60 protein-coding genes, 3 tRNA genes and 1 riboswitch (1 of these 64 cut by a window edge) are annotated in these 54,937 nt (G+C 62.6%); of the genes, 27 read left to right on the forward strand and 36 right to left on the reverse strand.

What is annotated here, in order from left to right; all coding sequences use genetic code 11:
* Positions 1-310 precede the first annotated feature (310 nt).
* From ku (DOM45_RS03530) to DOM45_RS03605, 16 genes are all read right to left on the reverse strand, one after another.
* Entirely contained in the window at positions 311-1,477 is a 1,167-nt protein-coding gene (gene ku / locus DOM45_RS03530) for a non-homologous end joining protein Ku (protein WP_110598119.1), read from the reverse strand.
* A complete protein-coding gene (gene ku, locus DOM45_RS03535; RefSeq protein ID WP_110598120.1) occupies positions 1,470-2,243 on the reverse strand; it encodes a non-homologous end joining protein Ku in 774 nt (257 codons plus the stop codon). Before ku (DOM45_RS03535) ends, ku (DOM45_RS03530) begins: the two co-directional genes overlap by 8 nt.
* A gap of 67 nt (positions 2,244-2,310) precedes the next feature.
* Positions 2,311-5,019: a DNA ligase D gene (gene ligD / locus DOM45_RS03540; protein ID WP_110598121.1), complete on the reverse strand. Its 2,709-nt coding sequence runs from the start codon at positions 5,017-5,019 to the stop codon at positions 2,311-2,313.
* Positions 5,020-5,258: 239 nt separating this feature from the next.
* Positions 5,259-6,029 (reverse strand): cytochrome c oxidase assembly protein, encoded by a 771-nt coding sequence (locus DOM45_RS03545; RefSeq protein ID WP_110598122.1) that lies wholly within the window; start codon positions 6,027-6,029, stop codon positions 5,259-5,261.
* Positions 6,026-6,490 (reverse strand): DUF2243 domain-containing protein, encoded by a 465-nt coding sequence (locus DOM45_RS03550; protein WP_205909381.1) that lies wholly within the window; start codon positions 6,488-6,490, stop codon positions 6,026-6,028. The genes DOM45_RS03545 and DOM45_RS03550 overlap by 4 nt, the downstream gene beginning before the upstream one ends.
* A 318-nt stretch (positions 6,491-6,808) precedes the next feature.
* Positions 6,809-7,999, reverse strand: coding sequence for a chromate efflux transporter (gene chrA / locus DOM45_RS03555; protein ID WP_110598123.1), 1,191 nt, complete (start codon positions 7,997-7,999; stop codon positions 6,809-6,811).
* Between the two features lie 45 nt (positions 8,000-8,044).
* A complete protein-coding gene (locus tag DOM45_RS03560; RefSeq protein ID WP_110598124.1) occupies positions 8,045-9,355 on the reverse strand; it encodes an arsenic transporter in 1,311 nt (436 codons plus the stop codon).
* Positions 9,356-9,424: 69 nt separating this feature from the next.
* Positions 9,425-10,177 carry an arsenical resistance protein ArsH gene (gene arsH, locus DOM45_RS03565; RefSeq protein WP_110598213.1) on the reverse strand — a complete coding sequence of 251 codons (753 nt, stop codon included), beginning with the start codon at positions 10,175-10,177 and terminating at the stop codon, positions 9,425-9,427.
* A 22-nt stretch (positions 10,178-10,199) separates the two neighbouring features.
* The gene (arsC, locus tag DOM45_RS03570) at positions 10,200-10,616 is read right to left on the reverse strand and encodes an arsenate reductase (glutaredoxin) (protein ID WP_110598125.1); all 417 of its coding nucleotides are present in this window, start codon (positions 10,614-10,616) and stop codon (positions 10,200-10,202) included.
* 7 nt (positions 10,617-10,623) lie between these two features.
* Positions 10,624-10,974 carry an ArsR/SmtB family transcription factor gene (locus DOM45_RS03575; protein ID WP_110598126.1) on the reverse strand — a complete coding sequence of 117 codons (351 nt, stop codon included), beginning with the start codon at positions 10,972-10,974 and terminating at the stop codon, positions 10,624-10,626.
* 95 nt (positions 10,975-11,069) lie between these two features.
* Complete coding sequence (locus tag DOM45_RS03580; RefSeq protein ID WP_110598127.1) at positions 11,070-11,405, reverse strand: DUF190 domain-containing protein; 336 nt, start codon at positions 11,403-11,405, stop codon at positions 11,070-11,072.
* Positions 11,402-11,803, reverse strand: coding sequence for a fluoride efflux transporter CrcB (gene crcB, locus DOM45_RS03585; RefSeq protein WP_110598128.1), 402 nt, complete (start codon positions 11,801-11,803; stop codon positions 11,402-11,404). The genes DOM45_RS03580 and crcB overlap by 4 nt, the downstream gene beginning before the upstream one ends.
* Before the next feature lie 102 nt (positions 11,804-11,905).
* Positions 11,906-11,990, reverse strand: a riboswitch (Fluoride riboswitch).
* Positions 11,991-12,071: 81 nt separating this feature from the next.
* Positions 12,072-12,986, reverse strand: a complete 915-nt coding sequence (locus DOM45_RS03590; RefSeq protein ID WP_110598129.1) for an MBL fold metallo-hydrolase — start codon at positions 12,984-12,986, stop codon at positions 12,072-12,074.
* 203 nt (positions 12,987-13,189) lie between these two features.
* Complete coding sequence (locus DOM45_RS03595) at positions 13,190-15,145, reverse strand: tripartite tricarboxylate transporter permease (RefSeq protein WP_110598130.1); 1,956 nt, start codon at positions 15,143-15,145, stop codon at positions 13,190-13,192.
* A gap of 39 nt (positions 15,146-15,184) precedes the next feature.
* Positions 15,185-16,294, reverse strand: coding sequence for a Bug family tripartite tricarboxylate transporter substrate binding protein (locus DOM45_RS03600; protein WP_240612279.1), 1,110 nt, complete (start codon positions 16,292-16,294; stop codon positions 15,185-15,187).
* Between the two features lie 201 nt (positions 16,295-16,495).
* Complete coding sequence (locus DOM45_RS03605; protein ID WP_110598131.1) at positions 16,496-17,575, reverse strand: 4-oxalomesaconate tautomerase; 1,080 nt, start codon at positions 17,573-17,575, stop codon at positions 16,496-16,498.
* A 210-nt stretch (positions 17,576-17,785) separates the two neighbouring features.
* Here DOM45_RS03605 and DOM45_RS03610 point away from each other — a divergent pair, with 210 nt between their 5' ends.
* Positions 17,786-18,712, forward strand: a complete 927-nt coding sequence (locus DOM45_RS03610) for a LysR family transcriptional regulator (protein ID WP_110598132.1) — start codon at positions 17,786-17,788, stop codon at positions 18,710-18,712.
* Positions 18,713-18,859: 147 nt separating this feature from the next.
* Here the strand turns inward: DOM45_RS03610 and DOM45_RS03615 are convergent, their stop codons facing one another.
* Positions 18,860-19,759: a LysR family transcriptional regulator gene (locus DOM45_RS03615; RefSeq protein WP_110598133.1), complete on the reverse strand. Its 900-nt coding sequence runs from the start codon at positions 19,757-19,759 to the stop codon at positions 18,860-18,862.
* Between the two features lie 150 nt (positions 19,760-19,909).
* Here DOM45_RS03615 and DOM45_RS03620 point away from each other — a divergent pair, with 150 nt between their 5' ends.
* The 3 genes from DOM45_RS03620 (at position 19,910) to DOM45_RS03630 (ending at position 22,265) form a co-directional block, all read left to right on the forward strand.
* The gene (locus DOM45_RS03620) at positions 19,910-20,563 is read left to right on the forward strand and encodes a hydrolase (RefSeq protein ID WP_110598134.1); all 654 of its coding nucleotides are present in this window, start codon (positions 19,910-19,912) and stop codon (positions 20,561-20,563) included.
* 101 nt (positions 20,564-20,664) lie between these two features.
* A complete protein-coding gene (locus tag DOM45_RS03625; protein ID WP_110598135.1) occupies positions 20,665-21,495 on the forward strand; it encodes an alpha/beta fold hydrolase in 831 nt (276 codons plus the stop codon).
* A gap of 203 nt (positions 21,496-21,698) precedes the next feature.
* Positions 21,699-22,265, forward strand: coding sequence for an NADPH-dependent FMN reductase (locus DOM45_RS03630; protein ID WP_110598136.1), 567 nt, complete (start codon positions 21,699-21,701; stop codon positions 22,263-22,265).
* Between the two features lie 271 nt (positions 22,266-22,536).
* On the opposite strand, the gene DOM45_RS03635 is transcribed toward DOM45_RS03630, so the two are convergent.
* A complete protein-coding gene (locus DOM45_RS03635) occupies positions 22,537-23,472 on the reverse strand; it encodes a pirin family protein (RefSeq protein ID WP_110598137.1) in 936 nt (311 codons plus the stop codon).
* A 423-nt stretch (positions 23,473-23,895) separates the two neighbouring features.
* Positions 23,896-24,495, reverse strand: coding sequence for a LysE family translocator (locus tag DOM45_RS03640; RefSeq protein WP_240612280.1), 600 nt, complete (start codon positions 24,493-24,495; stop codon positions 23,896-23,898).
* Between the two features lie 145 nt (positions 24,496-24,640).
* Here DOM45_RS03640 and DOM45_RS20210 point away from each other — a divergent pair, with 145 nt between their 5' ends.
* From DOM45_RS20210 to DOM45_RS03665, 5 genes are all read left to right on the forward strand, one after another.
* The gene (locus DOM45_RS20210; RefSeq protein WP_205909382.1) at positions 24,641-24,916 is read left to right on the forward strand and encodes a DNA adenine methylase; all 276 of its coding nucleotides are present in this window, start codon (positions 24,641-24,643) and stop codon (positions 24,914-24,916) included.
* 23 nt (positions 24,917-24,939) lie between these two features.
* The gene (locus DOM45_RS20380) at positions 24,940-25,068 is read left to right on the forward strand and encodes a hypothetical protein (RefSeq protein ID WP_280951649.1); all 129 of its coding nucleotides are present in this window, start codon (positions 24,940-24,942) and stop codon (positions 25,066-25,068) included.
* Positions 25,069-25,087: 19 nt separating this feature from the next.
* Positions 25,088-25,267, forward strand: coding sequence for a hypothetical protein (locus DOM45_RS03650; RefSeq protein ID WP_110598139.1), 180 nt, complete (start codon positions 25,088-25,090; stop codon positions 25,265-25,267).
* Positions 25,268-25,843: 576 nt separating this feature from the next.
* On the forward strand, positions 25,844-26,749 hold the full coding sequence (locus DOM45_RS03660) for an FRG domain-containing protein (protein ID WP_110598140.1): 906 nt from the start codon (positions 25,844-25,846) through the stop codon (positions 26,747-26,749).
* A gap of 55 nt (positions 26,750-26,804) precedes the next feature.
* Positions 26,805-26,951 (forward strand): hypothetical protein, encoded by a 147-nt coding sequence (locus DOM45_RS03665; protein WP_205909383.1) that lies wholly within the window; start codon positions 26,805-26,807, stop codon positions 26,949-26,951.
* 191 nt (positions 26,952-27,142) lie between these two features.
* Here the strand turns inward: DOM45_RS03665 and DOM45_RS03670 are convergent, their stop codons facing one another.
* The 3 genes from DOM45_RS03670 to DOM45_RS20470 form a co-directional block, all read right to left on the reverse strand.
* A complete protein-coding gene (locus tag DOM45_RS03670; RefSeq protein WP_157958343.1) occupies positions 27,143-27,952 on the reverse strand; it encodes a hypothetical protein in 810 nt (269 codons plus the stop codon).
* Positions 27,949-28,827, reverse strand: coding sequence for a DUF2726 domain-containing protein (locus tag DOM45_RS03675; RefSeq protein ID WP_157958344.1), 879 nt, complete (start codon positions 28,825-28,827; stop codon positions 27,949-27,951). The genes DOM45_RS03670 and DOM45_RS03675 overlap by 4 nt, the downstream gene beginning before the upstream one ends.
* Positions 28,828-28,955: 128 nt before the next feature.
* Positions 28,956-29,246 (reverse strand): helix-turn-helix transcriptional regulator, encoded by a 291-nt coding sequence (locus tag DOM45_RS20470; RefSeq protein ID WP_110598143.1) that lies wholly within the window; start codon positions 29,244-29,246, stop codon positions 28,956-28,958.
* Between the two features lie 108 nt (positions 29,247-29,354).
* Here DOM45_RS20470 and DOM45_RS03685 point away from each other — a divergent pair, with 108 nt between their 5' ends.
* The 13 genes from DOM45_RS03685 to DOM45_RS03745 all read left to right on the forward strand — a co-directional run bounded on the left by DOM45_RS03685 (position 29,355) and on the right by DOM45_RS03745 (position 39,364).
* On the forward strand, positions 29,355-29,558 hold the full coding sequence (locus tag DOM45_RS03685) for a DNA-binding protein (RefSeq protein WP_110598144.1): 204 nt from the start codon (positions 29,355-29,357) through the stop codon (positions 29,556-29,558).
* Positions 29,555-30,490: a hypothetical protein gene (locus tag DOM45_RS19965; protein WP_157958345.1), complete on the forward strand. Its 936-nt coding sequence runs from the start codon at positions 29,555-29,557 to the stop codon at positions 30,488-30,490. The genes DOM45_RS03685 and DOM45_RS19965 overlap by 4 nt, the downstream gene beginning before the upstream one ends.
* A complete protein-coding gene (locus DOM45_RS03690; protein WP_110598145.1) occupies positions 30,487-30,693 on the forward strand; it encodes a hypothetical protein in 207 nt (68 codons plus the stop codon). The genes DOM45_RS19965 and DOM45_RS03690 overlap by 4 nt, the downstream gene beginning before the upstream one ends.
* A 369-nt stretch (positions 30,694-31,062) precedes the next feature.
* Entirely contained in the window at positions 31,063-31,398 is a 336-nt protein-coding gene (locus DOM45_RS03700; RefSeq protein WP_240612281.1) for a hypothetical protein, read from the forward strand.
* A gap of 38 nt (positions 31,399-31,436) precedes the next feature.
* Entirely contained in the window at positions 31,437-31,535 is a 99-nt protein-coding gene (locus DOM45_RS20475) for a tail virion protein G7P-2 (RefSeq protein WP_425272023.1), read from the forward strand.
* A 100-nt stretch (positions 31,536-31,635) separates the two neighbouring features.
* Complete coding sequence (locus DOM45_RS03705; RefSeq protein ID WP_110598147.1) at positions 31,636-31,905, forward strand: major coat protein; 270 nt, start codon at positions 31,636-31,638, stop codon at positions 31,903-31,905.
* A gap of 95 nt (positions 31,906-32,000) precedes the next feature.
* On the forward strand, positions 32,001-33,317 hold the full coding sequence (locus DOM45_RS19970) for a hypothetical protein (RefSeq protein ID WP_157958346.1): 1,317 nt from the start codon (positions 32,001-32,003) through the stop codon (positions 33,315-33,317).
* A 2-nt stretch (positions 33,318-33,319) separates the two neighbouring features.
* On the forward strand, positions 33,320-33,670 hold the full coding sequence (locus tag DOM45_RS03720; RefSeq protein WP_110598149.1) for a DUF5455 family protein: 351 nt from the start codon (positions 33,320-33,322) through the stop codon (positions 33,668-33,670).
* Positions 33,670-34,752, forward strand: coding sequence for a zonular occludens toxin domain-containing protein (locus DOM45_RS03725; protein WP_110598150.1), 1,083 nt, complete (start codon positions 33,670-33,672; stop codon positions 34,750-34,752). Before DOM45_RS03720 ends, DOM45_RS03725 begins: the two co-directional genes overlap by 1 nt.
* Positions 34,733-36,019: a secretin N-terminal domain-containing protein gene (locus DOM45_RS03730; RefSeq protein ID WP_110598151.1), complete on the forward strand. Its 1,287-nt coding sequence runs from the start codon at positions 34,733-34,735 to the stop codon at positions 36,017-36,019. Before DOM45_RS03725 ends, DOM45_RS03730 begins: the two co-directional genes overlap by 20 nt.
* Entirely contained in the window at positions 36,016-36,762 is a 747-nt protein-coding gene (locus tag DOM45_RS03735) for a TraX family protein (RefSeq protein ID WP_110598152.1), read from the forward strand. The genes DOM45_RS03730 and DOM45_RS03735 overlap by 4 nt, the downstream gene beginning before the upstream one ends.
* Positions 36,763-37,076: 314 nt before the next feature.
* Entirely contained in the window at positions 37,077-38,372 is a 1,296-nt protein-coding gene (locus DOM45_RS03740; RefSeq protein ID WP_110598153.1) for a hypothetical protein, read from the forward strand.
* The gene (locus DOM45_RS03745) at positions 38,372-39,364 is read left to right on the forward strand and encodes a phage integrase (RefSeq protein WP_110598154.1); all 993 of its coding nucleotides are present in this window, start codon (positions 38,372-38,374) and stop codon (positions 39,362-39,364) included. Before DOM45_RS03740 ends, DOM45_RS03745 begins: the two co-directional genes overlap by 1 nt.
* A 75-nt stretch (positions 39,365-39,439) precedes the next feature.
* Here DOM45_RS03745 and DOM45_RS03750 read toward each other — a convergent pair.
* The 6 genes from DOM45_RS03750 to DOM45_RS03775 all read right to left on the reverse strand — a co-directional run bounded on the left by DOM45_RS03750 (position 39,440) and on the right by DOM45_RS03775 (position 43,713).
* Positions 39,440-39,515, reverse strand: a tRNA-Thr gene (locus DOM45_RS03750).
* A gap of 20 nt (positions 39,516-39,535) precedes the next feature.
* Positions 39,536-39,610, reverse strand: a tRNA-Gln gene (locus DOM45_RS03755).
* A 7-nt stretch (positions 39,611-39,617) separates the two neighbouring features.
* Positions 39,618-39,693: transfer RNA gene (locus DOM45_RS03760), tRNA-Phe, on the reverse strand.
* A gap of 92 nt (positions 39,694-39,785) precedes the next feature.
* A complete protein-coding gene (locus DOM45_RS03765; RefSeq protein WP_110598155.1) occupies positions 39,786-40,058 on the reverse strand; it encodes an oxidative damage protection protein in 273 nt (90 codons plus the stop codon).
* 12 nt (positions 40,059-40,070) lie between these two features.
* On the reverse strand, positions 40,071-41,153 hold the full coding sequence (gene mutY, locus DOM45_RS03770; RefSeq protein WP_110598156.1) for an A/G-specific adenine glycosylase: 1,083 nt from the start codon (positions 41,151-41,153) through the stop codon (positions 40,071-40,073).
* Between the two features lie 145 nt (positions 41,154-41,298).
* Positions 41,299-43,713 (reverse strand): AsmA family protein, encoded by a 2,415-nt coding sequence (locus DOM45_RS03775; protein ID WP_110598157.1) that lies wholly within the window; start codon positions 43,711-43,713, stop codon positions 41,299-41,301.
* A gap of 279 nt (positions 43,714-43,992) precedes the next feature.
* On the opposite strand from DOM45_RS03775, the gene hisB reads away from it, so the two are divergent.
* The 4 genes from hisB to hisF all read left to right on the forward strand — a co-directional run bounded on the left by hisB (position 43,993) and on the right by hisF (position 46,892).
* The gene (hisB, locus tag DOM45_RS03780; protein WP_110598158.1) at positions 43,993-44,586 is read left to right on the forward strand and encodes an imidazoleglycerol-phosphate dehydratase HisB; all 594 of its coding nucleotides are present in this window, start codon (positions 43,993-43,995) and stop codon (positions 44,584-44,586) included.
* Between the two features lie 40 nt (positions 44,587-44,626).
* Positions 44,627-45,268: an imidazole glycerol phosphate synthase subunit HisH gene (hisH, locus tag DOM45_RS03785; RefSeq protein ID WP_110598159.1), complete on the forward strand. Its 642-nt coding sequence runs from the start codon at positions 44,627-44,629 to the stop codon at positions 45,266-45,268.
* Between the two features lie 71 nt (positions 45,269-45,339).
* Positions 45,340-46,122 carry a 1-(5-phosphoribosyl)-5-[(5-phosphoribosylamino)methylideneamino]imidazole-4-carboxamide isomerase gene (hisA, locus tag DOM45_RS03790; protein ID WP_110598160.1) on the forward strand — a complete coding sequence of 261 codons (783 nt, stop codon included), beginning with the start codon at positions 45,340-45,342 and terminating at the stop codon, positions 46,120-46,122.
* Entirely contained in the window at positions 46,119-46,892 is a 774-nt protein-coding gene (hisF, locus tag DOM45_RS03795) for an imidazole glycerol phosphate synthase subunit HisF (RefSeq protein WP_110598161.1), read from the forward strand. The genes hisA and hisF overlap by 4 nt, the downstream gene beginning before the upstream one ends.
* Before the next feature lie 117 nt (positions 46,893-47,009).
* Here hisF and DOM45_RS03800 read toward each other — a convergent pair whose 3' ends face one another.
* The 3 genes from DOM45_RS03800 to DOM45_RS03810 all read right to left on the reverse strand — a co-directional run bounded on the left by DOM45_RS03800 (position 47,010) and on the right by DOM45_RS03810 (position 48,788).
* Positions 47,010-47,786, reverse strand: coding sequence for an RsiV family protein (locus tag DOM45_RS03800; protein WP_110598162.1), 777 nt, complete (start codon positions 47,784-47,786; stop codon positions 47,010-47,012).
* Between the two features lie 98 nt (positions 47,787-47,884).
* On the reverse strand, positions 47,885-48,475 hold the full coding sequence (locus DOM45_RS03805; RefSeq protein WP_110598163.1) for a YjaG family protein: 591 nt from the start codon (positions 48,473-48,475) through the stop codon (positions 47,885-47,887).
* Positions 48,476-48,485: 10 nt separating this feature from the next.
* On the reverse strand, positions 48,486-48,788 hold the full coding sequence (locus DOM45_RS03810) for an MGMT family protein (RefSeq protein ID WP_110598164.1): 303 nt from the start codon (positions 48,786-48,788) through the stop codon (positions 48,486-48,488).
* A gap of 59 nt (positions 48,789-48,847) precedes the next feature.
* On the opposite strand from DOM45_RS03810, the gene DOM45_RS03815 reads away from it, so the two are divergent.
* Positions 48,848-49,519, forward strand: a complete 672-nt coding sequence (locus DOM45_RS03815) for a type 1 glutamine amidotransferase (RefSeq protein WP_110598165.1) — start codon at positions 48,848-48,850, stop codon at positions 49,517-49,519.
* A 22-nt stretch (positions 49,520-49,541) separates the two neighbouring features.
* On the opposite strand, the gene mnmH is transcribed toward DOM45_RS03815, so the two are convergent.
* The 5 genes from mnmH to DOM45_RS03840 form a co-directional block, all read right to left on the reverse strand.
* Positions 49,542-50,630 carry a tRNA 2-selenouridine(34) synthase MnmH gene (gene mnmH, locus DOM45_RS03820; RefSeq protein WP_110598166.1) on the reverse strand — a complete coding sequence of 363 codons (1,089 nt, stop codon included), beginning with the start codon at positions 50,628-50,630 and terminating at the stop codon, positions 49,542-49,544.
* Positions 50,627-51,667: a selenide, water dikinase SelD gene (gene selD, locus DOM45_RS03825; protein WP_110598167.1), complete on the reverse strand. Its 1,041-nt coding sequence runs from the start codon at positions 51,665-51,667 to the stop codon at positions 50,627-50,629. The genes mnmH and selD overlap by 4 nt, the downstream gene beginning before the upstream one ends.
* Positions 51,668-51,765: 98 nt before the next feature.
* A complete protein-coding gene (gene radA / locus DOM45_RS03830) occupies positions 51,766-53,145 on the reverse strand; it encodes a DNA repair protein RadA (RefSeq protein ID WP_110598168.1) in 1,380 nt (459 codons plus the stop codon).
* A 118-nt stretch (positions 53,146-53,263) separates the two neighbouring features.
* Positions 53,264-53,728, reverse strand: coding sequence for a copper resistance protein NlpE N-terminal domain-containing protein (locus tag DOM45_RS03835; protein WP_110598169.1), 465 nt, complete (start codon positions 53,726-53,728; stop codon positions 53,264-53,266).
* A gap of 127 nt (positions 53,729-53,855) precedes the next feature.
* A protein-coding gene (locus DOM45_RS03840) for an alkene reductase (protein WP_110598170.1) crosses the window boundary here: on the reverse strand, positions 53,856-54,937 show its 3' portion. 16 nt of this gene lie beyond the right edge of the window; the window shows 1,082 of its 1,098 coding nt (coding positions 17-1,098); its start codon lies off the right edge, out of view — the gene reads right to left on this strand; it ends in the stop codon at positions 53,856-53,858.

The raw sequence follows: 54,937 nt of genomic DNA on the forward strand, positions 1-54,937 counted from the left end.
TTAAGCAGGAAGAGGGTTCCCGCGTCATCTGCGCGAACTGCTCGGCGTACAAGTGTCAGGTTCAGGATCTCGAGAAGGCCCTGATCGCCGTTGGCCGAAGCCGGCACCGCACGGCAGTCTCCGCCGCCTGATTCATCACTCGATCGTACTTGTCTGGCCGCCTCGTTACTCTGGCGGCTTTTTTTGGCCAATCCGTTGGGCCGACCAGGCAACATCGCCACCCATGACGGCGGCGACGAGTCGATGGGGTATGGGTATTCCCGCTACTCCGCGCCAGTCGCGCCCGACTCGCCACCTCGTGCTAGTCACCTTATTGGAGCGCCTCGATCAGTTGGGCCTTGGTCATGCCGCTGCGCCCGGCAATGTCGCGTTGTTGGGCCAGTCGGTAGAGTGTCTCACGAGAGAGCCTGGCCAGCTCGCCCTCGGCGGGTGCCTTGCGGGATTTTCCCGCTGCCGAGCCGCGGTCGGACGGTTGCGCGCCCTGGTTGGAAGACCGAGCAGACGACGAGGATTTCCGCGTTGACGCGCCTTCTCCCTTCTCCTTTCCTTTCCCCTTGCCTCCTTTTGGGGTCGGTTCGACCCGCCCACGTTTGAGACTGCGCTTGAGTACCTGCATCAGATCGATGACCTCGGCGCCCTCTTCGCTCTCGTCACCCTGGCCTGCCTCTCGCGATCGGGTCGCTTCGATCGGGGCGACATCCTGGTGACGTCGACGCTTCTGACGTACCCGCTTCTTGAGCGCTTCGATGTGGGGATCGATCAATTGGTCGGGATCGAAGTGCCTGGCATCGAGCTTGTCCATCGCTTGCCGGATCCGCCGCTCACGCTTCGCATCCGGTTCGCCCGGCGGCGCCAGGCCGATGCCTTGCGGCGTGCGCAGCTCGTCGTGAAAGCGCAGCGCCTCGGCGCGCAGGATGCCGTTCTCGGCCACGATCGCCACCAGCACTTCGCGCCCACGCATTACCAGCGTGGCGATTCCCGCACGATTGGCGCTTTCCATCGCCGCGGCCAGCAGCCGATAGGGCTTGAGCGCGCCATCGCCGCTGGACGCGCGAGAGTCCGGCACCAGAAAGTAAGCACGCCGAAAATAGAGCGGATCGAGTTCGTCCAGCGGGACGAATCGGCTCAACGTGATCTCGCGCCGGTGTTCGAGCGCGGCGTCCTCGATCTCCTGGTCCTCGACGACCACGTAGCGCTCCTCGCCGACCTCGACGCCTCGCGCCAGCTCGCTCGACTTGAGCGGTTTGCGCCCGGTCTCGCTGAAGAAGCGGCGGGACAGCGGCCTGCCTTTGTCATCGACCTCTTTCAGCGTGACATCACGTGAGTGCTGGGCGGGGTAGAGGCCGACCGGGAGATTGACCAGCCCAAAGGCGATGGTGCCGGACCAGAACGGCCGCGGGCCACGGAAGCCCTCCCCGTGGTGATGCGGCTTACCCGAGTTCGACGCTTTCGATGTCTTGGCTCCCGACTTAGGCACGCTTGCGCTCCCGGGCCAGGCTGGCCTCGAGTGACGAGACGATATCGTCGGTCGGCTCCTGGCGACGACGGCGTTTGACCTTGAGTCGCTTGCCGCTGCGCTTCGCCTCCACCAGCGCTTCCAGCCGCTGACGGTACTCGTCCTGATAGGTTGCCGGCTCGAAGTCGGCAGCGTACGCCTCGACCAGATCGGTCGCCATCTCCACCTCCTTGGCGTTCAACTTCGCACCGCCGGGCGGTTCCAGGGCATCGGCATCGACGACTTCGTCGAGATGGCGCAAGGTAATCAGGACCGGGTGGCCATCATGGTCGCGCAACGCACCGACATAGGCCTTATGTCGCATCACCCAGTGAACCAGGCCTTCCCGTCCGCTATTGGCGAGCGCGGCGGCAAAAGCGTCGAACGTCTCTTCGTCTCCATCCGGCCCGAGATAGTAGGGGCGTTGGTACCACTGGTTGTCGATCGCGCCTTGCGGAAGAAAATGCATCACCTCGATGTCCCGCGAGGGCGCCGGTGCCAGTTCGTCGAGCTCGTCGGTGTCGAAGAGGATTCGATCCTGCTTGCCGACAACGGCCTTGTGGCGGTCGTCGCGCGACACGGTCTTGCCGCTCCGAGGCTCGATCATCGCCTGATGCACGGGACGATGCCGACGCCGGTCGAGCAGCCGAAAATGGACGTTGCGGTCGCTGACCGCCGTATAGAGTTTGACCGGTACCCGTTCATCGCCAAAGCCGATGACGCCTTTCCAGACTGCGCGAGCACTCATCGCTCTCCTCCCACGGGTAGCTCGGTCGTCGTTTCCTCACGCGTGCCCGCCTTCATTCCGCCAGCCATCAAACCTCCATCCCGGCATCGCGGCAGCGCTTCTTGGTCAGTCGCTCGCGGGCGTCGTCGAAGCCCTGCCACGGGTCGTGCTTGAGCGAAGCCAGCCGGCGCGGCAGATTGGCCAGCGTGTAATGATCGGCCCTCATTTTCGGTCCGAGCTCCTCCCAGCGGATCGGCGTCGCCACCGGCGCGCCGGGCCTGGCGCGTACCGAATAGGAAGCCACCGCCGTGGCGCCACGACCGTTGCGCAGGTAATCGAGGAACACCTTGCCGCGGCGAGCCGGCTTGGACATGTTGAGCGTCAACTGGTCGGGATGACGCTCGGCGCAGCGTTCACACACGGCTCCGGCAAACCCCTTGGCGGTCTCCCAGTCGGCGTGCGGTTTGAGCGGGACGACCAGATGCAGGCCCTTGCCGCCGGTCGTGCGCAGGAACGCGGCGAGTCCGAGCTCGGCCAGCGCCTGGCGCAGCTCGCGGGCAACATCGATGACCGCCCGCCATTCGCAGTCCGGAGCCGGGTCGAGATCGAACACCAGTTGGTCGGGACGCTCGAGATCGTCGACGCGACTGCCCCAGAGGTGAAATTCGACGGTCCCCATCTGGACCAGCGCCACCAGGTCGGCGGCACGGCGCGCGTAGAGGTAGTCGTGCTTGCCGGATTTTTCGGCGATCGTCACGCTCGGCAGGCTACCCGGCAGGGTCTCGCTGGGGTGCTTCTGGACGAAACACGCCTCGCCGATACCGCCAGGGCAACGCAGCAGCGTCAACGGCCGCTCGGCAAGCCCGGGCAGGACCCACTCGGCATGTTCGGCATAGTATTCGGCCAGCGCCCGCTTGGTGATGCCCTCTTCCTCGAACAGCACCCGATCGGGATGCGTCAGCCGAATGCCCTCGATCTCGACATCGCCGCCACCGGATTGCGTCCGGGTCGAACGCCTCTGGGGGGCGGGTTCACTCGCTTTCTCGCTCATGGACGGCTCCTTCGCTCGCTGCTGGCTCAGCCGGATGTCCACGGGATCGCGATCCTCGCGCAGGCCGCGAAAGCGGGGATGGCGCAGCCGGCCGTCATGGGTCCATTCGCTGAAATTGACGTCGATCACGCGTTTGGGCGTGACCCAGTGGCTGCCGGCCAGATCAGGGATGTCACGCTCGACGAAAGGCGAGGTCTTGCGTTGCGAGCGCGCCAGATTCCGCTGCCACTCGACGAGCTGGTCGTTGGAGAACCCGGCACCGACCCGACCGCAGTAGCGCAGCTTGCCGTCGTCGTCGTAGGCGCCGATCAACAGCGAACCGAAGCCGCTACGCGATCCTTTCGGATCGGTGTAACCAGCGACCACGAATTCGGCCTGACGCTCGGTCTTGGTCTTCAGCCAATCCCGGTTGCGGCGGCCGCGGTAGAAGGCGTCGGCACGCTTGGACACGATGCCCTCCAGGCCCTGGCGACTCGCCTGCTCGTAGAACGCCTCGCCCTGCCCTTCGACATGATCGGTATAGCGCAGCCTGCCGACATTGCCGATTTTCACGGCGTCGCAGGTCTGCGCCAGCAGCGCCTTGCGGTCGCGCAGAGCGACATCGTCGAGCGCAACACCCTCGAAGCCGAGACCGTCGAGATAGCGCAGATCGAAGATCTGGTAGACCAGTCCGGCAGTCTTCTCGTCGCTCAGCGCTGCCTGCAGGCGTCGGAAGTCGCTGACACCGTCGCGTCTCAGCGCGACGACCTCGCCGTCGAACAGCGCCTTCTCCAGCGGCAGCGCTTCGATCGCCTCGGCGATTTCCGGAAACCGGTCCCGCCAGTCGTGACCGTTGCGCGTCAGCAGGCTCACCCTGCCGCGGTCGAGCCGCGCCAGAACGCGGTAGCCGTCGAACTTGATCTCGTGGAACCAGTCTTCATCGGCCGGCGCCTCCTCGACCAGCGTCGCCAACTGCGCGGCAGGCCGGGCCGGGAGGCTCGCCTGGCGCGCGCCCTCGAGCTGATCGGGAGCGATCTTGATGGCCCGGGCCTTGCGGCCACTGCCCGAGCGCTTGCTTGTTGCGGTTTTCGATGAAGGTCTTGACGACGAGGACGGGGAGGATGGGGGCGTTGACGACGACTGCTTTGAAGCGGAGTGCGACGCCGAGGTGGTTGATGACGGACCTGCTATCGATGAAGAGGATGGTGACTTCCCTTCGGCGATCTCCGTCATGCGCCGGTTCGAGGCCACACTGACGTCGTCCAGGCTGTCGGGCAGGTGGGAATCGGCAGCGTCATGGCGTTTGATCATCAGCCACTGTTTGCCGTCCTGGCGCTTTCCGCCGCCTCCTCGGCCACTCATTCGCTTGAGCGTCCAGGCCCCCTTGAGCTTGGCGCCGTCGAGCTCGAAATCGATCTGGCCATCGTCGTGCTTGCCGCTCACCCGCCATTCGCCCCGGTCCCAGATCATTACCGTCCCGGCACCGTAGCCGTCAGGGATCACCCCCTCGAAATCGCCGTAGTCGAGGGGGTGATCCTCGACCTGAACCGCCAGGTGCTTCTCGCCGGGCTCGAGACTGGGCCCCTTCGGCAGCGCCCAGCTGCGCAACACGCCATCCTCTTCCAACCGCAGGTCATAGTGCAGTTGGCTGGCGTCATGCTTGTGAATCACGAAACTCGACCGCGAACGCCGCTTGCCGCGTTTGCCGCGAGGTTCCGGCGAGCGCGAGAAGTCACGCTTGTTGCGGTAGGTCTCGAGATCAGCCATCCGTCGCTCCCACGATGATCCTGCCAATCGATAGCCTTCAGCGTAGTCAACGCCGCTTTCCGCGCCAGAGCCTTGACCCAGTTCAGTCAGCAATACGCTTCCGCTCCCCCCTGGCGAACCGGAATCCAATCGTCCTCCTGATCGGGATCCGTCACATCGCCCTTCGAATCCGCTGACTTGAGGGAGCCCGCCAGCGCATGGCGTGGCCCCGCTACTCAATTCCACGGTTTCGAAATGCGTTACGGGCAAGAGGAGGAGCCACGTGGCCCCGGCACCGCGGCCGCTTCCCGATAGCGCGATCGGACCCACTGCCGCGCCAGCAGGTAGGCCAGCAGCGCTTCCGGCAGCTCTCCGGCGTAGAACATCAATTCCGCGCCCTGCCGGACCTGGTCGAGCGGCACCGATGCGGGGAAATGAAATCGATACATCCATTTGGACAGCATCGCGTGTGCCGCCATCGACAACACCAGCACGCCGAAACGCCACTCGAGGGAAGGGCGTCTCGGCGCCGGGTCCGGCCCGGCAATGGCCCAGTTGAACAGGCACCCGGCAATGATGAAATGCCAGTGCAACCACAGGGCGAAGCCGGGAGAGTGGCGCATCGCGGCGTAGAGGTCGGTCAGGTACAACACCATCATGCCGCCGGTATTGAGCAACGCCGCCGTAACGGGATGGCTCAACACGCGAATGGGAGGCAGGGATACGAACCCGACCCAACGTCTGCCCCACTGCGCGGGAACGCTCTTCAGCGCCAGGCTCACCGGCGCCGCCATCACCAGCCCCAGCGGCGCGATCATCCCCGCCACGAGATGCACCGCCATATGGCCGCGGAAATCGTCGTGGGCCCAATGCATCGAGGGTGGCGACATCACCACGACGATCGCCAGCGCGCTGCCCACGAAGAGGAGCAGCCGCCACAGCGGCCAGCCCCGGCCAAGCCGCTTCGATCGCCACCAGCCCCAGGCATAGAGCGCGGCCAGCGTGGCAAAGACCAGCGTGAACCCGTTCATTGCTGGCTCAGCGCCTCACCCCGTCGGGCCCGGCGCAACAGCCAGTAGCCGATGGCGAGCAGCAGCAGGCCGGCCAGGTTCCAACAGAGGTCATAGACCACCAAGTTATCGACGTAGCGGACCTGGTGGAGCCCCAGGACCTTGTGATCGACGATGCCGTCGAAGAGCTGGAACCCACCCATCCCCAGCAGAAACCCGGCGCCTCGATAACCGGGAGCGTGCTGTCCGGTCTCGTGGAGTCGCAGCATCAGCGCGGTGCCGGCGACCAGCATTACCAGCTCCAGCGTGTGCAGCAGACCATCCGAGGCCAGCGCCAGCGCCGAGTTGTCGGTCTCGACGAAGTGGTGCCAGGCCAGTACCTGATGAAATACGATCTCGTCGAGCGCCGCCATGATGCCGACGCCCAACAGGACGGCGGCCACCATCGTCGCGCCGGTTCGTCGTTGAACTCGCTCGCTCATATCGATCGCCTCGTGCCGATGCATCTTCGTTTCTCGACGCCCAGGAGGATGCAAAAAACCCCGGCCGCTGGGGCCGGGGTTAGATCGTGGCAGTTCCTTGCCAACTCGCCATGGCGTCCTGCCATGCGTCCTTGTGAACATCGCTTCCCGCGACTCCCTCCTTGGCACTGCGTCTCCCTGACGCTGCAAGATCACCGTACGCCTCAAAGCCATCAATGAAGTTCATACAGGTTAAAGAAGCGCGGAAGATATGTTTCGTTGTGTAACGCCAGCCTGATCGTTCGACCCACAACACCCAGTTACTCGTCGCTGGAACCGTCAGCCCGATACGAGACTGCCCACGGGAAGCGCGATCACAACCAGCCACGCCGGCCAGTGCCATACCGTCAGCAGCAGGAAGCCGGCCAGCGCCAGCGCGAAATCGGCCGGTTCGACAACGGCGCCTTGCCAGATCGGGGCGTACAGCGCGGCCCCCAGTATGCCGACCACCGCCGCGTTCGTGCCCTGGATCAGCCGCTGCGCGGTCGACGAGGCGCGCAACCGGTCCCAATGCGGGAGGACGCCCACCAGCAACAGCATGCCCGGTAGAAAAATCATGATCGTCGCCACTGCCGCCAGCAACCAGCCTTGAGCGCCGGGCGCCATCGCCGCACCCAGATAGGAAGCGAAGGTAAATAACGGACCCGGCACGGCCTGCGCGACCCCGTAACCGGTCAGGAAGGTGCTCTCAGAAATCCAACCGGGATCGACCACTTCGGCCTGCAGCAGCGGCAGCACCACATGCCCGCCACCGAAGACGAGCGCTCCGGCCCGGTAGAACGCATCCATGACCGCGACGACCTCGCTTCCCCCCATCGATGCCGCCAGCGGCAGCAGCAGAAGGAGCAGGAAGAACAGGACAAGCGCGTATCGGCTCCAGCGCCCGGAGAGCTCGAGGCGGTCGGATGGGGTCGTCGTTTCCGGCCGGCAGCGCCAGACGCCAATAGCGGCTCCCACCGCGATGGCCCCCAACTGGCCTATCGTCCCGCCGATGAAGACGGCCATGAATACGGCGATCAGGGCGATCCCGGCCCGCCGCCGGTCGGGACACAGCTTCCCGGCCATCCCCCAGACGGCGTTGGCGACCACGGCGACGGCCACCAGCTTGAGACCATGAATCAGGGACTGGCCGACATCGCCCCCCAGTGCCGACGCGCCGGAGGCGAACAGCACCAGCGCGATGGCCGAGGGCAACGTGAACGCAAACCAGGCAGCGAGCGCGCCGGGTAGGCCGCCCCGCCGCAGGCCGATCGCAAAGCCGACCTGGCTGCTGGCGGGACCGGGCAGGAACTGGCAAAGCGCGACGAGATCGGCGAAATCCGGCTCGGAAAGCCACCCCCGACGCACCACGAAAGCCTCGCGGAAATACCCCAGATGCGCGATGGGGCCGCCGAAGGAGGTCAGCCCGAGCAGCAGAAACGCCCGAAATATCTCTCCATAGCGGGAGGGGGACTGCCGAATCCCGGTCATGTCGACACTCCTTGTTCGCGGCGACCTTGGGCATCACCGCACACCTTACGGTGTGGAAATGACAGGCAGCCACAGCGCCAGCGCGACGAGCGTCGCCAGCAGTACCGGCGGGGTGATCAACAGGCCGATCTTCATGTACTGCCCCCAGCCGATCTTGTAACCCTTGCCGGCCAGCACATGCAGCCACAGCAGCGTCGCCAGGCTGCCGATGGGCGTGAACTTCGGCCCCAGGTCGTTACCGATCACATTGGCGTAGACCATCAGCTCCTGGGTCACCGCCGGCACCTGGGCCCGGTCGATGGCCAGCGCCCCCACCAGCGTCGACGGCAGGTTGTTCATCACCGAGGCGACGATGGCGGAGAGGAAGCCGGTGCCGACGGTGGCGATGAAGTTGCCCTGCCCGGCCAGCCACTGCAGCGCCCGGGCGCCGTAGTCGGTCAGACCGGCATTGCCCAGCCCGTAGACCACCAGATACATGCCGATGGAGAACAGCACGATCTGCCACGGCGCCCCCTTGAGCGCTGCGGTGACCGATACGGCGGCACCCTTGCCACCCTGCCACCAGCGACCGGCGATCGCCATCAGCACGATCGCCGCGGCCCCGGTCACGAAGGCGATGGGAATGCCCAGCGGCGCGGTGACGAAGTAGGCCACGAGCAGCATCGCCAGCAGCGGAAACGCGGCCCGGAAGATCAGCGGATCCAGGATCGCCGAACGCGGGGCATCGAGTGCTTCGAGCGAGTAGCGCCGGGGAATCCGTCGGCCGAAGGCGATCCAGAGCACGCCCAGCGTCGCCACCAGCGAGACCAGGTTGACCGGCACCATCACCGCCGCGTAGCGGTCGAAGCCGATGTCGAAGTAGTTGGCACTGACGATGTTGACCAGGTTGGAGATGATCAGCGGCAGGCTGGTGGTGTCGGCGACGAAGCCGGTGGCGATGATGAACGCCAGCGCCGCCGGCGGCGAGAAGTCCAGCCGCAGCAGGATCGCGATCACGATCGGCGTCAGCAGCAGCGCCGCGCCGTCGTTGGCGAAGAACGCCGCGATCACCGCGCCCAGCACCACCACCAGCGGGAACAGCAGATGCCCACGACCGTTGCCCCAGCGGGCGACATGCAGCGCCGCCCAGGCGAAGAATCCGGCTTCGTCCAGGATCAGCGAGATGATGATCAGGGCGACGAAGGTGAAGGTCGCATCCCAGACGATATCCCACACCACGCCGACATCGGAGAGCCGCACCACGCCCGCCAGCAGTGCCACCAGCGCCCCGCCGAGGGCGCTCCAGCCGATCCCCAGGCCCTTGGGCTGCCAGATCACCAGGATCAGGGTGACGACGAAAATAGCCAGTGCCAGCATCGAATGCCCCTGCGTTCAGTGAGTGCTTTTTAGCAATTACGTTTAGTGAGTACGCTTAGCCTGTACGTTCTAGTGAGTGCCTTGATTGACGCGACGCGAGAGCGCTTCCGCGCTCTCGACCCGTTCGGAATAGCGATCGGTGAGATAGGCCGAGCGTCCCCGCGTCAGCCAGGTGAACTTCACCAGTTCCTCGCAGACATCGACGACTCTCATGTAGAGCGGCGAGGGTTTCATCCGCCCGGCGTCGTCGAACTCGGTGAATGCCTTGGGTACGGAGGACTGGTTGGGGATGGTGATCATCCGCATCCAGCGCCCCAGGATCCGCATCTGGTTGACCGCATTGAAGCTCTGGCTGCCGCCGGAGACCTCCATCACCGCCAGCGTCTTGCCCTGGGTCGGGCGAACGCCGCCCAGCGACAGCGGAATCCAGTCGATCTGGGCCTTCATGACCCCGGTCATGGCGCCATGACGTTCCGGGCTGACCCACAGCATGCCGTCGGACCACTCGGCGAGATCACGCAGCTCCCGTACCTTGGGGTGCTCCGCCTCGGCATCGTCCGGCAGCGGCAGGCCGGAAGGATTGAAGGTTTTCACCTCGCAGCCGTACCAGCGCAGCAGCCGGCCCGCCTCCTCGGAGGCGAGCCGCGAGAAGGCGCGCTCGCGCAGGGAGCCGTAGAGCACCAGAATTCGCGGCGGATGGCGCGGCGCTTCGGCCCCCACCAGCGCCTCGATATCGATCGGCTGCAGCTTCTCCGGATCGATATTGGGCAGGTCGTCGAGATCGACCGAATCACTCACTTCGCGCGCGCCGCTGTCATTCATGACCTCGTCGTTCATCTCCCCATCACTCATGCCCTGCCCCATCGGCCCGCACGACTTCGCCGTCTTCCTTGGTGAACGTCGCCACCGGGTCGGCCAGCAGCGCCAGCACAAGCTCCGAAGGCCGGCACAGCCGGGCCCCCTTGTCGGTCACCACGATCGGCCGGTTGATCAGGATCGGATGCGCCATCATCGCGTCGATCAACCGGTCATCGCTCAGGGCCGGATCGGCGAGGCCGAGTTCCTCGAACGGCGTGCCCTTGCGGCGCAGCAGCGCTCGCGGCGTGATGCCCATCATCGCGATCAGCTCGACCAGGCGCTCGCGCGTGGGCGGCGTGTTCAGGTATTCGATCACGTCCGGCGTCTCGCCGGAGGACTCGATCATGGCCAGCGTGTTGCGCGACGTACCACAGGCGGGGTTGTGATAGATCAACGGTTTCATGGCGCCCTCACGGTTTGTCTTCGGTGTTCCAGTCACCGGGGGAACAGGTCAGAAAAGGTTCACAGGCCTCCGGGTGCCCGGCGCAGCAATCGCGAACCAGGAACCGGATCGTCTCGCTCATGTGAGAGAGATTGGCGCGGTAGATGATCGACCGGCTCTGCCGCCGGGAGACGACCCACCCCGCCCGCGCCAGCACCGAAAGATGGGCCGACAGGGTGTTGTGCGGCACGTCGAGCTGACGCGCGATCTCGCCGGCGGGAAGCCCCTCGGGTTCATGGCTCACCAGCAGCCGGTAGGCCTCGAGCCTCGTCTCCTGGGACAGGGCGGCGAAACTGTCGATAGCGCTCTTTATTTCCATATGTCCAGAATATAAGACATATCAAGCCCTGGCAATGGCATTGGAGAGAGATCCAACGGAATTGGCTCCCTCAGGAGCCATCGGTTGCGCCGATCTCAGTCGCTCTTGTCGTTCAACTGACCGAAGTGGACGGGACGGCAGATGCAGAAGACCGGCGCCCCCGTTGCCTCGACGGCCGTCACGAAGCGCTCCGCCGTCTCCTCGTCCATCGCGTACATCAGCTCGATGGGCTGGTCGGCCAGGTCGAAGAAATGGGCGGAGTGCAGCTTGCCATCCGCCCCGGTCCCCTCGACGTCGCCGCGCTGGGTCATCCGGCCGATGCCCAGGCTCTTCGCGGTCTCGACGATCCAGTCGTAGACACGCTTGCCCTCATGCCGACGCGACTCCGGCACGATGAATATCACCTCGTAACCGCTCTTGAGCCGATTCATGATTGCGATCCTCCCAGCAGGTTCTGGATGACGCCGTAGGTCAGAAAACCCAGGCCGGTCATGGCGAGCGAGCCCAGCACGTGAATGCCGATGCCCAGCAGCGCCATGCCGTAGCGCCCCGCCTGGATGTTGCCGAACATCTCGGCGGAGAAGGTGGAAAAGGTGGTCAGCGCGCCCAGAAAACCGGTGATCGCGAACAGCCGGAGCTCCGGCGACAACGAGGGCAGTTGCGCGAAAAACGCGATGCCGATACCGATCAGCCACGCCCCCAGCAGGTTCGCCACCAGGGTGCCGGGCGGAATCGCCGGAAACAGGGCGTTGAGCCAGACGCCCAACAGCCATCGCAGATTCGCACCGATCGCGGCACCGGCCCCGATCGACAATACGGACAACCACATACCTGACGTCCTCGATAGATCCTTTTGATGAAATGATCCGCTCGAGGAGGCGAGCCAGCAGGGAAGGAAATACGGACACCTGCTGACACGCCTCGACCGAAGCGCCTCGCAGGCATCATTAACCGATAGACGGTGGTTCGAGCGACCGGGAAAGCCGCTCGGGAGGAATGCCATCTCCCACAAAGACCTTAGCACCGAAGGCGACGGACGCGCCACTGGCAGTCCCGGTAAGCCGCTCTGCCCTGTTGATACGCAGAATGGCGCCTTCTCACTCCCACGCGGCACCTTCCAGGGCGTCGAGCGGAATCTTCAGATAGCGCTTGCCGTTGTTCTCCGGTTCGGGGAGACGGCCGCCGAGAATGTTGACCTGCAGCGCATGCAGGATCAGCTTCGGCATCGGCAATTCGCTGTCGCGACGATGACGCAGCTCGACGTACTCGGCCTCACTGCTCTCATTCAGGCGATGCTTGTTGGTCTCGCGCTGCTCGCGCACCGTGCTTTCCCACTGCGGTTCGCGGTCGTCGGGCATGTAGTCGTGACCGGTGAACAGGCGCATCTCGTCGGGCAGTGCCAGGACCGCCTGGATCGAGTGCCACAGCTGGTGCGCGCTTCCCCCGGGGAAGTCGGCGCGGGCAGTGCCGAAGTCGGGCTGGAACAGGGTGTCGTGAACGAAGGCAGCATCGCCGATCACATAGGTGATCGAGGCCGGCGTATGGCCCGGTGAGTGCATCACCCGACAGTCGATCTCGCCCAGCTTGAAGGTGTCCCCGTCATCGAACAGATGGTCCCACTGGCTGCCGTCGTCCTGCAGGTCCGGCCAGTGGTAGATGGTTTTCCAGAGCGCCTGGACCTCGACCACCTGGGCGCCGATCGCCGTCGGCGCGCCGGTTTTTTCATGCAGATAGCGTGCGGCGGAGAAGTGATCCGCGTGGGGATGGGTATCCAGGATCCAGTCGACCTTAAGTCCTTCCCGCTCGATGTAGGCCAAGAGCTCATCGGCCTGGAACGTGGCCGTGGCGCCGGATTTCTCATCGTAGTCGAGTACCGGATCGATGATCGCGCAGCGGCACGTGGCGGGGTCGCTGACGACGTACTGGATGCTGAAGGTGCGGGGATCGAAGAAGCCAGCGACATCAGGTCGGGCTCCGTTTGCATCTCCCCGAGAGAGAGCGAAGGTCTTCATGGCGACTCCTTGGGAAAGCCTACCCCTAGCGTAACGCCTGCACAGTTATAACGTTATATCGATTTCTGACATCAAGACCCGTTTGGCGCCTGCGGTTATGCCCCCTGGGCATAATCGCTCTCTAGGCAAAAAACGGCACCGGTGTCACCGGTGCCATCCTGGTTTTGGTGGTGCTGTCCTTCAGTCTCCCTACGAGCGACAGCTTAGAACAGCATCGCGTCCAGCCATCCCGTGGGATAGTGCAGGTTCAGCAGTGCCTGCATGCCGAGCAGGAAGATTCCAATGCCGATGGCGATCAGCAGCGCCGCCGACCAGCGTGCCTTGGCAACGAACCGGATGAAGCCCAGCGTCATGAGGACCGCAGTGCTGATGAAGCCGAGTAGCGAGGCCACGACGATCAGGGCCAGCAGTCCGCCGAGCCAGACCAGTGGCTGGCCGATGGGCTGGCTGACCCAGGTTGCCTGCCCCTTCCACGCCTGGGCGCCGGTCAGCAACGCGCCGATGGCCATGATCGCGATGGCCAGCATCGGGAAGATGCCGCCGATCATCGACATGCCGCTGACGTCGTACCAGGCACCGACCGCCAGTGCGAGCATGCCCGCGACCAGCACCAGATCGATGTTGCCGAAGGTCGGCGCCGGCGAGTCGGCCGTCTGGCGGTTGACGTCGGCGCCCACCGCCAGCGGCTGCCGTCGTCGCTGAAGCAACCGCTTGATCAGCGGGAAGGCAAACGCCAGCGCGATCAATGCCAGAATGATGATGACCCCGGGGCGAAGAAACGCCGTCATGCCATGAAACTGCACGCTCTGATAGAAGTAGGTCTCGGCACCCGGCGCGAGCACGAAGCCGATCAGGAAAGCGGGACGGGACCAGCCGGCCTGCTTGAACAGCAGCCCGATGGCGCCGACGGCGACCAGGGTGTACCAGTCTCCCAACGAACGGGTGGCCTGAAAGGCGGCAAACAGGATCAGCGTGGTGATCACCGGCGCCAGCAGCACGAAGGGGATGCGCGTGAGCTGGGCGACCGGCCGTGCCAGCATCAGGCACAGTGCGGCACCGAGGATATTGGCCAGCGCCAGCGACCAGATGATGGTGTAGGTGAGATCCAGGTGGGTGGTGATCATGCTCACCCCGGGCTCGAGTCCCAGCAGCAGCAGTCCGCCCAGAAAGATCGCCGCCGTGCCCGACCCCGGCACGCCGAACAGCAGCGTCGGCACCATGGCTCCGCAGGCACAGGCGTTGTTGGCCGACTCCGGCGCGATGACGCCGCGAATGTCGCCGTGGCCGAAATGCTTCTCGCCCTTGGCCGTCTTCGATGCGAACGCGTAGGTGAGCCAGTCGACGACCGAGCCGGCGAGCCCGGGGATGGTGCCGATGAGGCTCCCCATGCCGGCGCACTTGGCGACCAGGCCGCGATTGTCGACGACGTCGCGAATGCCCTGGCGCCACCCGTGGCCCAGTGAAGTCTGCTCCCGGGCGATGCTGCCGCGCCGGATGAGCAGATCGACGATCTCCGGTAACGCGAAGATCGCCAGCCCCACGACGATCAGCGGGATGCCGTCGAACAGATACTCGACGCCCAGGTTGAGGCGAAACTCGCCGGTCGCCGGCGCCGTGCCGATCGCCCCGGCCAGCAACCCCAGGCCGCAGGCAGCCATGCCCTTGAACAGGCTGTCGCCGGAGAGCACCGCGACCATGGCCAGCCCCAGCAGCGTCAGCACGAACAGTTCCGCCGACGAGAACGCCAGCACCAGCGGCCGCGCGACCAGGATGAATCCGGTCAGCACGATGGCGCCGATGACACCGCCGCACAGCGACGACAGGAAGGCGCTGGCCAGCGCCCGCGCCGCCTGGCCCTTCTTGGCCAACGGGAAGCCGTCCATCACGGTGGCCTGTGAGGCGCTCGAACCGGGGATCCCCATCAGCACCGAGGTGAACGTGTCTCCCGTAGGAATGACCGCGATCATGCCCATCAGCATGCCCAGCGCCAACCCCGGCTCCATGCCGTAGAGAAACGGCAGCAGCAGCGCCATGCCGGCAATCCCGCCCAGCCCGGGAATGATGCCGACCAGCAGACCGATCATCACCCCCAGACCCATGTAGACCAGATGCGAGGCACTGAATACCTCGCCTAAACTCGCGACCAAGGCATCTATCATTGTGTTGTCTCCTCTACCGTCTCGGCGACGACGAATCAGTTAACGCGTCACGACCCGCACGCCGTAACGATCCTTGAGCCAGTCGACGACCCATTGACGGCGGGCATCGCTGAGTTCCATCGCTGATGCCAGCTGCCTGGCGGCGACCTCTCCCACGACCGGCTCGTACGGCCCGACCTGCTGACGCGCGGCGGCCAGAAAGTCCTCGTTCGTCATCAGCGCCTTGGCACCGTCGCGATAGCGCGCCAGCAGCCTGGCGTCGACCTGCTTGGGCACCAGCAGCAGCTTCTGCAGGGCGTAGCCGGAGGCGAAGAACTTGTGGAAGACCTCGTAGGCGACGTCGTCTCGGCTGGCTCCGGGCTGGGCCAGATAGAGTTCCGAGAACGTGGGCAGATCGGGGAAGGCGGGGTCACGCACGATGACGCCCTCGTCGTTCATCACGCCCAGCGAAAAGAGCGGTACGGCCTGGCCGGATTCGACCAGCGGCGTGACGCTGCTGAAGTAGGCCGAGGTGGTCTGGAAATCGACCCCGGCCTCTCCGCGCTCGAACGCCAGGCGCCCCTCGCCACGACTGCGCATGCCGAAGACCGGCTCGACCGCCAGGCCCAGCATGTCGAATGCCAGCATCACCGGCATCTCGAGCCCGGTCGGCGTCTGCATCGCGAACTTCGTCGGCTCCTCGCGCAGATTGTCGAGGATCTCGCCGGTCTCCTTGCCGAAACGCGGCTGGACGTAGACCACGCCGCCGGTGGGCGCGGCAATGATCGGCGTCCACTTGGCGTAATCGAAGCGGACCCGCGGATCCTCGAGCATGGCCGGGAACTGGGTGGAGGCCGAAGTGACCAGCATCTCCTCGCCATTGGGCTGAGCGCGGGTATAGAAAAGATTGGTACCGGTGATCGAACCGCCCCCGGGCACGTTGTCGATGACGATGGCGGGATGCGAGGGCAGCGACCGCGCCATCCAGTGCGACATGAAGCGGGCCCAGACATCGGTGCCCCCGCCGACCCCGAACGGCACGGTCCAGGTCAGGGTGTCGGGCATGGGCTGGCCGTCGTCGGCTTCGGCGAATAGCGGTAACAGCGCCAGCGCGCAGACGATCCACCAGCGCCGGCAAGGCAGTCGCGAGAGTTTTGGCTTGGCGTGCATATCCTCTCCTTCTCTTGGTGTTGTGTTGGGAAAACACTGCATAAATGCCTGCGCAGGCGAATCGCTGCGTTGCGCGGTGCTCGAAGACTCGCCTAACCTCATGTTATGTCTCGCCTTCTGCGCTCCGTGGGCCTTGCGCTGCACCCTGCTCGTCGATTTATTCAGTATTTCCTTGGATGGGGTGCCCGATGTCCGACGCCTTCAGCCGACGGCATCCAGCTCCAGCGTTTCCGGGACGAATACCGAACCGCTGAACAGCCGGCGAGCGGTACGCACCAGCGAGCAGCGCGGCCACTGCTGCCCCGCAGGCCAATGGCTGACCACGCCCAACCGGCCGCTCGGATGCTCGAACTCCATCAGTCCGCTGTCGCCCGGCACCCCGGCGAGGCCGTCGGTGATACCGCGACTGTCGGCACACGCCACGGCAAGCCCCACCGCACCGGTGATGGCGAGCGCACGATGGCACCGGTGCGGCATGAAATAGCGCACCTGCAAAATACCGCCCGCTTGCGGCGCACTGATCAGGACGGGCTTGGGAATCACCTTGTCGGCGACATCGCCCAGTCCCATGGCGGCCCCGGCCTGTTGCCGGATCGACTCCAGCCTGGCCATCAGCTCACGATCACCGTCGAGCTCGGCCGGCGACTCATCACCCCGCTTGCCGAGATCCGTCGCCCGCATCAGAACCATGGGCATGGCGGCGTCGAGACAGGTCACCTCGAGGCCGTCGATCACGTCTCGTGGCTGGCCGGTGGGATAGAGCTCACCGGTCTTCGCTCCCACGGCATTGCGAAACTCCAGCAACACCGGCGCGGCGGTGCCGGGGACGCCGTCGATGTGCGTCTCGCCGACGTAAGTGACCCGTCCACCCGGCGTCTGGATATCGGCGTCGATGACACTCTGGGTGTTGACGTTGCGAATGGTGACCCGCGTGACATCGCCCTGGGCCGCCACCAGCCCTTGTTCGATGGCGAAGGGGCCGACCGCGCTCAGCATGTTGCCGCAGTTGGGGGAGGTATCCACGCGCCGCTGTTCGACCATGACCTGGACGAACAGGTAATCCACATCGATGCCGGGCTCCGGCGAGGGCGACACGATGGCGACCTTGCTGGTCTGCGGGTAACCGCCGCCGATGCCGTCCACTTCCAGTTCGTTGCCCGACCCCATCAGCGCCAGCAGCATCTCGTCGCGCCGGGCAGGATCCCAGGGCAGATCGCTACCCAGGAATACCGGGCCCTTCGACGTACCACCGCGCATCAGCACGCAGGGAATGGCTTGCATAGATCGCTCCTTCCACGTTTCGGCCAACCCGCGGCCACTGGTGGAGGGCAAACTCGCACGCTTGTATCGAGCGATCCAATGCAATTATCGTGACGATTAATGCAACAGGCGCATCAATAGACTGAAAACAAGCAAGCACTTGATATTTATTATGAAAATGATTCAGCCGCTACATTTCCCAGCAAGGTTTGCCGAGCCGGTATTCGACCAATGAACTATGAGCTGCAACAGATTCAGGCGTTCCTCAAGGTGGCGGAACTGGAGAGCTTCCAGGCGGCAGCGCAGTCGCTCAACCTCTCCCAGCCCGCCCTGAGCCGACGCATCAAGAAGCTGGAATCCATCCTGGGCACGCCGCTATTGGCGCGCACGACGCGCAGCGTTTCGCTTACCACCGTGGGGCGGGACTTCTTCCCCCAGGCCAAACGACTGGTGGATGAGTTCGACCATGCGCTGTTCAACATTCGCGCCCTGGCCGAGAACCGAATCGGCCAGATCACGCTGGCCTGCATACCCACCACCGCGTTCTATTTCCTGCCGGCCGTCATCCGTGAGTACAACGCTCGCTATCCCAATATCCGAATTCGCCTTCTCGACCTGAGCGCGAACGACGGACTCGGTGCCGTATTGAGCGGCGAGGCGGAATTCGGCATCAACATGCTCAGCGGGCATCACCCCGATATCGTCTTTACTCCCCTGGTCGTCGAGCCGTTCGTGCTGGTGTGCCGGCACGACCATCCGCTGGCGGCGCATGGCAGCGTCACCTGGAGCGAGCTCAGCGAGCACAAGCTGATCGGGGTGGGAAAGATGAGCGGCAACCGGATGCTGCTGGACCACGAACTCTCGTCGCTGACCCAGCGCCCGACCTGGTTCTACGAGGTCCAGCACCTGTCGACCTCGCTCGGCATGGTCGAGGCCGGGCTGGGCGTGGCGGCGGTCCCCCGCTTGTCGATGCCCGATCAGGAACACCCGCTGCTGGTCCAGCGCCCCCTGGTCGAGCCACTGGTGAAACGGACCCTGGGCATGGTGAGGCGACGGGATAGCGCGCTCTCACCGGCGGCGGAACGCTTCGTCGAGACGCTGTTGAAACACTGGGACAAGGGCGGCATTGAAGGCGGCATCGGGCCGATCAACTTGTAACGATGCAATTCCCGTCGACCGATCGTCCGTGGAGCCCTTGCGACGTGACCAGGGCAAGGCCGAGGTGATCGACCCTATTCACGACAGGTCAAGCCGCGTCTACGGCCATGCCGGCCAAGGCCTGGCCGGGACGAGGTATCGAACCGATCATGGGTCGATACCCAAACCCCAGTGCTGCGGAGTCTGTTCGAAGCTCTCGATCAGCAGTTCGGTGAGGGCGCGGATCTTGCGGGCAGGATACTGGCCTGGCGGCCGGACGACGTAGGCTCCTGCCGGCGGGGGCGGATGATCCGTCATTACCGATACCAGCGCCCCGCTGGCCACGTGCTCATGGGTGAGGCAATCGGGCAGGTAGCCGATCCCGAGCCCGGCGACAGCCGCGGCGACCAGGGCGAGACCGTTGTCGGCCTTGAAGCTGCCCTGCGGGCGAACCGTGATGGTCCTGTCGCCATCCAGGAGTTGCCAGGCCTCGGTACCTTGCATGAGGGCCTGATGCTCGACGAGTTCGTCCGGCGTTGCGGGCGCGCCGTGCGCCGCGATATAGCTCGGGCTGGCGACGAGCTTCCCGGAGATCGGACCGACGCGTCTCGCAACCAGGTCCGAGTCCTGCAGGTAGCCGACCCGTATCGCGCAATCAAAGCCCTCCGAGACCAGGTCCACGAAGCGGTCGCTGTAGCTGGTGTGGATATGAAGCCGCGGGTGACGCCGCGCCATTTCTGCCAGCACGGGGGCGAAATGCGTCGGGCCGAAGGATAGCGGAGCGGCGACACGCAAGCGGCCGCGAAGATCGCCGGCGGGAAGGATCGTTTCCCTGGCCACGTCGATCTCGGCGCAGACTCTCGCTGCATAGTCACGAAACGTGGCGCCGGCTTCGGTAAGCGCGGCGCCGCGGGTCGTTCGTGCCAGAAGCTGGACCCCCAACTCCGATTCGAGCCGCGACAACCGCCGACTGACGATCGACTTGGAGACGCCAAGCCGCCGAGCGGCGGGCGAAACACCTCCCGAGTCGGCGATTTCCACGAACGTCTGCAGCTCTTCGATATCCATTTCGCGTTCCCCATTTCGCGACACAGCAAGACACGGATGGCCACTACCGAATCCGCTCCACGAACGGCAATGTCCCTCCAGGCAGCGTCGCGGATGGCGCCGCCTCCTCGTACAACAATCCAACCATCATGACAGATATGGAGAATCGCCATGACCTTTCGCAACGGCCTTGAATCACTCCTTCGCCCTGAAGATTCGGTACTCGTCCTGATCGACCATCAGCCTTACCAGCTCGCGAACCTGAACAGCCACGACCCGCAAGCCGTGGTCAACTCCACGACGGCGCTGGCGAAGTTGGCAAAGGCCTTCGATGTGCCGACCATTCTCACCAGCGTCATCGCGGGGCGCGGTGGTCTGCTATTCCTACAGATCACCGATGTCTTTCCGGACCAGGAAGTCATCGACCGGACCTGGGTGAACACTTGGCAGGACGAGAATGTGGTGGAGGCGGTCAAGGCGACCGGCCGCAAGCAGTTGATCATCGCCGGGCTGTGGACCGAAGTCTGCGTCGCCATGCCTGTCATCCAGGCTGCCGGCGAAGGCTGGGACGTGACCGTGATCACCGATGCGTCGGGCGGAATTTCGAAGGAGTCTCACGAGGTGGCGGTCCAGCGCATGATCGCCGCCGGTGCCAACCCGATGACCGTGATGGCGCTCGCCGGCGAATGGCAGCGCGACTGGGCTCGCACCGAGCATGTCGAGGAACTGACCGAGATTCTCATCCAGCACTTCAGCGGCAGCGGCATCGCCTATCTCTGGGAACAGCAACTGCTCAATACGCCGGTGCCCGGCAACGCGGACTGATCCCTTGGGGCGTGGCGGGCCTCGGACGCGAGCCGTCGAGGTCCGTCGCCCGCCACTACGCAGTAACGACACCGAACCACGCTGAACAAGAGACTATCCCGATGGCGACAATCACGACGCAGGACGGCATCAAGCTCTTCTACAAGGACTGGGGGTCGAAAACGGCCCAGCCCATCGTCTTTCACCATGGCTGGCCATTATCGTCGGACGACTGGGACAGCCAGATGCTGTTCTTTCTGTCCCGAGGCTATCGCGTCATCGCATTCGATCGACGCGGACATGGTCGTTCCGAGCAGCCCGACACGGGGAACGACATGGATACCTATGCGGCAGATGTCGCGACCCTGGCACGCGAACTCGATCTGAAGAAAGCGATTCATGTCGGCCACTCGACGGGGGGCGGGGAGGTCATCCGCTATGTCGCCCGCAGCGAGTCGGGCCGTGTCGCCAAAGCCGTGCTGATAGGTGCCGTGACGCCGATCATGCTGGCGACACCACGACATCCGGAAGGCTTGCCGATGGAGGTGTTCGATGGATTCCGGCAGGCGCTTTCGCACAATCGCGCGCAGTTTTTTCTCGACGTGCCCAGTGGCCCCTTCTACGGCTTCAACCGCGAGGGTGCCGAAATCAGCGAGGGATTGATCAGGAACTGGTGGCGTCAGGGAATGATGGGCAGCGCGAAAGCTCACTTCGACTGCATCGCCGCCTTCTCGGAAACCGACTTCACCGACGATCTGAAGGCGGTGTCCCTGCCGGTGCTGCTGATGCACGGAGAGGATGACCAGGTGGTGCCGGTCGATGCCACGGCTCGCCAGGCGATCGAGCTGTTGCCCAACGGCATACTGAAGACCTACCCCGGCCTGTCGCACGGGATGTTCGCCACGCACCCAGAGCTCATCAACGCCGACCTGATGGGATTCTTCCAGAGCTGAAACCGGGGATGACCAGCCGCCGCTGGCATCTCAGTGAAGATCCGCGCCGGTTTCGAGCCACGAATGCAATGGCCAGCATGGAGCATTGCCGTGAAGACGCGGACTGCTTCGGGGGTGGCATCGTCGTCCCCCCCTTATTGTGGCCAGCCCCGTCCAGGGGCCGCCATATCTTGACCACTTTTCTCTTTCTTGGGTGAACAGCGATGACTCAAATTGTGGGTATAGCGGGAAGCCTGCGGCATGCCTCTTTCAATCTCGGTCTGCTACGAGCGGCAGCGGAAATGATGCCTGATGGCACGAGGCTTGAAGTAAAAAGCATCGCAGGCATCCCGCTTCTCAACACGGATGAGGAAGCCCAATCGGGCACTCCTCCGGCAGTCGACGATCTCAAGCGCGCGATAGCGGCGGCCGACGGCGTGATTCTGGCCACGCCGGAATACAACAACGGCATTCCTGGTGTATTCAAGAATGCCATCGACTGGGCCTCACGACCCGCGACCGACATTCCGCGAGTTTTTGGTGGCAAGCCATTCGCGGTGATTGGAGCCTCACCGGGTGCTTTCGGGACCTTGTTGGCACAGGATGCCTGGCTTCCCGTGCTGCGGATGCTTGGCGTCGACCTCTGGTCCGGCGAGCGATTGGTCGTGTCACGTGCGGGTCAGAATTTTGATGATGATGGCAATCTCGTCGATACCGAGGTAAGAGACCGCCTGCAGGCTTATCTGGCGAAGTTCGTCGTTCACGTTCGGTCCCATACCAGGGAGCGTTGAGTTCCCAGCTAGAGCCGGAAGACTCGGCCGGTGCGGGAATCGACAAGCGAGGATCAGCTCGATGAACGGGATTCTCGACTGGCCCGGGGGCGATGATCGCCGAGTCAAGACACCGCCTGCGACCGATGCAGCCGCCGCGAAGAAACTGTCAGCATGGGCCTGACGATTGAGAGACCGAGCCCTTCCGTCCGGCATCTCTCCGAGGCACGCCGTCGGTAGATGTCGCTCACGGAGTGTCGGGCGCGCCGGCGGTATTCCGGTTCGCCGCCGGTCAACTCGGCAGCGGTATATGCTCCTCGCGGTCGTCCACCGGAAGATCGAAGCGCCCATTGCCCCAGTCTTCGGCGCGCCATTCGGCCTTGGCCTCCTCGATGCGCTCGCGAGAAGAGGCGACGAAGTTCCACCAGATGTAGCGAGGACCGCCGAGCGTGGCGCCGCCCAGGATCATCAGCCGTGCCCCGCCTCCACCGGCGGCGACGGTAATGCGGTCGCCGGGCCGGAAAACCATCATCTGAGGCGCGGCGTAATCCTGGCCGGCGATCGAGATCGAGCCCTCGACGATATAGATGCCCCGATCCTCGTGGTCGTCCGGTAGCGGCAGCAGGCTTCCCGCTTCGAGCGTCACCTCGGCGTAGAAGGTCTCGGAGAACATCGTGACAGGGGCGGTCTTGCCGTAAGCGCTACCGAGGATCAGCCGAACATGCGCACCGCCATCCTCGATGACCGGCAGCGTCGCCTTGCCATGATGCTCGAACGTGGGCGCCATGTCCTCGTGGCTTTCGGGGAGCGCCAGCCAGGTCTGGATTCCGAACAGGCTGTTGGCGGCATTTCGGGCAGCGCTCGTCGTGCGTTCGGAGTGGGTAACGCCGCGTCCGGCGACCATCCAGTTCACTGCGCCAGGCTGAATGATCTGGTCGGCCCCGGTGCTGTCGCGGTGATGGAAATCCCCGCGAAAAAGGTAGGTCACCGTGCCGAGACCGATATGCGGGTGTGGGCGGACATCGATGCCCTGGCCGGTCAACAGTTCGGCCGGCCCGGCCTGGTCGAAGAAAATGAACGGCCCGACCATCTGCCGCTTGGGTGCCGGTAGCGCGCGTCGAACTTCGAATCCCCCCAGGTCGCGGGCGCGGGGAATGATCAATGTCTCGATCGCGTCGATGCCAACGTCATTGGGGCAGCCGGGCTCGAATGCGGGATTCCAGCTCATGGGGCTCTTTCCTCCTCGGCAGGTGCCGCGGGAGTGAAGTCGGACCCGCTGCCATCAAGCATCAATTTAGCGCTCGGAGCGTTTTGATGACTAGTCCTGGAGACCGTCCGACCGTGTTGCTGAACGGGGAACGCCAAAGACGCTGCGACGCGATGGCGCCTGACGATCGATTTGAAGGCAGAATCTAGCATCGCTTGTTGCGCCGTTCGCGCCAGGCCGACACGCTGGCACTCATCGACGACGCGCGGGCCCTGCGCGATGAACCGGGTACCCGGCTCTTCACCACGGCACGCTCCAACCTCGTCCGGAAACGGCGCGGGTATCGACGACCGGGAGATCACCCCACTGCAGAGGAATCGTAGCCGGATGGCGACGAGCAAACCGCTTCGCCCACTGCCGTCCAAAGATGCGGCTTGTCAGAAGTCAGCGCTGACTATAGGCCAGGCGCGCGGCGAACAGCAGCAGCACCATACCGGTAGTTCTATCCAGCCACTGGATAACATGCGCTTTGCGCAGGAAGCGACCGAGCGGTCGAGTCGCGGCGATGAGCGTCAGGGACCACGCCGAACCAATCAGCACGTGAATGGCCACGAGTCCAAACGTCCAGACGACTAACGGGCTACCTTGGGGAATGAATTGAGGAAGGAATGACGCATAGAAGACACCGACCTTTGGATTCAGCGCGTTTCCCAGAACGCCTTTCAGGAACCAGTTTTCACGCTTGACCGGGTGGACATCGACCAGTCCGATACTGCAGCGAGGCGAAAGCACCATGTTCAGACCCAGCCAGCACAGGTAGGCAGCGCCACAATACTTCAGCACGTTGTAAGCGAGTTCTGAAACGGCAACGATAGCGCCCAGACCAAAGGCGACCGCCGCTCCCCAGAGAAAACAGCCGACATTGATTCCGAGCGCGGCCTTCACCGCCTGCCCGGGACCCTCAATCGAAGCCGTTCTGAACACCAGCGCCGTATCGAGACCGGGAGTCAAGGTGAGCAATGTGGCCGCGAAGATGAAAGCCATTATGTTTTCCATGGCGGCTCGCGATGTAGCACTCGATAGGTGATCAAAAACCCCAGCTGCAAGCAGCTCATGGCAACAAGCATCTCATGGCAATTAGCCGCTTTTATCTACGTAGCCAATCTACGCAAACGAAAAAACCGCCTCGATGGGCGGTTTTCTCGCAACCACTACGCCACTTGGCCTTAACCTGCTGCGGCTTGAAGAGTCACTCTCAGCCGCGCACCTGCGGCTGGTCTCGATCTACTTTGAGAACCTGAGTTGGCAAGACTACATCGCCCGGTACGACCGCGCCCACACCCTGTTCTACCTCGACCCGCCGTACTGGCAGACTGAGGGCTACGGGGTGCCGTTCGGCATCGAAGAGTATGAACAGATGGCCGAGACCTCGGTAAGCTCAAGGGCAAGGCGATTATCTCGCTGAACGACCACCCCGACATCCGCCGCATGTTCGCTGCCTACCACATCGAGACTACCGACATCCGCTACACCGTCGGCGGCGGCAAGGGCCAGGAGGCTCGCGAGGTGCTGATATTCAGTTGGGATGTGGAGGCCGAGCCGGCGGGGCTATTCTGACTACTTAGAGGAGAATGCAGTGAAGATGACAGTAGGTGAATTCCGGAAAGAACTTGCAGCATTCAAGGATGACGACGAGCTGTCGTTTTGTGGCCTGGACTTTTATCGGCTCAAACGGCGAGGAGAGGATCTGGTGCAGGTCGAGTTCGACCAGCAGGTGTACACGGATGACGATGGGAAGGTGGTGATAGAAAATTAGGATGACTGATGCTCAGGTACCTCTTGCGCCTGAAGCTGGGAGCTAGCTCTGAAAACTCGTGGAGCTAGCTGCTATCTCTCTGCATATCCAACCTTGGACGCATTGCAGGCGGTTCTCGACTCGATACTTTGACCATCCGTGGGGCAGCTCAAAGCGATACCGGCGTCCCATGACTTGAATCCTTACGATAAGGTCGAGGCCATCACTGATAGACACCAGGTGTTTTCCCAAACATTCATGGGCTAGAGCTCTTAGCTCAGCGATCGGTACAGACATTCTCATACTCCTACAAGGGTTAGAGGCATCAGCAACGCTGACGAAACTAGGCTTACACGCCTCTCGTGGGTCCACAAGCCCTATTCACCTTTTACCGAGCAAGAGGCAAAGCCATCATCAGCCTCAACGACCATCCTGACATCCGGAAGGTGTTCGCTGACTACCAAGTCGAGAGCACCGACATCCACTACACCGTCGGGGCGGCAAGGGCCAAGAAGCCCGCGAGGTGCTGATGTTCAGTTGGGATGTGGAGGCTGAGCCGGCGGGGTTGTTTAAAGTCACGCTAATGCGAGCAAAGACATGCATAGACCTGGTTTTTCGAAACAACATTTTGAGACTGCGCGTGAGTTTCTGGCTTACCTCGACCCTCTGGAAACTGATCGTTGGCCACAGAATAAATTCATTTTCCGGGGTCAGCCATCGGCGGGGCTGGATCTTATTCCATCAAGCTACCGCATCGAGGGCGTAGTCTCTGCACCGAAGAGGTGGGGCACCAAAGAGACCACCTGCGGAGATCAGGTTCAGTTCGAGCAAGAGGTGATGCAACGATTCGTTCAGGCATGCGATAGCTCTGGATTCCCGGTACCTGGGGACAACGAGTACCTCAGAGCCATTGTGACAAACCCAGCCCTGCGGACCAGGCCTGGCGACTGGCCCCCTCGCGAGGTGCATCACGCACTGGCGTTCGCTCAGCATCACGGGGTTCCCACTTGCCTTTTGGACTGGTCTCGTCGTGCGCATGTAGCTGCCTATTTTGCAGCATCATCTGCGTTGTCCAATCCGATGGAGGATGGACAACGGCTCGCGATATGGGCACTCAACAAGAAAAGCGAGGGGGCGCACATTGTCGAGGCTCCTGGAAGTACCAGCCCGAACCTCGCTGCCCAGTCCGGGCTGTTCACGGTTGCAAGTATCTCGTCGTTTCATGATCAGCGGTTCCCAGAGGAAGAATCGCCCTTTTTACCCGAGGGTCTTCAACGTCAACCAAGACTATTCGCTCAAGAGTTAGAACCCTTCACGCTAGAGCTAATCACGGTAGGTGCGGACCAAGCCGCAGAGTTACTAAAGTCATGCCAGCTGCTAGGAGTATCTGGTGCAACTCTCTTCCCCGGCTACGAGGGAATAGCTCACACACTTCGTGACTGGGCGAACGCCGAGCATCAGGGTTTTGATCCAGATGAGATTGGGCTACGCGAGCTATGGTGAAAGCGGCGCAGTGCCAAGTAGATCGCAAATACTGCTCGGATGGAGGAGTTAGCCGGTGCCAAATAGGACGCTAGGCGATGCCAAATACGGCGCGACGCTACATCATCAATCCCTGGCGATGACGATGCGCTATGCCCACCTGGCGCCGGACAACCTCGAAGAAGCCACCAGACTGAATCCGTTGGCCAAGATGGACACTTAATGGACACGCACAAAAAAACCGCCTTGAAGGGCGGTCTCTTGAAAGGCTTAAAAAGCCTTTTGAATCAATCTCTAAGCTCTGGTGCCGACACCAGGAGTCGAACCCGGGACCTACTGATTACAAGTTGTTGCAGAAAATCGACGCTGGCCGACTTTGTACGTAAAAACAGTCAGTTAGGGAGAATGAAACCGTCAATACCCGCCTCTAGGCGTCAACGCGGTTGACACTTGGTTGACACTCTGCGACTTAGTAAGTTTTTCTTCTTGAATACTCTCAGAAACAATATATCCGAAGCTAACGGCTGCAACACAAAGAATCAAAATCAAATGCAGCCTAATACCTTCCAACTTCAAAAACCCAAATCTACTTTCTCTTTCAAACTCCTTTGATTTTAATGCCGACAATTTTGACCTAATGATATTCTGCTCCTTAATTGTTTCATAGTTCACGATGCTGATATCCTGCATTCTCTCACGCGCGACCCTTTTGCTAAGTTCTTGAAGCTTAGATCTAATTTCCTCTCCCGCGTTCTCCACCTCTTCGTAATCGCTCTTATGAAACTCATCAACGCCAACTAATTCTTCATATGTATTTAGAAACCTTACAAGCGTTATATCAAATCTCCTTGCTACCGAATTTGCTTCGGAGCTATAATTCATAACCGTTGCCATACGTTCTAAGTTCTCCTTCATTTCCTCTATAGTTCGACATTCAACATCCTCAACCCTCATATTCATGTAAGTTATTTTTTGGCTAAGCATAAGAAGACTATCAAGCGTACTACTTACATCCCTCATTAAATCCCATCCCACTTTTAGCACATCATCAACAAGAGACTCCCTATATGCCTGCTCTTTATTTTTCATATTAAAAAGGACGGCAAAATAGCTGACAAGCGCTGCCAAAATGCTGGCTTCAAAAACTATAAAATTTGATGACGATATTGACAGAACGGAAGACAACAACAAACCGAAACCAAAAGATAAAATAATATAACTCATTGGCACGCCACCTTTTCAATTATTCTTCTATCATAATTTATCGTCATTCTTTCTAATCTGAGCCCAGCCACCTCACATGCCCGATTGAGTATCCGGTCTCGTTTCTGTCGCTCCTTTTGCTTATGGCTCGGATCATCCAGCTCAATAGCGCACCAGATTCGAAAATCCTCTCGGGAGCAGAGCACGAAATCAAAATGCCACTGGGAAAGTTGACGAAATAGCGAATAAAACTCTCTGGAGTTACGCTTATGCAAAGCTACGTTAGGCTTAATAACGTCAACGACGCGAACCTGCGAGAATACATAAAACCTGTCGCTGTACTTATATTCAATGACTTTGTACGCAAACTGCTCTGATGGGCTCATTAGTTGCTCTTTGGCAATATACGCCCGCCCCTCGTCCATTAATTCCTCGGATAGGTTTCTATCGCCTACCCTGGGCTCTCTACGCCTGTTTTCTTGCCTCGCTTCCCATTCCTCAAAATATTTATCGATATTATCCCTTTCCGCTTTTCGCTCATACTTATCCATCTGATCGGCAACATCTTCGATTGTTTCTTTGAAGCGCTGCCCGGAAGGTCTTAATCGATGATCGAGGCTTATCCAGATAGGTTCAATAGCGGCAACAAATACGCTATAGGAGATAATCGACACAATGGTGACACCCATTACCGGCCATTGTGATATCGCTATAAGCGATGTATATGTCCCAAGCTTCACCCAACATATAAAAGCACCTACGGATATCATCCCGCATATGCCAACTCGTATCATATTCAATTTATGATCTGATGGTGTCAGCCATAGGGCTAACCAACTACCGATTACGATGCCTCCACCTGTCAGCATCAGCCCATCCGCGATGTTCCCCAACATCTGCATTCCCCTGAACGGATCTGTTTTTCGTTTTCATCGGTAGATCCTTGGGATTCTTGAGCATCTAACGCGCCCTCTCCCTTTTCCCGCCCAACACTAATTCCCTGTTCCCTGGTACCAGCGATCCCTTACTCGCTTCGCGATCCTGTATCCGTTCCGGTCTGCTTAAGCCGATCTCGTGCTTCCTCTATCTCGGGCGACGTTTGCCCATCGCCATCCTCTAGCGGAATCTCGTTCAGCCACTTAGCGAACTGCGGATACGCACCCTGCACAGCGCGCAGAGTCTCGATGGAGCATTTCATACGCCCCAACTCGGTGCTGTGGATTGTGTGAACGCTTATTCCCACCTTATCGGCAAATTGCTGCCTGCTTAGATCGAAAAGTTCTCTGATCTGGCGGATTTTCTTTCCTTCGTCCATTGCGGGTACGATCCTACTCGGGTAGCATCTTACTCAAGGTAAGATCTTACCTATTGATTTATTGCACAAGAAAAGCCTACCACAGACAAACAAAGGCGGCTTACGACAATGGAAGCAAGCAAAACGCCCCAGGTCCCGGCCCTCGTGCCACTCATGACCAAAGAGCGCTTTTCCGAACTCTCCGGACTGTCTCTCGACACCATTGAAGGCCACCTTCGCCGTGGCTATCTGCCGTCTCGCAAGATCGGTCGCCGCCTGATGATCAACGTCGCCCTCCTCCAGTTCGAATGCCTCGACGAGGAATGGTCATGAATCGTCAATCTCCTACACGTTTTGGCGTCAATGACGACGCGACAGCGCCTTGTTATTTTGTATCTATAAAATTACCGTTGTTAACAGAATGTAAACTCTTGGCTTTTCGAGAGATTTCCGGTTCTGGTTGCTTCCCTGCGGCCGCTTCAACCCGGTATGGCAAACGGTCTTCGCCGACTTTTTCCCATAGCCGGGTTCCTTTTGACCATTGTCGCATTTTGCATCCTGTTCCTTTGCGCTTTCGAGGAGTAGCATCGGTAACTGCAGCGGATGCAGTTGGTATGTGCTCGCTCACTTGGCGGGTTACAACTAACGGCAATCAGACTGCGAAGAAATATAGCGACCATGAACATCGCTATACACCAAATGACGTCCTGACTCGATCAGTTGACGCTATCTCCACCCGCAACGGTGTTTGGTCCGATAAGGTCCTCCATCGCTTGCGGGTTTTTTATACTGACTGTATCTTCTATTTACAGTTTGCCGGCTTTAACCGACATACTGTCGTCAATATCTTTCGCCTTTGGTCTAATTTTTACGCCAGGATTGTAAAAAATTATAACAGCACCAAAATATCCTTTGCTTGGGCGTCGTTTAGTGGCGACAATTTATGCACTAAGTCGAATTCGGTTCTATTAACCGACACCGGCTTCACCGAGTTCATGGTCGCTTTCCACAAGAAGCGATCTTTTCCGGCCCGTAAGTCAGTCACTACCCCTGGTGACGCTTATCGGGCCGTTTTTTTGTCCCCGATTCCTGCCGCAACCGCGTTCCCCTTGGTCCGTGGCGCTTTCGCCTGCTCGTCTTTCCCAGCCCGACAGGCTTCCCCGGCGTCACGGGCCCTTTTTATTCCCCAAGCGATCACGCGTTCACTCCTGAATGCGCATCGCAGTACTCCCGCAGCACCCACCCACACGAGGAACACCCAATGACCACCGCGAAGAAACAACCCGTTCGCGTGTTCCTGGATCAGAGCGACCACTCCCGGTTTCTCGTCCAGGCTGGCACCAACCGCCTGACCCCTTCCGCCCTGGGCGAACGGCTCTTTCAGTACGGCCTTGCGCAACTCGAGCGCGGCGACCGCTCCGTCCTGGAAGGTGACCCTTCTCCGGCCCGCCCGGAACCGGGGCTCTAATCATGTTCCTGCCTGCCCGTCACCCGTCGCCCATCGGTCGCACGGCCTCCCAGGCCGGAACCGTGCCCCCCGTCATACCCTGCGCAGCACGGGTTGACGGGGGGTGCGGGATCGGCCGCCGTGCTTCACGACCGATGGCAGGCGGTGTCGGGTGGGCAGACGCCTGCCCGGAGCCCCGAGTTCTGAGGGAGCGGGCCCGGCGGTGTCTCCAGGGGCGCGATTACGGTCACGCCGCGCTTCTCTACGCCCAGGCCGAACACTTAACCCGGATGCTCGACCCCGAGTCATCCGACCTATCAGAGCTAGTCGTACTCGCTCGCCACTGCCACACCCTGGCAACCCAGTACCAACGCTAAAAGGAACCAAACCATGTCCATGATCAACACCATTCAAGCCCACGTTATCGGTGCCTCCCGCTACGAAGTCGAGGGCATCAAAGGGGCCAAGCTGATCATCATGAACGAGGCCGCGCCGGACAACGACAACCTGTTCGGCTTCCAGACCTCCACCATGTCCGCCCCGTTCGAGATGGTCGACAAGATCCGCGAACTCAACCCGCGCTTGCCCGGCAACCTGGAGCTCGACGTCGAGATCCGCGCCTCCCAAGGCAAGGTAACGATGCACGCCATTGCCGTGCGTGAAGCCAGCGTGACCGGTCGCCGCCCGAGCGATACCAAGCCGGACAGCACCAGCAAGACCAACTGATATCGCCATCGCATAACCCGGATAACGAGGAGCCACCAATGACCGCTGAACAGTTCGATCAACTGTGGCTCCTCACGTTTTGTACCGCGCTCGTCGTCTCATTCGGGCTCGGTGCAATCAAGGGTGGCCAACGATGAGCTCCGCAACCCTCATCGGCTACCTGTTAGGAGCCTACGCCCTAGGTTGGGCGTGGGGTAAGTCCACACTCGCGTTCAAGCAATTCATGGAAAAAACACTATGAAAACCCAACTGAAAAACGCTGCCGTCCGTACCCGTTTCGCCCTCCGCAAAGTCGCCGGCAAGGCAACGGCTGTCTCCGTCACCATGATTGGCGGCACCACCGCTGCCATGGCATCCGACGGTGGCTCTGCTGCATCTGCCGCATTCTCTGAACTCTCCAGCCAGGCCGCCAGTATGGCCAGCGAAGCGTGGCCCGTCGTGACCGCCATCGTCGGCTCACTGCTCGCCATCGGCCTGTTCAAGAAGTTCGCCAACAAAGCCACCTGATCCGGTGGTTCAACCGGCCCCGATCTCCGCCCTGGGCGTACACCGGGGCCGGTGACTCAAGGGGCCTTCCGGGGCTCCTTTTTTGTTGGTGGCTTATGCGAATTCTTATTTTTCTTCTTTTTGCTATCGCCTATTCATCGAATGTGTCGGCGGCTCAAATAATAGCTACCTATAGTTATGCCGATCGGTATTTTGGTCATGATGAACCTATTTCTAGACTCATCCCTAGATACCCCGATCACGCACTCTGGGCTAGGTTTAACCGCGATGATACTAAAATTATTTATGCTGAAAAAATCACGAACATAGATTCTGACTATGTGCTTCCCGATGTTCCTATTTACAATTTCGTCTATACCGACGAGCAGTGCCAGTCTGCTTATGGTGGCGAACGCATTATAGATGGCCCCTCCCTAGATAACTTATCTGCCAATTTTGGCTCTTGTTCTGTTACTGCCGGCCCCGGACTCACAGCATGCGGGAGCAATGATGATGGAACGACTTGGTGTTCTGCCAATTGGGTTGCTGTGTCTACCGGGGAAAAAAATGAAGATGAAGAAGTTGAAACCCCGGATATATATGAGCCTACTGACGACCCTGATTCCTGTTCCATAGGCTCCGTTACAACAGGTGGTAAAACCTATTGCTATACCGGCGGCGCTAACAATGTCACCGAGGTGACTATCGACGAAAACGGGGATGTTATCGATGACTCCAATGACGGCGGCAACTCTGGCGGCAGTGACGGCGGTGGTTCTGGCGGGGGTGGCGGCTCTGACGGCGGTTCATCCGGTGATGGTTCCGGTGGCGGCGGCGGCTCTGGTGGTGGCGGCTCGTCAGGGGGCGGTAGTGGGGATGGTGGGTCGTCCGGTGGCGATAGCGGCTCTGACGGTGGCAATTCTGGCGGGGACGGTGACAGCGGTAGCGATGACGGCGAGGGGCTGGATGGCGTCATCGATGCCATCGGCAGTGTCCGCAAGGCCATCAACGATGGCTTCTCTAACCTCGTCGACACCTTCACCAACCAGGATGGCGCGCCCTCGGGCGAAGATGTCGTGGCCGATTTCGACGGCCAGGGCCTCAGCGATGACCTGATGGCCGAGGTCGAGTCCCAGAACGACGGCATCCAGGGCGAACTGACACAGCGTTACCAGGATCTATTCGAGTCCGATTCCAGCATCCTCGGTTCGGCCCTGAACAGCGTCAGGGACACCGCCACCTCCTGGCTTCCCTCGATCCCTTCCGGTGGCGGCTGCAACCCGCTGTCGTTCTCCTTCCAGGGCCACACGCTGACGATTGAGTGTCGCGTCTTCGATCTCATCAAAGCCGCCCTCTCCTGGATTCTGTTCTTCTTCACCGCGTACCAGATCACCATGATGGCGCTGTCGTATCGCAACGGCGGGGAGGCCTAATCATGGGAGCCCTCGTCCGCCTACTTTTCACTGCCCTGGTCCCGCTGCTCCGCGAGTTCTTCAAGCACTTCGGTGGCGTGCTGCTGCGGTTCTTCTTTTGGCTCAAGGTCGCCAGATTCGGCCTGTTCATGATCAAGGTCGGGATCTTCCTCGGCCTCGTCACCGGCATGGCCGCCGTGATTTCCGGTGTGGTCGACGGGCTGACGGTGTCCCTCCCGCCGCTGTTGGCCGACGGGTTCAACCGGGTCTTGCCGGACAACTTCTCCAACTGTGTCGCCGCCCTGGTCATGGCGAAGTTCGCGGTCTTCGCGCTCCAGGTGAAGGACCGCATCTTGAGTCTTGGGGGCATCTGATGGCCGTCTACGTCGTCACCGGCAAGCTCGGCGCGGGTAAAACCCTGGTCGCGGTGGGCAAGATCAAGGACAAGCTGAACCGCGGCTGCCCGGTGGCTACCAACCTGGATCTCCGGCTGAACAAGCTGATCGGGGAGAAGGCCAGGAACACCCGCGTCTATCGCATCCCGGATAAGCCCCAGTTGGCCGACCTGGAAGCGATCGGCAGGGGCAATGACACCTACGACGAAGCCAAGAACGGTCTCCTGGTGCTCGACGAGTGTGGTACCTGGTTCAACTCCCGCTCCTGGGCCGACAAGTCGCGCCAGGCCGTCATCGACTGGTTTCTCCACGCTCGGAAATTGGGCTGGGACATCATTTTCCTGATCCAGGATCTCTCGATCATGGACAAGCAGGCCCGCGTTGCCCTGGCGGAGCACGTCGTCTACTGCCGCCGCCTGGATCGCCTCTCGATCCCGTTCATCGGCTCGCTGTGGTCGATGTTCGCCGGCGGCAAGCTGCCGATGCCCAAGGTCCACCTCGGCATCGTCAAGTACGGGGATTCTCCGCAAAGCCTCGTCGTCGAGCGCTGGACCTATACCGGCCGCTCGCTCTACCCGGCCTATGACACCAAGCAGGCGTTCTCCGACGCCTACCCCCACCAGACCTATTCCATGCTGCCGCCGTGGCTCACCCATGGCGTGTTCCGCGTGCCCCGCGACGCGAGGTTCTACATGCGCCTGACCCGCATCTACTGGAAACGCTTCAACCGACCGTTGATGGCGGTCGCCGCTTTCGCTCTGGGAATCGTCCTCACCACGTCCGTGCTGGTCATCGATGAAGTCGATGCGCGCAACAGCCGACCGGACCCGGAGGCCACGCCCGACACCCCCGCCCCCACGGTCGACCTCACGGCCTACCAACGGGCGCGGATCACCGGGTATGCCCAACTGGGCGACCTCACCACCTATCGACTCCTGGACGGCGACAACCGGCCCACCACCAGCCACGACCTCGAGCGCCAAGGGCTCACCGTCGTGCCGATGGGCGCCTGTCACCTCCGCCTCGAATCTGGAGCTCAACATGCTGACATCGGTTGTTAGATCCCTTTGCAATGCCCTGTTTGTCTCGCTGCTGGCTGCATGGCTGTTATTGCTGGCGCGGCCATTGTTCGCCATGCCCATCGATATGCAGGGCGCCGACGTGCGGGAGTTCGTTCACTGGTACAGCCAGGAAACCGCCACGCCCATCGCCATCGATCCTCGCGTGGACGGCACCCTGACCGTCTACGCCCCGGACGTGACGCCGGAACAGCTCCCGGAGTTCTTCCAGGGGGTGATGCAGTCCCACGGCTACCAGCTCGTCCCCGGCAATCCGCCGACGCTGGTACCCGCTCGGTCTCAACAGACGTTCATGGCCCAGATCGGCACCCCGGCCCCTCGGGATCCCAGCGTCTCCCGCGTGCTGCCGATCACCCACCTCCGGGCCGACGATCTCGCGCCCCTGGTCGATGCCTTCCTGGCCCAGACCACCACCGGCAGCCTCACCGCCGCCAATGCCCAGATCCTCCACGCCGCCAACGCGCTCCTGGTCAACGGCCCCCAAGATCGGATCGACGCTCTGGAGCAGCTCCTGCCGCAGATCGATGTCACCCGCGCCCAGGTCCTCATTCGCGCCATCATCTTCGAAACCAGCGACGGCGATACCTTCGATCTTGGTGTCGCCTTCGGCCGAGCCAGGAACGGCAGCAACGCCGCCGGCGGCTTCAACACCTCCAGCCTGGGTAACGCGCTCTCGGTGCCCGGGGCTTCGTTCGGGATCTTCGACGGCGACACCCTCGCGCTCGCGGTGAACGCCATCCGTCGCGACTCCAATGCCCGCGTACTCTCCACGCCGCAGATCCTCACCCTGTCCGGCCAGCGCGGCACCATCAGCGTCGGACAGAACGTGCCGTTCATCACCGGGCGGATCACCGGCGAAGCGGCCAACATCGAAAACCCGTTCCAGACCATCGAGCGCAAGGACATCGGCATCACCCTGAACGTGTTCCCGGTGGTCACGCCCTCCGGGCTGGTGGTCATGGACGTCAACACCGCCGCCGACAGCCTGACCGACTCGCTGTTGGCCTCGGACATCATCACCAACCAACGCAGCATCGCCACCACGGTCCAGATCCAGTCCGGCCAGTCGGTGCTCCTGGGCGGCCTCGTCTCCGAAGAAAACCGCCGTCAGGAAAACTCCGTCCCGTTGCTCTCCGATATCCCCGTCATCGGCGGCCTGTTCCGCTCCACCTCGACCAGCAGCCAGACCAGCAACCTCTATGTGCTGCTCCAGGCCACCGTGCTACCCACCCAGGAGGTCACGTCATGAACCCGGCTATCGATAGCTTTTCACCCAACGATCGCGGCGGATCTCATAGGCAACCACTATTACCCAACGCCTGGGTACCGCTCGCCCAGTGGCTCGCGATCCTGGCCATGACCGCCGAGCACGTCTCCAAATATCTCTGGCCCGATGCCGCGTTCACGCCCTGGGCCATCACCCTCGGCCGCGTCGCCTTCCCGCTGTTCGCCGGCATGGTCGCGTGGCATCTCCTCCACAACACTCGTCGGCCGGCTCGATACGGCCTCCGGCTGCTCTGGGTAGGCTCCCTGGCGCAACTGCCCTATGCCCTGGTCGTCACCCCGGACAAGCTGAATGTCTGCTTCACCCTCGCCCTGGGCCTGCTTGCCGTGGTCGCGCTGCAACAGATCCAGGAACGCACTCTCCAGGCGGCCATCGGCATCGTCCTGGTCATTCTGGCTCTCTCGATCAGCCCCCACGTCGAGTACGGCCTGTTCGGCCTGCTCCTGGTGCCGGCGTTCGTGCTGGCCTACCGCTACCCACATCGCACCGTTGCCGCGATCCCGGTGCTACTCCTGGCCGCCGTCATTAACGGCTCCCCGCTGCACATGCTCATCAGCACCGCCACGGCCATGACGCTCATTCTCCTGGCCAACGGTTCGCTGCGTCTCGATGTCCCGGTGCCGGCCATCCCGCGCCCGCTCCGGCTCTCCTGGTACCCGCTGCATTTGGCCGTCATCGCGGCTATCACCTGGAGCCTGTCGCTATGAGGAGTTCAATACGGACTGCCGAGGGCACACGACTAGCGAGTGGGGGTAAACGAGTCTGTCGTGGGTCACCGGTAGTCAACGGGGCTGTCATTCCAACAACGACATACGATCACGACCTAAACCGTCTTTATATGTCTTTGATTGTCATTGAAAAACAGCAGATGCGCATGTCGAACCAGTCCCTTACGGTTGGATTGGTCAGTGTTCATGATTCAGCAGTCCAGCCGGGCGAGACCCTCCATGTAACACGTCTCGCAGATTAACTATCGAAACCGTCAAAAACCGTCATTGACCGTCATTACAAGGAACATGCCATGAAACGCTGGGAACGCTACTCCATCGAGTCACTCATCGAAGACCGCGAAGACCCCAGGGGTCGGCTTTTTCTAAGTCCCAAGGGCCAGCAGCAACTCGGCCACATCAAGCTTCTCCACACTGGCGTCGACACCGTGCGTCAGCTTTACGCCGGCAAGCCTTGCCTCGCCCTGTTCGATCAGATCATCGAGACGTACCGCGAAGGACGTGGCGCCACCATCGACCTGTTCGGCACCACCTGGATCGTCGGCGCCGGCAACACCAACAGCGGCTTCCGTTACCGGCTCCAGAACAACGAGCTTGGCGTCATCGTCCTGTTCTACGCCCGGCACACCAAGGCTGAAGACGTCGGTACTCACCTCAAGATCGAGCTGTCGCCCCACTTCATCCACGAGCGCAGCACTGCCGATATCCAGACCTACCTGGATAGCATCGCCAAGGAACTGATGGCCTACGTCGAGCCCATGGGCTGCGCCGTTCACCTCGCCCTGGACATCCAAGGCTGGAAGCCCCCGAAAGACTTCATGGACCGCTTCGTCACCCGCTCCAAGAAGGTCACCAAGATCGACGGCATCGACGATTTCAGCTTCAACCACGGCACCATCGCCACCACCTACGGCAACGCCGAAACCTTCATGTTCGGTACCGCCAGTGCGCTCCAGTGCTGCATCTACAACAAGACCAAGGAGGCCCACGCCCGCGACAAAATCCACTTCTGGGAAAGCATCTGGAACACCGCCTCCAGCGACGACCCCACCGTCTCCGACTACGATCCCAGGAAAGAAGTGTGGCGTATCGAAATGCGCTTCCATCAATCCGTGCTGCGGGAATTCGCCCAGGGCGTCCCCTGCAACGTCGACACTGGCGAATGCCTGGACATGGAACACGGCTTCAAGCGCTTCATCGACACTGTGCCCCACCTCACCGGCCTCTGGCGCACCGCCATGGGCAAGTACCGCCTCGACCACTCCCGCAACCTCATCGACAGCGCGTGGCAGCTCCTGCAGGAAGACGCTCGGTTCTACGATCACGAACCCCACTTCCTCTACAAACGGGCCCGCAAGGCCCCTGGGCTCGGTAACGAAAAGAACGTCGCCCTGGTCGTGGGTAACCTCATCTCCCTCTACGCACGCCAGGGCTTCACCACCCAACAAGCCATGAACGGTCTCACCCGCTGCGGTGCCTGGGACGATATCGCCAACTACTACCGGCGACGGGGGATCGATGCCGACCAGCTACGGCTACTCATCTCGCAACGGCTCGTCGAGCGGCGATTACTAGGGAAGGCTGCTTAGTGGCGATCAAGAAAACCGCGAAGGGATGGCAGGTCGACATACAGCCTGGAGGCCGCGGGCAGCGACGCGTTCGAAAGTCGTTCCCTACGAAAGCCGAGGCCCAACGCTTCGAAAACAAGATCCGGGCTCAGCATGCCGACGGCACGCCCTACCTGAAACCTCAGCGCGATGACCGGACTCTCTCCGATCTCGTCGACCTCTGGTACGCGCATCATGGCATGTCGCTGAAAAGCGGAAAGGAACGCGTCAGGTCGCTCAAGAACGTCGCCCAGGCACTGGGCAATCCCAAGGTTCGACACTTCACGTCCCAGATCTGGGCAGAGTACCGAACGGAGCGGATCAAGGAAGTCTCCCCGATCAGCGTCAATCACGAACACGCCTATCTCAAGGCCGTCTTTTCCGAACTCGGACGCCTCGGGCTCTGGGATCAGGAAAACCCGCTGGCACGCATCCGCATGCTCCGCGTTACTGAAAAAGAAATGGCGTTTCTCTACGAACCCGAGATCCGTACGCTGCTTACCCGGCTCAAGAGCCTCGCCAATCGAGATTGCTATTACATCACCTGCATCTGTCTCTCGACGGGCGCACGCTGGTCTGAAGCCGAAACCCTCCGCGCCGAGAACCTCCGAGCCGACCGCGTCACGTTCGTCGACACCAAAGCCGGCAAGAATCGAACCGTTCCCATCGACCAGCAACTGGCCGGGCAGATACGGCAGCGCAAGCGCGTGGGGCGACTGTTCGGTAATGCATACAAGGTATTCGGGCAGGCCATTGAAGACAGCAAGATCCAGCTACCAGCGGGGCAACTGACCCACGTCCTGCGGCACACATTCGCCAGCCATTTCATGATGAACGGCGGCAACATTCTGGTTCTTCAAAGAGTCTTGGGGCATGAGTCGTTGGCCATGACCATGCGCTACGCGCACTTTGCACCCGACCACCTGGAGGAGGCGGTAAAATTCAATCCGCTGGCGCGGTTGACACTTGGTTGACACATACAAAAAAACCGCCTTGAAGGGCGGTCTCTTGAAAGGCTTAAAAAGCCTTTTGAATCAATCTCTAAGCTCTGGTGCCGACACCAGGAGTCGAACCCGGGACCTACTGATTACAAGTCAGTTGCTCTACCAACTGAGCTATGTCGGCGAGCATAGAGACGTCAGCGATGGCTGGGGTAGCAGGATTCGAACCTGCGCATGCCGATACCAAAAACCGGTGCCTTACCACTTGGCGATACCCCAGCATTGATGGTGGCCAGAGACGGAATCGAACCGCCGACACGGGGATTTTCAATCCCCTGCTCTACCAACTGAGCTATCTGGCCCTCGCCAACGGGGACGCATTTAACCAGCATGCCGTTTGGGGGTCAAGCCTTTTTATTTCAAAAAGATGAGTTCCCTTCACGCTGCCGGAAAATCACTGGCCAGGCGGCACGTAGCCCTCGGCGTGATCCGTTTCCTGATTGTCGAAGAACCGATTCATCTGCGTCGTCAAATACTCCCGCGCCTGCGGGTCCAGCATATTGAGATGCTTCTCGTTGATCAGCCGCGTCTGCAGTGCCTGCCACTCCTCCCAGGCGCGCCGGGAGACCGTCTGCTGGATCTCCTGGCCCTTGGCACCGGGCAGCGGCGGAAATGCCAGTGCTTCTAGCTCCTGCTGGTACTTGCGGCAGAATACCGTCTGCGCCATGTCAGTCTCCTCTCAGTCGATAAGTGCGTGCGCCTGGGCCAGCATGGCCAACAGGGTCTTGACCGGCGCCGCCAGTCCCACCTGCGCCGGTGCGGCGGGATCGACCCACCGCTGGTTCGATTCGGCCACGGTGGCAGCCTGGCGATCCGGCAGTCGGACCGGTCTCGGCGTGATCTCCAGGCGAAAGTGGGTAAACGTGTGCGTGAACGATCGCCAGGCAGTACCGAGGTGCGCGCCTCGGTAGCGCCGCTCCAGCCAGTCGTGCAACTCGCTGTCGCCATCGAACTGCGGAAAGCCCCATAAGCCGCCCCACAGGCCGCTGGGCGGACGTTGCTCGAGCAGCACCCGGCCCGCGTCGTCCTGCAACAGTAACATCTGTGTCTGCCGCGTCGGCAACTCGCGCTTGGGCTTGGAGCCGGGATAGCGGCGTTCGTCGCCCTGTTCGTGGGCCACGCAGACATCCTCGAACGGACACAGCAGGCAGCTCGGCTTGCCGCGTGTGCAGATCATGGCACCGAGATCCATCATCGCCTGGGTGTACTCCGGAAGTCGGCGTTCCGGCGTGTAGCGCTCCGCCAGCTCCCACAGCCTCGCCAGCACGTCGCTCCTGCCCGGCCAGCCCTCCACCGCGTGCAGGCGAGCCAGCACGCGCTTGACGTTGCCATCGAGAATCGCGGCACGCTGGCCGGTGCTGATGCTGATGATGGCGCCGGCCGTGGAACGACCGATCCCCGGCAGCGCCGTCATCGCCTCGGGATCGTGGGTCGGGAACTCGCCATCGTGATCGTCGACGACGACCCGGGCCGCCTTGTGCAGATTGCGAGCACGGGCGTAGTAGCCGAGCCCGGTCCACAGATGCAGCACGTCGTCCTGGGGCGCATCCGCCAGCGTCCGGACGTCGGGAAAGCGCGCCATGAAGCGCTCGAAGTAGGGAATGACGGTAGTGACCTGGGTCTGCTGCAGCATGATCTCTGATACCCAGACCCGGTAGGGCGTCTTGTCGTGCTGCCACGGCAGCGACTTGCGACCGTGGGCGTCGAACCAGCCGAAGACTCGCTCGCGAAAGGCCTCGGCCGATAGAGCTATTTCCGCCAAACAGCACCTCTCCAGAGTGGTGGAATCGAGTTGATCATCGATGGTGAATCGATCCGGAAAATCAGTTGGCGCCAGAGTCTGGGGTCGGCTTGACGAAGAGACGCCGACATCGCGTCGGCGCCGGAGAGTCCGCTACTGGCTCGGCTCACTTGAACAGATCGCGGAGCTTGTTGCCGAGTTTCTCGGAAGCGCCTTCCCCCAGTTTGTCGTCGATCTTCTGACGGGTCCCTTCATCCAGCTGCTTGTTCAGCTCCTTGTCGACACGCTCGCCAGCCTTGCGCTTGGCCTCGTCCGTGGCGAGATTCGCCAGCGAGTCCTGAAACGCTTCACGATCGAATCCACACCACTGCCCGGGGGCATCACTCAGGTTGCCCTGACAGCGAATCGGGAAGTCGATTTTGGCCAGTCGCGGATTGACGCCGCAGGCGGCCTTGTCAGCGGTGTCGGTAAAGCGTGCCGCCGCGCGATAGTCGAAACGGTTGGTCACCAGGTTGACATCGCCCTTGCCGGTCACCGCGATGCCGGGAATGGCGATATCCAGGTCGTCGTTGTGCGCCACACCCTTGTCGACTTTCACACTGGCCTGCAGACGATCGAAGGCGGTGTCCTTGCTCCACTCGCGGGTCGACTCGCGGCCTTCCAGGGTCGCTACCGCGCTGCACAGCTGACGCGACACGTTGACATCGAGCATCGCGCCGTCGTCGATCCGCAGCGCCGCCTGGCCATCGAGATTCTGCTTGAGCCCTTCGGCGGTGTTGGTGCGTGAATCGAAATCGCCCTGCAGGTTGAGCTTGCCGCGCAGCGGCGAGTCCTTGCCGCTGAAGTCCCGGTAGAGCGGCGCAATGTCGACCCCATTCATGCGCTCGGTGAAGGACAGCTTCATCGGCGGCTGGCGAAGATCGAGCGCGCTCGAGGCCTTCAGCGAGCCGCCGTAGAGCGAGGCATCGAGCGAATCGATGCGCTGGCGTCCACCACTGCCGCTGGTGTTCAGTTCGACATCACCCATCTGAACGCCCTTGGCCTTGAGCGAGTCGAGCGTCAGATGCCCCTCCTGCTTGAGCTCGGCCAGCCAGGCGACCGGCAGCAGCTCGGCACCTTCGGCCGCGGCCAGCGCCGGCTGGACCCCGAGCGCCGAAAGCCATGCCGTGTCCTTGCCGTCACCACTCTCCGTCCCCTCCGCGCTAGGGGCCCGAGGGGGCAGATAACGATCCAGGTCGAGCTGGTCACCCGCCAGATCGAAGTCCAGCGCCCGACCGTCGAAGGCGCCCCCCAGCGAGCCCTGGAATGTCGTGTCGTCCAGCGTCAACTGCAGCTTGTCGAAGTCGATACGCTGGGCATTACCGGTGAAGGGTCCGTTCAACGAGAGCGCCGTGAGCGCCTTGTCGTCGGCGCTGTTCACCTCGACACCGAAGCGCGTCAGCCAGTCCCGAACGGATAGCGGCGCGAGTTCCAGCCGCCCCTGGTATTGCGGCGCGTCATCCAGTTGCGTGACGTCCAGGTTGCCTTTGAGGTTCAGGCCATCGTCCCCACTCAGGACGACATCGCCTAGCGTGGCGGTCCGGGCCTCCAGGTCGGCCACGGCATTGGCGCGAAGATCCAGCGATAGCGGCGTTTCCTGCATGGCCGTGTGGTAGAGCGAGGCGCCCAGTTCGATTCCATCGGCCCGATACTGCTTGGCCTGGGTGTCCGCGACCAGCGTGGCGACCTTGAGGTTGAGCGACTGCGCCTGCTCGGCCAACGCCGGCAATTGCGCCTTACCGTTGAGCGTCACGTTCTCGAAGGTGTAGCGCCCGGCGCCGAGATCCATGCGCATCTGGCTCTTGAACTGGAGGTTGCCGTCGACGCTCGGCTGACGTCCGTCGACAGCGAACGACAGCTGGACCGGGAATGACGACTGCGGGCTGACGTTGCTGCTCTGCAGGCTCAGGTTGGCCAGCGTGACATCCAGCGATTTCTGCTGGTCGACGTAATTCACCTGGCTGTTGGAGACCTTGACGCTGGCGATATCGAACGCCACGGCCTGGTCGTCGCCCGGCTTCAGGCCGGGGCCTCGTTTCTGGAGCTGGGCCGGCTGCTCCGACTGCGCGGTATTCTGCGGCGGTGATGTCGGCGGCGCTTCCCCCGTCTGGCCGGCGTCGTCGTTGCCGGCCAGGCGATCCAGCAGTACCTGCCAGTTGCCCCGGCCCTGCGCGTCGCGGGCCAGGTTGAGGCGCATGCCATCGAGAATCAGCCCGTCGACGGAAACGTCTCCCGTCAGCAGCGGCGTGAAGGCCACGCTGACCTCGGCGCTGTCGAAGCCGACGAAGGGCGCATCGTCCTGCGACTGTTCGGGAAGCCAGGCCTCGGCGTCCTTGACACTGACGCCGATGCGCGGATAGAAGGACCACGACAATGGACCATCGAGACGCAGTTCGAGCCCGCTCTGGTTGCGGACCGCCTCGATCAGACGCGGCTTGAGATCGTTCGGATCGAAGAACGTGGTGATGTAGACGACAGCCACGACGACCAGAATTCCCAGTACACCGATCGCCGCCAGCAGTGCTCTGACCAGCCCCTTCATTCGAATCCTCCCTGTGCGCGAACATGGGCAGGCACTCGTGGGCGGGAACCGCTGCTCCACTCGAGCCGAATGCGGCTGGGCGTGGCCCGATGATGCGACTCGACCTGCTGTGCGGTTTCCGGCATGCCCCCTGTGTCTCCCTGTCGGCGGAACGACTTGACTGCGGTGGAGAACGGCCGAATTACAGCCGCCCGATAAACACCGCCATTGTAGCGGATGCGGCGCCCGATTCACTATAATGGCCGATTCTCGCCAACCGTACCGGGAGATTTCCCCCGCATGTCCGAGCGCATCGCCACGGTGTCGCGCGACACCAACGAGACGCAGATCACGGTGACGGTGAATCTGGACGGCAACGGCCGCCTCGATTGCCGGACCGGGGTCCCCTTTCTAGATCACATGCTGGACCAGGTGGCCCGCCACGGCATGCTCGACCTGACGATAGACGCCCAGGGCGACCTCGAGATCGACGAGCACCATACCGTCGAGGATCTCGGCATCACCCTCGGCCAGGCGTTCGCCCAGGCGATCGGCGACAAGCGCGGCATTCGTCGCTACGGCCACGCCTACGTGCCACTCGACGAGGCTCTCTCTCGTGTGGTGATCGATTTCTCCGGGCGGTCCGGGCTGTTCATGGATGTCGAATTCACCCGCGCGACCATCGGCCGGCTCGATACCCAGCTGTTCTGGGAGTTCTTCCAGGGGTTCGTCAACCATGCCCAGGTCACCCTGCACATCGACAACCTGAAGGGTTTCAACGCGCACCATCAGGCGGAAACCATCTTCAAGGCGTTCGGTCGCGCACTACGCGCGGCAGTCGAGCAGGATCCGCTAATGGCCGGCCAGATGCCATCGACCAAGGGCAGCCTGTGATACCGGCCGGCGCCATCACCGACTCAGCGAGGAAACCGCAATGACGATCGCCGTGATCGATTACGGGATGGGCAATCTGCACTCCGTGGCCAAGGCGCTCGAGCACGTCACCCATGAGAACGTCATGGTGACCCGCGATCCGCGCTCGATTCGCGGCGCTTCGCGGCTGGTGCTGCCCGGCCAGGGGGCGATCCGCGACTGCATGGGCGAACTCCAGCGCACCGAGCTCGAGGGGCTGGTCAAGGATCTGCTCGAGGAGCAGGCCAAACCGCTGCTCGGCATCTGCGTCGGCCAGCAGATGCTGTTCGAGCGCAGCGAGGAGAATGGCGGCATCGACTGCCTCGGTTTCCTCCCCGGTGGTGTGCGTCACTTCGGCCATAACCTGACCAGCCCCGAGGGAGAGCGCCTCAAGGTACCTCACATGGGCTGGAACCGGGTGACCCAGCATCATGCGCATCCGCTGTGGAACGGCATCGAGGACGGCGCGAGGTTCTACTTCGTGCACAGCTATTACGTCGAGGCCGCCAGCGATGCCGATATCTTCGGCAAGACCGCTTACGCTGGCGCCGATGCCCATGTGGTCACCGGCCGCGGCACCGTGTTCGCGGTGCAGTTCCACCCGGAGAAGAGCGCCAAAGACGGCCTTCAGCTGCTGGAAAATTTCGTCAACTGGGCGCCCTAGGCACAATCCGAGACATGGCCGCCCCGCCGGCTTTTCAGACGGCACCTGACTGACTCAAAGGACTCGAAACCATGCTGGTAATCCCCGCCATCGATCTCAAGGACGGCCAGTGCGTGCGGCTCAAGCAGGGCCGCATGGACGATGCCACCTCTTACGGTGACGACCCGGTGGCGATGGCTGCACGCTGGGTCGAAGCCGGCGCCCGGCGGCTCCATCTGGTCGATCTCAACGGCGCCTTCGAGGGCAAGCCGGTCAACGGTGAAGCCGTCACCGCCATCGCCCGCGCCTATCCCGACCTGCCAATCCAGATCGGCGGCGGCATCCGCAGCCCTGACACCATCGAGCACTATCTCGCCGCTGGCGTCAGCTACGTGATCATCGGCACCAAGGCGGTCAAGGAGCCGGAGTTCGTCGGCGAGATGTGCCGCCGGTTCCCCGGCCACGTGATCGTCGGCCTGGACGCCCGCGACGGCTTCGTCGCCACCGATGGCTGGGCGGAAGTCTCGACCGTCAAGGCGGTGGACCTGGCCAGACGCTTTCGGGATGACGGCGTCTCCTCGATCGTCTACACCGACATCGCCCGCGACGGGATGATGCAGGGCGTCAACGTCGAAGCCACTGCCCAACTCGCCCGCGACGGCGGCCTGCCGGTGATCGCCTCCGGCGGGGTGACCGACCTGGAAGACATCCGCGCCCTGGCCGAGGTCGCCGACAGCGGCATCATCGGCGCCATCACCGGCCGCGCCATCTACGAAGGCTCGCTCGACGTCGCCGAGGCCCAGGCGCTGAGCGATTCGATTCAGGGCGATTCGATGCGGGGCGATGGGATCGATACCGAAGGAGCCCGCTCATGACATTGGCCAAGCGCATCATTCCCTGCCTCGACGTCGACGCCGGCCGCGTGGTCAAGGGTGTCAATTTCGTCGGTATTCGCGATGCCGGCGACCCGGTGGAGATCGCCAAGCGCTACAACCAGCAGGGCGCCGACGAGATCACCTTTCTCGACATCACCGCCAGCCATGAGGACCGCGACACCACCGTCGAGATGGTCGAGCGCATTGCCGGCGAAGTGTTCATCCCGCTCACCGTCGGGGGCGGCATTCGCCGCTGCGAGGATATCCGCACCATGCTCAACGCCGGGGCGGACAAGGTCTCGATCAATACCGCCGCCGTCACCAACCCGGATTTCGTGCGCGAGGCCGCCGAGCGCTTCGGCAGCCAGTGTATCGTGGTGGCGATCGACGCCAAGCGGGTCAGCGCCGAGGGCGAGCCGCCGCGCTGGGAGATTTTCACCCATGGCGGCCGTCGCCCCACCGGGCTGGACGCGGTCGAGTGGGCGCGCAAGATGGTCGACTACGGCGCCGGGGAACTGCTGCTGACCAGCATGGATCGCGATGGCACCAAGGTCGGTTTCGATCTCGGTGTGACCCGCGCGATCAGCGACGCGGTCGAAGTGCCGGTGATCGCTTCCGGCGGCGTCGGCAACCTCGACCATCTGGTGGCCGGGGTGAAGGAAGGCGGCGCCGATGCGGTGCTGGCCGCCAGCATCTTCCACTTCGGTGAGTACACCATCCCCGACGCCAAGCGCTACATGGCCGAGCACGGGATCGAAATGCGGCTCTGAGCGCTCCAAGGCCGGCGCCAAAGCCGCCAGCACTGATCGACGAAAAGCGCCGCGACCCGACCGGGTCGCGGCGCTTGCGTTGGTGCGGCGCGCTTCGGTGCCGTAGCCAGGACGATGTCAGGGCAGATAGCGCGGGCGGAAGATGCCCTCGAGATCGGCATAGGGGATGGTCAGCACCGGCTGGCCCACGGCGTACGGCGCCAGGTCGTAGACCTGATACTTGACCGCGACGGCATCCGCCAGCGGCGCGACATTGTCGGAGACGACGAACGGCCACTGGGACTCGGACAGTCCGCGCGCCTGGTCCGTCTGCAGCCAGCGCCGGTGGGCCCGCTCCAGCGCCGCTTCGTAGGCCGGTCGCTTGCCCGGCTGCAGCATGTCGGCGAGATCGACGATCTGCTGCGTGTCGCGCTGGATCACCATGTAGGAGGTCAACGGCAAGCCGTGGGCGCCGCCACTGTAGAGATAGCCGTCGAGTTCGATCACCAGCAGGTCGTCGTGGTCCGCCACGACGTGGGCCTTGAGATCGGCCTCGTAGCCCGGCAGCTGCGGCACGTCTTCGCGAGCGCGACGCGAAGCTGCAAAGACCTGGTCGGCAAAGGCGTCGAACGAGGTTGCCTGTCCCATGGCACTGCCGTCGGGGTTGTCGCTGAGCCCGCTCGCCAGCCCGAACAACCGTCGCTCGAGCTCGGCGGAAAGCCGTGGTGACTCGGGGAAACGCAAGTAGGCCGCATTGACGTCGGCGCAGCTGTCCTTCTCGCAACCCGGCTCGTGGGCGCTCTTCACCACCGCCTCGGTTCGTAGCGCGTCACCTCCCCATCCGGTCAGGCTCTGGCAGCCTGACAGCATGACGGCCGCCAGAGTCAGGCCGCCAATCAACCAGCGCTTCTGCATGGTGTTCCTCCATGAACGTTCGTAGATGAGGCGCCGAGTGGTCGTCAGCGTTATCCACACGCCTCAGCGTAGCCGGTTTGTCCACAACCGGTAGCGAGTCAGTCGAGACTCAGGCCCAGGTTGCTGACCCCCTGGTTGCGACCGAGCGCGCGCAACGCCGAGAGCGCCTTGAGCCCCGGGTCGGCCTCGAGCGCTTCGAGTACTGCGTCCTGGAAGTCGCGCTCGTCCTGCATCAGTTCATGCTCGCGAAACAACGCGTCGAGCCGTTCGGCATCCTCGCTGCCCTCGGTCATCTCGATATAGGCGCGTACGCCGTTGCGCGAGACGCGGCTCACCTCCAGCGCCGCTTCCGGGGCTTCGCCGCGCAGGGTGTCCAGCAGCGTGGTCAGGGCCATGACCGCCTCCGTCGCCCGCCGCGCACCAAAGCTGTCATCGGCCTCCGGGGGCTCGACATCGGCGAGCTTCTCGGCCTGCTTGTCGAAGTCGATCTTCGCCGCGGCGATCTTGAGCCGCTCCCACACCAGATCCAGCACGTTGTGGAGTACGCTGGGGTTGCCCTGGCCGCTCACGCCGGCGTAGAGCGCGTAATTGGGTACCAGCCGCTCGCTCAACGCGGCCATGAAGGCGATCCGCTGGCGCGCGTCGAGCTGGCGCAATCTGGCGTTGAAGCTACCCGAAGGCTTGGTCATGAACTCTCCGTCACTCTGGCCACATCAAATGCGTGGGTACGCGGCCGCTGGCATCGAAAACGACACCCTCGGCGCGCAGTTTCTCGTGCTGTCGCTGGGCACCGCCATGATCCGCGATTCGGCGGCTGGCACCAATCACCCGATACCAGGGCAGGCCGTGCCCGGTCGGCAACTGTCGCATTGCCGTACCGACCATGCGCGCCGTGGCCCCCTCCGTCATCCCGGCGATCCGACCATAGGTGGTAACACGCCCCGGCGGGATCTGCGCCACGATGGTGTAGATCTGTTCGAGAATCTGGGCTCGGATGGCCATGACTAAATGCTAACTCCCCGCTTGTGGAGTCGCCCGGTCGACCCCATCATGGACACATCATGCATATCTATTTTCTCCAGCATAGTCCGTTGTTCGGTCCCGCCCGCATGGCGGACTGGCTCACCGGTATGGGTCACAGCTACAACCACTGCCGGCTCGATGAGGGCGAACTACCGCCGCCGCTGGCCAACTGCGACGCGCTCGTCCTGCTCGACGCTTTCTCGCCACCGGAGGCGACGCTGTTCAAGCGAGAGCGCAAGCTGGTGGATCGCGCCCTGAAGAGCAACAAGCCGGTGCTGGGCATCGGCTTCGGCGCCGGCCTGATCGCCGAGGCGCTAGGCGCCATCGTGTCCCCCGCGGTTCAGCCGGAGATCGGCTGGCAGCCGCTGACCCTGGCCGACGACAGCCCCTTCGATCTGCCCGAGATGTTCGAGACGCTGCTCTGGCATCGAGACATCTTCGGCCTGCCGGATGGCTGCCTGCCACTGGGCAGCACACCAGCCGGTCCGGTCCAGGGGTTTGCCTGGGATGCGGGTCGCGTCGTCGCGCTGCAGTGCCATCTGGAGTCGACCGCCCAAGGCACGGCGGCGCTGTGCAATCACGACCTGCCGACGACCGCTGCCGCTGCCTATGTCCAGACCCGTGACGAGATCCTGCGCGACCCGAGACGCTTCGATCGGCAGGCGGCACTGCTGGACCGGGTCATGACCCAGTGGCTCGATGGCCACTAGCGTCGAAACGGAGAGGGCGGCACTAGGCCGCGTACTCACGCTCCCACTGCCGGGCGACCGCAAGACAGCTGTCCCAGTCCCCGACGTGCAGGGTCGGCCGGGGCTGGTGCTCGATCTGATGACGATACATCGGATCGTAATACTCCCTTAGCAGCGGAGCCAGCCAGTCATCGTGCGCCTGCACGTTGCCGAGACGTTGCGCCGAGAACGCCCGCTGCTGTGCCTCGATCAATCGCGCCAGCCGCTCGCCCCCCAAGCGTTTGCCGAGGCGTTTCAGGGCACCGGAAAGCTGCTTGCGAAACAGCACCTCGCCCAGTTGCAGACCATAGTGGCGATGGTAGATGTCGCTGAGATCCTCGATGTAATCCTTGCGGATCTGTTCGAGGCGCCACTCCAGTGGCATCTCCACGCGAATGCACGGCGCCGCTTTCATCGACTGCCAGAAGGTCGCCGGTATCGCCAGGCGGCCGATTCGCTGCGACTCGTCCTCGACCACGCGGGCCCGTGGCAACCGCATCAGATCCAGCGTCAAACCGTGCTCGAAATCGATCTGCGAGGGGCCGGCCATCGGGTGCTGGCCAAAGGCCGAGCCCTTGTGACGTGCGTGGCCTTCCAGGTCGACTCCCGAACCGAGCGCATTGATCAGTGCGGTCTTGGCACAACCGGTCAAGCCCGCGACCAGCAGCAGAGGGGCCTGGCTATGGCTTTCGAGCGCCTCGATCAGTTGGTTGCGCATCGCCTTCCAACCGCCGCGAATTCGCGGTAGCGGATGGCCCCGTTCGGCCAGCCACTGCTGCGATATCTTCGACCGCATTCCGCCGCGGAAACAGTAGATCACGCTATCCGGTGCCGCTTCGAGCGCCTGCTCCCAGGCGGCGAGAGATCTTTCACGGCGGTCGCCCGAGACCAGGTGGTTACCCAGCGCAACCGCCGAGGCCTGGCCGGCCTGCTTGTAGCGAATGCCGACTTCGCGACGCTCGTCGTCATTCATCAGTGGCAGGTTGATCGCACCGGGCAAGGCGCCCGCCGAGAACTCGATCGGCGCACGCACATCGATCAGAGGCCGCTCCAGCAGTGCCAGGTCCGCGTCGATGAACTCGTCGCTTTTCAACCGCGCACCTCGATCAGTCCCGCGCCGCCGCGAGGCGTGATGCACTCGCCGAACGCCTCCAGCTTGAGCTGGTGCTGGCGCCCGATCCGCTCGACATCGTCGGCCCAGGCCGGATCCACGGCCAGCAGCAGCCCTCCGGAAGTCTGCGGATCGCACAGCCACTGCCAATGGGCGGCGTCCATGTCCGGCAGCGCCTTGCCGATCGCCTCGCGATTGCGCCCTGTACCGCCCGGCACCGCACCCTGGCGCCGATAGGCCTCGGCTTCCGCCAGCCTCGGCAGCTTGGCGAAGTCGATTCGCGCCTCGACGCCGCTGGCCGCGCACACCTCGCTCAGATGACCCGCCAGGCCGAAGCCGGTGACATCGGTCATGGCATGTACGCCCTGAATCTTGGCCAGCTCCTTGCCGATGTCGTTGGCGACCAGCATGGTCTCGCGCGCCAGGCCGTGATGTCCGGGCTGCAGCCTGCCCTGCTTCTCGGCCGTCGTCAGCAGCCCGACGCCCAGCGGCTTGGTCAGATAGAGCAGGTCGCCGGGCTTGGCACCGCTGTTGAGCTTGAGGTTGGCGAGATCGACCAGGCCGTTGACCGCCAGCCCGAAGATCGGCTCCGGCGCATCGATGGAGTGCCCGCCCGCCAAGGCAACGCCCAGGGCGCGGCAGACGGCCTGGGCGCCGGACATGACGTCACCGGCGATTTCCGCCGGCAGCTTGTCCAGCGGCCAGCCGAGGATACCCAGTGCCATGACCGGATCCCCTCCCATGGCGTAGACGTCACTGATGGCGTTGGTCGCCGCAATGCGGCCGAAATCGAACGGATCGTCGACGATCGGCATGAAGAAATCGGTGGTAGAGATCAGGCCGCGGCCGTCGCCGAGATCGTAGACGGCGGCATCCTCGCGCCCCTGGTTGCCGACGATCAGATTCTGGCTGTTGGCGCCCGGTCCCGCCTTGGCGAGAATCCGATCGAGCACGTCTGGGGCGATCTTGCAGCCACAGCCGGCCCCGTGGCTGTACTGCGTCAGGCGAATGGCACTCATTTCTGGCTCCTCGTCCCGTTCCTGGAGATATCGATCCTGGCAGTCAGTTTAACCGACCCGGCGACGCCACTCAGCGCTGGCGGCCGAGTCGCCCGCTCTTACAGCGCCTCCAGCGCCTCGGCCAGCTTGTCGACCGCCACCACCTGCATGCCGGCGGGCGCCTTCTTGGGCGCATTGCCGCGCGGCACGATGGCCCGCGTGAAACCATGCTTGGCGGCCTCGACGATGCGCTCCTGGCCGCTGGGGACCGGCCTGATCTCCCCGGAGAGGCCGACCTCGCCAAACACCACCAGCTCCCGCGGCAGCGGCCGGTTCTGGAGACTGGAGACCACCGCCAGCAGCACCGCCAGATCGGCGCTGGTCTCCAGCACCTTGACCCCGCCGACGACGTTGAGAAAGACATCCTGATCGCCGGTGAACAGGCCGCCGTGCTTGTGCAGCACCGCCAACAGCATGGCCAGGCGGTTGTGGTCGAGCCCCACCGCCACGCGCCGGGGATTGCCCAGCGCGGACTCGTCGAGCAGCGCCTGGACTTCGACCAGGATCGGACGGGTGCCCTCCCACACCACCATCACCAGACTGCCGGAGGCCTGCTCCTCGCTCCGCGACAGGAAGATCGCGCTGGGGTTCTTGACCTCCTTGAGGCCGAGCTCGACCATCGCGAACACGCCGAGTTCGTTGATCGCGCCAAAGCGGTTCTTCTGCCCGCGCAAGGTGCGGAAACGCGAGTCGCTTCCCCCCTCCAGCAGCAGCGAGGCGTCAATCATGTGCTCGAGCACCTTGGGGCCGGCCAGGGTGCCATCCTTGGTCACGTGGCCCACCAGCATCAGCACGGTGTTGCTCTGCTTGGCGAACCGCGTCAGCGCCGCCGCCGACTCGCGAACCTGGGCAACGCCGCCGGGTGCCGAGCCGATATCCTCCAGATGCATGGTCTGGATGGAGTCGATGATCAACACTTCGGGACGCTCTCGCTCCGCCACGGCCAGCAGCGTCTCGATGCTGGTCTCGGCGAGCATCTTGAGCCCCTGGGTCGGCAGTTGCAGACGGTGGGCCCGCATCGCCACCTGCGACAGCGACTCCTCACCGGTCACGTAAAGCACCCGCTTGCTCTGGGCCAGACGACAGGCCGTCTGCAACAGCAGGGTGGACTTCCCGGCACCGGGATGGCCGCCCAGCAGCACCGCCGAACCCGGCACCAAGCCGCCGCCGAGCACCCGGTCGAACTCCTCGAACGTGGAGCTGAACCGGGGTACCTCGGTAAGATCGACGCCAGAGAGATCGACGACTTCCCGCGACAGCGTACCCGCGTAGCCGCCACGAGCGCCGCTACTACCGGGAGTCGAGGCGCCGGGTCGCGCGCTGCCGAGGCGAATCTCGGTCAGCGTGTTCCACTCACGGCAGTTGCTGCACTGGCCTTGCCATTTGCTGTATTCCGCACCGCATTCGGTGCAGACGAAGGCACTCTTCGCTTTTGCCACGCGCGGGGTCTCCGTCAGGCCGGGTAGAGGATCGCAAGATACGTAGGGTGCCACAAAGGGTCAGCCCTCAACGACGAGAGGCGGCCCATGGCCGCCTCTACGCTCGTCAGTGCCTGGCCTACTGGCGAGTCAGGCGCAACATCTGGCCGTTCTCGAAACGACGACGCTGGGGATCGATCAGTTCCAGCGTGCGGTCATCGATCTTCTGGAAATAGTAGATCTGACCTTCGCCGTTCGGCGTCAGCTCGTAGACCGTCGCCTGCGGGTCGACCGCGGTGCCCGTCATCGTTTCCCACTGACCTTCGTACTGCTCGGGATCCGGATTCTGCGGGTGATTCATGTAGTCGGCTTCGAGCGTGAAGGTGCGCTGCGAGGCCGGCGAGGACTCGGTCCCGTTGAGATTGACGGTCAGGTCGATGCCATCGCAGCTACGGCAAGGCAGCGTGCCTTCGTAGGTGACGGCGTTCGACGACATGCCGGCAGAGGAGTCGGCGGTGCCAGACTGAGTCTGGGATCCACCGCTGGCACAACCGGCCAGTACGGCTACCGTGGCGGCGCTGGCCAGCAACGTCCTGATCTGCATATTGGTTCTCCTTACACTTCTGGGCCATACAGGCCGCATTGGCGGCCACGTGACTACAGGATAGCGGTAAGTCTCCTGCATGACATCCCATTCAAACGAGAGCATCAGGCTGCCACGCGAGCGCGTCTCAATCCATTACTGAATAGTCGGTATAGCCTTCGGCGCCACCGCCATAGAAAGTCTCCGGATTCGGTTCGTTGAGGGCCGCATCACGCCGAAACCGCTCGACCAGGTCCGGATTGGCGATATAGGGGCGGCCGAAAGCGGCGGCGTCGCCCAGCCCATTGCCGATCAAGGTCTCCGCGCGCTCGGCCGTGTAGTGCCCGCAGTAGATCAAGGTGCCGCTGAAGCGCTCGCGCAGGTCGCGGCGGAAATCGTCGGTCAGTTGCGGGCCTTCGCCGGTCCAGTCGGGCTCATTGACGTGCAGGTAGGCGATCCGGCGACGGCTCAGCTCGCTGGCCAGGTAGCGCATCATCGCCTCGGGCTCGTCATCCGACAGGCCGAATATCTCGATGAATGGCGACAGGCGCACACCGACACGTCCTGCCCCCATGACGTCGATGACGGCATCGGTGACTTCCAGCAGCAAGCGAGCGCGGTTGACGACGCTGCCGCCATAGCGGTCACTGCGCTGGTTGCTGCCGGTGGCGAGGAATTGCTGCAGCAGGTAGGCATTGGCGGCGTGGACCTCGACCAGGTCAAAACCGGCCCGCTGGGCGCGTTTGGCAGCCTGGCGGTAATCGTCGATCACACCGGGGATCTCGTCGAGTGCCAGCGCACGCGGGGTGCTGGTGGGATGCTGGCCCGAGCTGCCATCTTCGAACTCGACGAAGCAGTTGGCCCCCTCGGCGCGCAGGGCGCTGGGGGCGACCGGCGCCTGACCCTCCGGCTGCACCATCTCATGGGAGATACGTCCGACATGCCAGAGCTGGAGTGCCATCTTGCCTCCGGCCTCGTGCACGGCATCGACGACCTGACGCCACCCGGCTTCCTGGGCATCGGTCCAGATCCCGGGGGTGTAGACGTAGCCCCGCGCCGTGGGCGAGATATTGGTCGCTTCGCTGATGATCAGCCCGGCACCGGCGCGCTGAGCGTAATATTCGGCCTGTAGCGCCCCCGGCACGCTGTCCGGGGTGCGTGCGCGCGTGAGCGGTGCCATCAGCACGCGGTTGGAGAGTTCGACGTCGCCGACGGTGATGGGCGAGAGCA

The sequence above is a fragment of the Salinicola lusitanus genome (assembly GCF_003206045.1).
Lineage (GTDB): Bacteria > Pseudomonadota > Gammaproteobacteria > Pseudomonadales > Halomonadaceae > Salinicola > Salinicola lusitanus.

What these genes read in the sequence shown, in the direction of transcription:
- DOM45_RS03615 (WP_110598133.1), bottom strand. Translation starts at nt 19,759, where the DNA reads ATGGATATCGAAGAGCTGCAGACGTTCGTGGAAATCGCCGACTCGGGA.
- DOM45_RS03590 (WP_110598129.1), bottom strand. Translation starts at nt 12,986, where the DNA reads ATGAAGACCTTCGCTCTCTCTCGGGGAGATGCAAACGGAGCCCGACCT.
- DOM45_RS19965 (WP_157958345.1), top strand. Translation starts at nt 29,555, where the DNA reads ATGAATCGTCAATCTCCTACACGTTTTGGCGTCAATGACGACGCGACA.
- DOM45_RS03700 (WP_240612281.1), top strand. Translation starts at nt 31,063, where the DNA reads ATGTCCATGATCAACACCATTCAAGCCCACGTTATCGGTGCCTCCCGC.
- DOM45_RS03660 (WP_110598140.1), top strand. Translation starts at nt 25,844, where the DNA reads ATGCATAGACCTGGTTTTTCGAAACAACATTTTGAGACTGCGCGTGAG.
- DOM45_RS03575 (WP_110598126.1), bottom strand. Translation starts at nt 10,974, where the DNA reads ATGGAAATAAAGAGCGCTATCGACAGTTTCGCCGCCCTGTCCCAGGAG.
- hisF (WP_110598161.1), top strand. Translation starts at nt 46,119, where the DNA reads ATGACATTGGCCAAGCGCATCATTCCCTGCCTCGACGTCGACGCCGGC.
- DOM45_RS20470 (WP_110598143.1), bottom strand. Translation starts at nt 29,246, where the DNA reads ATGGACGAAGGAAAGAAAATCCGCCAGATCAGAGAACTTTTCGATCTA.
- DOM45_RS03635 (WP_110598137.1), bottom strand. Translation starts at nt 23,472, where the DNA reads ATGAGCTGGAATCCCGCATTCGAGCCCGGCTGCCCCAATGACGTTGGC.
- arsC (WP_110598125.1), bottom strand. Translation starts at nt 10,616, where the DNA reads ATGAAACCGTTGATCTATCACAACCCCGCCTGTGGTACGTCGCGCAAC.
- ligD (WP_110598121.1), bottom strand. Translation starts at nt 5,019, where the DNA reads ATGGCTGATCTCGAGACCTACCGCAACAAGCGTGACTTCTCGCGCTCG.
- DOM45_RS03545 (WP_110598122.1), bottom strand. Translation starts at nt 6,029, where the DNA reads ATGAACGGGTTCACGCTGGTCTTTGCCACGCTGGCCGCGCTCTATGCC.
- ku (WP_110598120.1), bottom strand. Translation starts at nt 2,243, where the DNA reads ATGAGTGCTCGCGCAGTCTGGAAAGGCGTCATCGGCTTTGGCGATGAA.
- DOM45_RS03560 (WP_110598124.1), bottom strand. Translation starts at nt 9,355, where the DNA reads ATGCTGGCACTGGCTATTTTCGTCGTCACCCTGATCCTGGTGATCTGG.
- DOM45_RS03730 (WP_110598151.1), top strand. Translation starts at nt 34,733, where the DNA reads ATGCTGACATCGGTTGTTAGATCCCTTTGCAATGCCCTGTTTGTCTCG.
- arsH (WP_110598213.1), bottom strand. Translation starts at nt 10,177, where the DNA reads ATGAATGACAGCGGCGCGCGCGAAGTGAGTGATTCGGTCGATCTCGAC.
- DOM45_RS03550 (WP_205909381.1), bottom strand. Translation starts at nt 6,490, where the DNA reads ATGAGCGAGCGAGTTCAACGACGAACCGGCGCGACGATGGTGGCCGCC.
- DOM45_RS03605 (WP_110598131.1), bottom strand. Translation starts at nt 17,575, where the DNA reads ATGCAAGCCATTCCCTGCGTGCTGATGCGCGGTGGTACGTCGAAGGGC.
- DOM45_RS03670 (WP_157958343.1), bottom strand. Translation starts at nt 27,952, where the DNA reads ATGAGTTATATTATTTTATCTTTTGGTTTCGGTTTGTTGTTGTCTTCC.
- DOM45_RS03775 (WP_110598157.1), bottom strand. Translation starts at nt 43,713, where the DNA reads ATGAAGGGGCTGGTCAGAGCACTGCTGGCGGCGATCGGTGTACTGGGA.
- DOM45_RS03685 (WP_110598144.1), top strand. Translation starts at nt 29,355, where the DNA reads ATGGAAGCAAGCAAAACGCCCCAGGTCCCGGCCCTCGTGCCACTCATG.
- DOM45_RS03620 (WP_110598134.1), top strand. Translation starts at nt 19,910, where the DNA reads ATGACCTTTCGCAACGGCCTTGAATCACTCCTTCGCCCTGAAGATTCG.
- DOM45_RS03810 (WP_110598164.1), bottom strand. Translation starts at nt 48,788, where the DNA reads ATGGCCATCCGAGCCCAGATTCTCGAACAGATCTACACCATCGTGGCG.
- DOM45_RS19970 (WP_157958346.1), top strand. Translation starts at nt 32,001, where the DNA reads ATGCGAATTCTTATTTTTCTTCTTTTTGCTATCGCCTATTCATCGAAT.
- DOM45_RS03640 (WP_240612280.1), bottom strand. Translation starts at nt 24,495, where the DNA reads ATGGCTTTCATCTTCGCGGCCACATTGCTCACCTTGACTCCCGGTCTC.
- hisH (WP_110598159.1), top strand. Translation starts at nt 44,627, where the DNA reads ATGACGATCGCCGTGATCGATTACGGGATGGGCAATCTGCACTCCGTG.
- DOM45_RS03805 (WP_110598163.1), bottom strand. Translation starts at nt 48,475, where the DNA reads ATGACCAAGCCTTCGGGTAGCTTCAACGCCAGATTGCGCCAGCTCGAC.
- hisB (WP_110598158.1), top strand. Translation starts at nt 43,993, where the DNA reads ATGTCCGAGCGCATCGCCACGGTGTCGCGCGACACCAACGAGACGCAG.
- selD (WP_110598167.1), bottom strand. Translation starts at nt 51,667, where the DNA reads ATGAGTGCCATTCGCCTGACGCAGTACAGCCACGGGGCCGGCTGTGGC.
- DOM45_RS03610 (WP_110598132.1), top strand. Translation starts at nt 17,786, where the DNA reads ATGAACTATGAGCTGCAACAGATTCAGGCGTTCCTCAAGGTGGCGGAA.
- hisA (WP_110598160.1), top strand. Translation starts at nt 45,340, where the DNA reads ATGCTGGTAATCCCCGCCATCGATCTCAAGGACGGCCAGTGCGTGCGG.
- DOM45_RS03705 (WP_110598147.1), top strand. Translation starts at nt 31,636, where the DNA reads ATGAAAACCCAACTGAAAAACGCTGCCGTCCGTACCCGTTTCGCCCTC.
- DOM45_RS03630 (WP_110598136.1), top strand. Translation starts at nt 21,699, where the DNA reads ATGACTCAAATTGTGGGTATAGCGGGAAGCCTGCGGCATGCCTCTTTC.
- DOM45_RS03725 (WP_110598150.1), top strand. Translation starts at nt 33,670, where the DNA reads ATGGCCGTCTACGTCGTCACCGGCAAGCTCGGCGCGGGTAAAACCCTG.
- DOM45_RS03625 (WP_110598135.1), top strand. Translation starts at nt 20,665, where the DNA reads ATGGCGACAATCACGACGCAGGACGGCATCAAGCTCTTCTACAAGGAC.
- DOM45_RS20210 (WP_205909382.1), top strand. Translation starts at nt 24,641, where the DNA reads ATGGGCGGTTTTCTCGCAACCACTACGCCACTTGGCCTTAACCTGCTG.
- DOM45_RS03835 (WP_110598169.1), bottom strand. Translation starts at nt 53,728, where the DNA reads ATGCAGATCAGGACGTTGCTGGCCAGCGCCGCCACGGTAGCCGTACTG.
- DOM45_RS03720 (WP_110598149.1), top strand. Translation starts at nt 33,320, where the DNA reads ATGGGAGCCCTCGTCCGCCTACTTTTCACTGCCCTGGTCCCGCTGCTC.
- DOM45_RS20475 (WP_425272023.1), top strand. Translation starts at nt 31,437, where the DNA reads ATGACCGCTGAACAGTTCGATCAACTGTGGCTCCTCACGTTTTGTACC.
- DOM45_RS03595 (WP_110598130.1), bottom strand. Translation starts at nt 15,145, where the DNA reads ATGATAGATGCCTTGGTCGCGAGTTTAGGCGAGGTATTCAGTGCCTCG.
- DOM45_RS03800 (WP_110598162.1), bottom strand. Translation starts at nt 47,786, where the DNA reads ATGCAGAAGCGCTGGTTGATTGGCGGCCTGACTCTGGCGGCCGTCATG.
- chrA (WP_110598123.1), bottom strand. Translation starts at nt 7,999, where the DNA reads ATGACCGGGATTCGGCAGTCCCCCTCCCGCTATGGAGAGATATTTCGG.
- DOM45_RS03580 (WP_110598127.1), bottom strand. Translation starts at nt 11,405, where the DNA reads ATGAATCGGCTCAAGAGCGGTTACGAGGTGATATTCATCGTGCCGGAG.
- DOM45_RS03735 (WP_110598152.1), top strand. Translation starts at nt 36,016, where the DNA reads ATGAACCCGGCTATCGATAGCTTTTCACCCAACGATCGCGGCGGATCT.
- DOM45_RS03600 (WP_240612279.1), bottom strand. Translation starts at nt 16,294, where the DNA reads ATGCACGCCAAGCCAAAACTCTCGCGACTGCCTTGCCGGCGCTGGTGG.
- DOM45_RS03675 (WP_157958344.1), bottom strand. Translation starts at nt 28,827, where the DNA reads ATGTTGGGGAACATCGCGGATGGGCTGATGCTGACAGGTGGAGGCATC.
- DOM45_RS20380 (WP_280951649.1), top strand. Translation starts at nt 24,940, where the DNA reads ATGTTCGCTGCCTACCACATCGAGACTACCGACATCCGCTACACCGTC.
- DOM45_RS03740 (WP_110598153.1), top strand. Translation starts at nt 37,077, where the DNA reads ATGAAACGCTGGGAACGCTACTCCATCGAGTCACTCATCGAAGACCGC.
- DOM45_RS03765 (WP_110598155.1), bottom strand. Translation starts at nt 40,058, where the DNA reads ATGGCGCAGACGGTATTCTGCCGCAAGTACCAGCAGGAGCTAGAAGCA.
- DOM45_RS03815 (WP_110598165.1), top strand. Translation starts at nt 48,848, where the DNA reads ATGCATATCTATTTTCTCCAGCATAGTCCGTTGTTCGGTCCCGCCCGC.
- DOM45_RS03690 (WP_110598145.1), top strand. Translation starts at nt 30,487, where the DNA reads ATGACCACCGCGAAGAAACAACCCGTTCGCGTGTTCCTGGATCAGAGC.
- crcB (WP_110598128.1), bottom strand. Translation starts at nt 11,803, where the DNA reads ATGTGGTTGTCCGTATTGTCGATCGGGGCCGGTGCCGCGATCGGTGCG.